44 protein-coding genes and 1 pseudogene (1 of these 45 running past the window's edge) are annotated in these 57671 nt (G+C 51.3%); 25 read left to right on the top strand and 20 right to left on the bottom strand.

Annotated features, from left to right (window positions below; all coding sequences use genetic code 11):
- Nucleotides 1-107: 107 nt before the first annotated feature.
- A complete protein-coding gene (locus IX84_RS10830; protein ID WP_052515946.1) occupies nucleotides 108-1010 on the top strand; it encodes an AAA family ATPase in 903 nt (300 codons plus the stop codon).
- Between the two features lie 106 nt (nucleotides 1011-1116).
- On the opposite strand, the gene IX84_RS10835 is transcribed toward IX84_RS10830, so the two are convergent.
- Entirely contained in the window at nucleotides 1117-1320 is a 204-nt protein-coding gene (locus IX84_RS10835) for a helix-turn-helix transcriptional regulator (RefSeq protein WP_044149461.1), read from the bottom strand.
- Between the two features lie 74 nt (nucleotides 1321-1394).
- Between IX84_RS10835 and IX84_RS10840 the strand changes: the two genes are divergently transcribed.
- The 3 genes from IX84_RS10840 to IX84_RS10850 all read left to right on the top strand — a co-directional run bounded on the left by IX84_RS10840 (nucleotide 1395) and on the right by IX84_RS10850 (nucleotide 2916).
- Nucleotides 1395-2048 carry a hypothetical protein gene (locus IX84_RS10840; protein WP_044220086.1) on the top strand — a complete coding sequence of 218 codons (654 nt, stop codon included), beginning with the start codon at nucleotides 1395-1397 and terminating at the stop codon, nucleotides 2046-2048.
- A 3-nt stretch (nucleotides 2049-2051) separates the two neighbouring features.
- Nucleotides 2052-2432, top strand: coding sequence for a hypothetical protein (locus tag IX84_RS10845; protein WP_044220088.1), 381 nt, complete (start codon nucleotides 2052-2054; stop codon nucleotides 2430-2432).
- 91 nt (nucleotides 2433-2523) lie between these two features.
- The gene (locus IX84_RS10850; protein WP_152604994.1) at nucleotides 2524-2916 is read left to right on the top strand and encodes a hypothetical protein; all 393 of its coding nucleotides are present in this window, start codon (nucleotides 2524-2526) and stop codon (nucleotides 2914-2916) included.
- Here the strand turns inward: IX84_RS10850 and IX84_RS10855 are convergent.
- Nucleotides 2907-4346, bottom strand: a complete 1440-nt coding sequence (locus IX84_RS10855) for a sigma 54-interacting transcriptional regulator (protein WP_081968706.1) — start codon at nucleotides 4344-4346, stop codon at nucleotides 2907-2909. The two genes, IX84_RS10850 and IX84_RS10855, sit on opposite strands and share 10 nt — an antisense overlap.
- 125 nt (nucleotides 4347-4471) lie before the next feature.
- Here IX84_RS10855 and IX84_RS10860 point away from each other — a divergent pair, with 125 nt between their 5' ends.
- The 12 genes from IX84_RS10860 (at nucleotide 4472) to IX84_RS10915 (ending at nucleotide 25046) form a co-directional block, all read left to right on the top strand.
- Nucleotides 4472-7906, top strand: a complete 3435-nt coding sequence (locus IX84_RS10860) for a hypothetical protein (protein WP_044220093.1) — start codon at nucleotides 4472-4474, stop codon at nucleotides 7904-7906.
- The gene (locus IX84_RS10865) at nucleotides 7903-10062 is read left to right on the top strand and encodes a hypothetical protein (RefSeq protein WP_044220096.1); all 2160 of its coding nucleotides are present in this window, start codon (nucleotides 7903-7905) and stop codon (nucleotides 10060-10062) included. The genes IX84_RS10860 and IX84_RS10865 overlap by 4 nt, the downstream gene beginning before the upstream one ends.
- 40 nt (nucleotides 10063-10102) lie before the next feature.
- Complete coding sequence (locus tag IX84_RS10870) at nucleotides 10103-10735, top strand: DUF1819 family protein (protein WP_044220098.1); 633 nt, start codon at nucleotides 10103-10105, stop codon at nucleotides 10733-10735.
- Nucleotides 10735-11331, top strand: a complete 597-nt coding sequence (locus IX84_RS10875) for a DUF1788 domain-containing protein (protein ID WP_044220101.1) — start codon at nucleotides 10735-10737, stop codon at nucleotides 11329-11331. The genes IX84_RS10870 and IX84_RS10875 overlap by 1 nt, the downstream gene beginning before the upstream one ends.
- Nucleotides 11332-11357: 26 nt before the next feature.
- Nucleotides 11358-14918 carry a BREX system P-loop protein BrxC gene (gene brxC, locus IX84_RS10880; protein ID WP_044220103.1) on the top strand — a complete coding sequence of 1187 codons (3561 nt, stop codon included), beginning with the start codon at nucleotides 11358-11360 and terminating at the stop codon, nucleotides 14916-14918.
- A 54-nt stretch (nucleotides 14919-14972) separates the two neighbouring features.
- Nucleotides 14973-18569, top strand: coding sequence for a BREX-1 system adenine-specific DNA-methyltransferase PglX (pglX, locus tag IX84_RS10885; protein WP_044220105.1), 3597 nt, complete (start codon nucleotides 14973-14975; stop codon nucleotides 18567-18569).
- A 204-nt stretch (nucleotides 18570-18773) separates the two neighbouring features.
- Entirely contained in the window at nucleotides 18774-19262 is a 489-nt protein-coding gene (locus tag IX84_RS10890; RefSeq protein ID WP_152604995.1) for a hypothetical protein, read from the top strand.
- Nucleotides 19263-20062: 800 nt separating this feature from the next.
- Nucleotides 20063-20698 carry a hypothetical protein gene (locus tag IX84_RS10895; protein ID WP_152604996.1) on the top strand — a complete coding sequence of 212 codons (636 nt, stop codon included), beginning with the start codon at nucleotides 20063-20065 and terminating at the stop codon, nucleotides 20696-20698.
- Nucleotides 20699-20853: 155 nt separating this feature from the next.
- Nucleotides 20854-22392, top strand: coding sequence for an IS21 family transposase (gene istA / locus IX84_RS10900; RefSeq protein ID WP_160213725.1), 1539 nt, complete (start codon nucleotides 20854-20856; stop codon nucleotides 22390-22392).
- A 26-nt stretch (nucleotides 22393-22418) separates the two neighbouring features.
- Complete coding sequence (istB, locus tag IX84_RS10905) at nucleotides 22419-23156, top strand: IS21-like element helper ATPase IstB (RefSeq protein WP_044220117.1); 738 nt, start codon at nucleotides 22419-22421, stop codon at nucleotides 23154-23156.
- A gap of 211 nt (nucleotides 23157-23367) precedes the next feature.
- The gene (locus IX84_RS10910; RefSeq protein WP_152604997.1) at nucleotides 23368-23637 is read left to right on the top strand and encodes a hypothetical protein; all 270 of its coding nucleotides are present in this window, start codon (nucleotides 23368-23370) and stop codon (nucleotides 23635-23637) included.
- 101 nt (nucleotides 23638-23738) lie between these two features.
- A complete protein-coding gene (locus IX84_RS10915) occupies nucleotides 23739-25046 on the top strand; it encodes an IS1380 family transposase (protein ID WP_044220123.1) in 1308 nt (435 codons plus the stop codon).
- Between the two features lie 325 nt (nucleotides 25047-25371).
- Here the strand turns inward: IX84_RS10915 and IX84_RS10920 are convergent, their stop codons facing one another.
- Nucleotides 25372-25593, bottom strand: coding sequence for a hypothetical protein (locus IX84_RS10920; RefSeq protein WP_044220127.1), 222 nt, complete (start codon nucleotides 25591-25593; stop codon nucleotides 25372-25374).
- Nucleotides 25594-25776: 183 nt separating this feature from the next.
- Here IX84_RS10920 and IX84_RS10925 point away from each other — a divergent pair, with 183 nt between their 5' ends.
- The 4 genes from IX84_RS10925 to IX84_RS10940 all read left to right on the top strand — a co-directional run bounded on the left by IX84_RS10925 (nucleotide 25777) and on the right by IX84_RS10940 (nucleotide 32531).
- Nucleotides 25777-27075, top strand: a complete 1299-nt coding sequence (locus IX84_RS10925) for an AAA family ATPase (RefSeq protein ID WP_044220128.1) — start codon at nucleotides 25777-25779, stop codon at nucleotides 27073-27075.
- Nucleotides 27076-27207: 132 nt separating this feature from the next.
- On the top strand, nucleotides 27208-29706 hold the full coding sequence (gene pglZ / locus IX84_RS10930; RefSeq protein ID WP_044220130.1) for a BREX-1 system phosphatase PglZ type A: 2499 nt from the start codon (nucleotides 27208-27210) through the stop codon (nucleotides 29704-29706).
- Nucleotides 29706-31739, top strand: a complete 2034-nt coding sequence (brxL, locus tag IX84_RS10935) for a BREX system Lon protease-like protein BrxL (RefSeq protein ID WP_152605006.1) — start codon at nucleotides 29706-29708, stop codon at nucleotides 31737-31739. The genes pglZ and brxL overlap by 1 nt, the downstream gene beginning before the upstream one ends.
- Nucleotides 31740-32195: 456 nt before the next feature.
- Nucleotides 32196-32531 (top strand): hypothetical protein, encoded by a 336-nt coding sequence (locus IX84_RS10940; protein ID WP_152604998.1) that lies wholly within the window; start codon nucleotides 32196-32198, stop codon nucleotides 32529-32531.
- Nucleotides 32532-32576: 45 nt separating this feature from the next.
- On the opposite strand, the gene IX84_RS10945 is transcribed toward IX84_RS10940, so the two are convergent.
- Both IX84_RS10945 and IX84_RS32870 read right to left on the bottom strand, forming a co-directional pair.
- Complete coding sequence (locus tag IX84_RS10945) at nucleotides 32577-33941, bottom strand: transposase (RefSeq protein ID WP_052515948.1); 1365 nt, start codon at nucleotides 33939-33941, stop codon at nucleotides 32577-32579.
- 332 nt (nucleotides 33942-34273) lie between these two features.
- Complete coding sequence (locus tag IX84_RS32870; protein ID WP_152604999.1) at nucleotides 34274-34582, bottom strand: hypothetical protein; 309 nt, start codon at nucleotides 34580-34582, stop codon at nucleotides 34274-34276.
- Here IX84_RS32870 and IX84_RS10950 point away from each other — a divergent pair.
- Nucleotides 34569-34925, top strand: coding sequence for a Rossmann-fold NAD(P)-binding domain-containing protein (locus IX84_RS10950; protein WP_052515949.1), 357 nt, complete (start codon nucleotides 34569-34571; stop codon nucleotides 34923-34925). The two genes, IX84_RS32870 and IX84_RS10950, sit on opposite strands and share 14 nt — an antisense overlap.
- A 60-nt stretch (nucleotides 34926-34985) precedes the next feature.
- A complete protein-coding gene (locus tag IX84_RS10955; RefSeq protein WP_044220140.1) occupies nucleotides 34986-35447 on the top strand; it encodes a GNAT family N-acetyltransferase in 462 nt (153 codons plus the stop codon).
- Nucleotides 35448-35579: 132 nt separating this feature from the next.
- On the opposite strand, the gene IX84_RS10960 is transcribed toward IX84_RS10955, so the two are convergent.
- Nucleotides 35580-36326, bottom strand: coding sequence for a hypothetical protein (locus tag IX84_RS10960; RefSeq protein WP_044220143.1), 747 nt, complete (start codon nucleotides 36324-36326; stop codon nucleotides 35580-35582).
- Nucleotides 36327-36508: 182 nt separating this feature from the next.
- Here IX84_RS10960 and IX84_RS10965 point away from each other — a divergent pair, with 182 nt between their 5' ends.
- Nucleotides 36509-38251, top strand: a complete 1743-nt coding sequence (locus tag IX84_RS10965) for a T9SS type A sorting domain-containing protein (protein WP_044220145.1) — start codon at nucleotides 36509-36511, stop codon at nucleotides 38249-38251.
- A 99-nt stretch (nucleotides 38252-38350) separates the two neighbouring features.
- Here the strand turns inward: IX84_RS10965 and IX84_RS10970 are convergent, their stop codons facing one another.
- Together IX84_RS10970 and IX84_RS10975 are read right to left on the bottom strand one after the other, a co-directional pair.
- The gene (locus IX84_RS10970) at nucleotides 38351-39304 is read right to left on the bottom strand and encodes an L-lactate dehydrogenase (protein WP_044220150.1); all 954 of its coding nucleotides are present in this window, start codon (nucleotides 39302-39304) and stop codon (nucleotides 38351-38353) included.
- A gap of 179 nt (nucleotides 39305-39483) precedes the next feature.
- Nucleotides 39484-41895, bottom strand: a complete 2412-nt coding sequence (locus tag IX84_RS10975) for a glycoside hydrolase family 3 N-terminal domain-containing protein (protein ID WP_052515953.1) — start codon at nucleotides 41893-41895, stop codon at nucleotides 39484-39486.
- A gap of 166 nt (nucleotides 41896-42061) precedes the next feature.
- Here IX84_RS10975 and IX84_RS10980 point away from each other — a divergent pair, with 166 nt between their 5' ends.
- A complete protein-coding gene (locus tag IX84_RS10980; RefSeq protein WP_044220151.1) occupies nucleotides 42062-42760 on the top strand; it encodes a TIGR02117 family protein in 699 nt (232 codons plus the stop codon).
- 97 nt (nucleotides 42761-42857) lie between these two features.
- Here IX84_RS10980 and IX84_RS10985 read toward each other — a convergent pair.
- Nucleotides 42858-43685 (bottom strand): annotated as a pseudogene (locus IX84_RS10985) (IS30 family transposase); the annotation flags it as partial.
- Nucleotides 43686-43823: 138 nt separating this feature from the next.
- On the opposite strand from IX84_RS10985, the gene IX84_RS10990 reads away from it, so the two are divergent.
- Entirely contained in the window at nucleotides 43824-45170 is a 1347-nt protein-coding gene (locus tag IX84_RS10990) for an IS1182 family transposase (RefSeq protein ID WP_044220157.1), read from the top strand.
- 560 nt (nucleotides 45171-45730) lie between these two features.
- Here IX84_RS10990 and IX84_RS10995 read toward each other — a convergent pair.
- From IX84_RS10995 to IX84_RS32430, 11 genes are all read right to left on the bottom strand, one after another.
- A complete protein-coding gene (locus IX84_RS10995) occupies nucleotides 45731-47011 on the bottom strand; it encodes a transposase (protein WP_052515752.1) in 1281 nt (426 codons plus the stop codon).
- Nucleotides 47012-47064: 53 nt separating this feature from the next.
- A complete protein-coding gene (locus IX84_RS11000; RefSeq protein WP_044220158.1) occupies nucleotides 47065-47472 on the bottom strand; it encodes a hypothetical protein in 408 nt (135 codons plus the stop codon).
- Nucleotides 47473-47834: 362 nt separating this feature from the next.
- Nucleotides 47835-49235, bottom strand: a complete 1401-nt coding sequence (locus IX84_RS11005) for a hypothetical protein (RefSeq protein ID WP_044220161.1) — start codon at nucleotides 49233-49235, stop codon at nucleotides 47835-47837.
- Between the two features lie 161 nt (nucleotides 49236-49396).
- On the bottom strand, nucleotides 49397-50527 hold the full coding sequence (locus IX84_RS11010) for a site-specific integrase (protein WP_044220163.1): 1131 nt from the start codon (nucleotides 50525-50527) through the stop codon (nucleotides 49397-49399).
- Nucleotides 50524-50862, bottom strand: coding sequence for a helix-turn-helix domain-containing protein (locus IX84_RS11015; RefSeq protein ID WP_044220166.1), 339 nt, complete (start codon nucleotides 50860-50862; stop codon nucleotides 50524-50526). Before IX84_RS11015 ends, IX84_RS11010 begins: the two co-directional genes overlap by 4 nt.
- A 5-nt stretch (nucleotides 50863-50867) precedes the next feature.
- Nucleotides 50868-51239, bottom strand: a complete 372-nt coding sequence (locus tag IX84_RS11020; protein WP_044220170.1) for a helix-turn-helix domain-containing protein — start codon at nucleotides 51237-51239, stop codon at nucleotides 50868-50870.
- A 270-nt stretch (nucleotides 51240-51509) separates the two neighbouring features.
- Complete coding sequence (gene mnmE, locus IX84_RS11025; RefSeq protein WP_044220173.1) at nucleotides 51510-52898, bottom strand: tRNA uridine-5-carboxymethylaminomethyl(34) synthesis GTPase MnmE; 1389 nt, start codon at nucleotides 52896-52898, stop codon at nucleotides 51510-51512.
- A 144-nt stretch (nucleotides 52899-53042) separates the two neighbouring features.
- Entirely contained in the window at nucleotides 53043-55190 is a 2148-nt protein-coding gene (locus IX84_RS30930; RefSeq protein ID WP_160213727.1) for a DUF6089 family protein, read from the bottom strand.
- Between the two features lie 398 nt (nucleotides 55191-55588).
- Entirely contained in the window at nucleotides 55589-56461 is an 873-nt protein-coding gene (locus IX84_RS11035; RefSeq protein ID WP_044220175.1) for a sulfate/molybdate ABC transporter ATP-binding protein, read from the bottom strand.
- A 3-nt stretch (nucleotides 56462-56464) separates the two neighbouring features.
- Nucleotides 56465-57139 carry a molybdate ABC transporter permease subunit gene (gene modB / locus IX84_RS11040; RefSeq protein WP_044220178.1) on the bottom strand — a complete coding sequence of 225 codons (675 nt, stop codon included), beginning with the start codon at nucleotides 57137-57139 and terminating at the stop codon, nucleotides 56465-56467.
- Nucleotides 57140-57671 carry the 3' portion of an NTP transferase domain-containing protein gene (locus tag IX84_RS32430; RefSeq protein ID WP_081968709.1) on the bottom strand. It continues 632 nt past the right edge of the window, so 532 of the gene's 1164 nt are visible here — the last part of the coding sequence; its start codon lies off the right edge, out of view — the gene reads right to left on this strand; its stop codon occupies nucleotides 57140-57142.

Raw genomic sequence — 57671 nt, forward strand, 5'->3', positions numbered from 1 at the left:
AAGAAGCAAAAAAAGAAAATATTATGATGATTATGAATGTGTTTTTTGTTTAATTTGTAAATCATAAATACAGCTAAAGCTGTCTAGACAATTGGGGTAAGTCCAGTGTGCTGTACGCTTCTACCAATACCGGGAAATCAATCCTGGCCTTTCAGATTGGTGTGTATATCGCTTCGGGTATGCCTAATACTTATTGGGCTATGTCGGCCGGGAAGCAGACCGTGCTTTACTTTGACTTCGAGCTGTCCCCGCGGCAATTTACTAAGCGGTACAGCGAGGTGGAAAATGATCGGTATGTACATCTGTACAAGTTCCCGGAATTCCTCCGGCGTTATGAGCTTGGCGAAGTGGACCTGCCGGAAGAGGTGAGCCTGGTGGATTATTACATCGAAGGCATACGCAAAGAAGTGCAGCAAACAGGGGCGAAGGTGGTCATTATTGATAATATCACCTGGCTAAACCATCGCCTGGAGAAGGCTTCGGATGCCGGCGGTTTTATGCAAAAGCTCAACAAACTGAAGCGGGAAGAAGAGCTGAGCATCCTGCTTATCGCCCATACACCAAAAAGGGACGCTACCCAACCCATCACCATCAATGACCTGGCAGGCAGTGCACAACTCATGAACTTTATGGACAGTGCCTTCGCTATTGGCTGCAGCACGCAGGACCCCCAGCTGCGGTACATTAAGCAGATCAAGGTGCGGGAATGTGAGAAAGTGTACGGGGAAGATAACGTCATCGTTTGTATGCTGGAAAAGGTGGGCAACTTCTTACAGTTCACTTTTCAGAGCTATGGATCAGAGCGCGACCACCTGCGTACGTACAAAGAAAGCGATAAAGCACAACGGGATGCAGATATCCTGGAGCTGTATGAAGCGCTCAAAAGCTACCGCGAAGTTGGCAAACAGTTGGGTGTTAGCCACCAAACGGTCAAGCGGGTGGTAGACCGTGCAAAAACCGAATCCGAAACTAGTGGGCAGACTGATGACGATGAGGATCCGCCCTGGTAGTGTAACGTAACATTTGGAGTGTTACAGGGGGTGACGTTGATGTGACAGTGTGTAACAACCGTGTAACAGGTGTAACGCTGTTTGGCACTTGTTACGTGTTACAGGGTTACTCCTCCACCAGCAACGCACAAACCCCCACCCCCAGCGTCCGCGCAATCCGGTACAGCGTCTCCAGGTCTGGCTGCTGCACATTGCGGCACCAACGGGAAACCGTGACCTCAGTCTTGCCCAATTGGGCGGCTAGCCACTTGTTCGTACGGCCCTGTTCGCGCAGGACTTCCTTGATCCGGTTGAGTTTTTCCTCTGCCATGCTTAGTTAAAGTCGTTTAACGATTTTAATTATTATCTATTAACGACTATTTTTGTATTAGTAAAACGACTGTTATGTATTTGACTTCCGACATTTGGACTGGCGTTTACTCCTCGCATCAGCGGTGCCTGGAAGCTTTGCAGCGCCTTGGCATAACCCCCCGGCAACCGCAATCAGCGATCAGTGTGGCGGAATACCTGCGCTTGCTCGAATATAGGCTAAAAACGGCGAATGGCGAAAAGCAAGCCGAAGTTGAACGCCGTATAGCGCGTTTAACAGGAGGCACAACAGCGTTAAACCCAGCAACGGCAACGTCGGAGCCCGTACAGCCTACGCCGCCCCGTTTGATCCGGGCCATACAGTTCGTAGCGCACTGGGCCACCTCCGAAGCCATGGTGTTTTGTACACTCGTAGGGGCCATTGCCATACAAGTCCACCACGTTGCCCACCTCGTACACCGAGTAAGCGATGCCGATAACCTGTGGCTGGGCTATTTCTTCGGCAGCGTTTCCGAAATTACCGCCCTTATGCTCACCGTTCATCAGGCTAAACGCAGCATGTTGATTGTGTTCGCAGTCGTACAGTGCTGGATCAACATCCTTTACTATTGCGAACTCCCGGATTTAACGATCAAAATTACCCTCTCCGGACTGATTGCTTTCGTGATTTACGCGTACAGCGACTTGTTTGCGGTGATTCAACGTAAAAAGTCCTTAGTTAAATCTTAAGTTATGGTTGTTACTAAGGGACAAACACCTGTTAAACCCAAGCCGCCTACCCTGGCAAAAGCCGCCTTAGTAATTTTGGTCGCCTTACTAAGCCTGTACGCCGCGTACGAAATTACTAAGGACATTCCAGGCTTATCCCCCGAACGGCAAGCCAAACTCAACCGGGAACTGGAAGAGCTCGAAAACGCCGAACAATACGTACTAAGGGCTGCCCGGGATGGCTGGTACCCCTGCTACAGTTGTCCGGGAAAAAACCGTATCTTTCTGCACAAGGACGAGGTGTGGAAGTACGGCGTAACCCGCAAAGGTGAGGCTCGCCGCTATGGGCGCTGGCATATGGAGCAGGGGCTTTATTACTTAATTGAGTACGAAGGCCCGCTGTAAGAATGCCTCCGCCGCGAGAAAATCCAAATTTACAGCTACGCCCTGCTGTCGGAGAACTTAGGGCGGGAACAACCACTAATACGCCCGACCGGTGCTTGCATCCAGACATTCATCGTCTGGGAAACAAACGCGATACCTGATAGAAGATGTCACTACTAAGCAGTTTCATATTGGCCTCATTGCTCATGATGAGGATCGGACCATATCTATGGAGGTCTTATCGGCTTTGGAAGATAAGCTGAATGGGGAGGTGGATTTACTAAGCCTGGAAACGCCGCTGCGCAAATTGTATATCACGGTGGACCTTACCGTTACTAAGGAGGAATCAGCCTTTTTTACTAAGGAGGAAGGTACGGTGCTGGAAGTCGAGCTGCTGCTAAGCCGGGAGGGATGGACTGATGCAGAGGGGTTTGAGGAAGTGCTGCGACGGGCGCTGCGGGACGGGCTGGAGGGGTTGCCGGAAGAGGTGCTTAGTTATTTTTGAAGCCCAAGCCGTTTCCTCAGTGTATTATAAGAGATACCAAGTACCTCAGCCGTCTTCTTTTGATTGCCGCCCTGTGTTTCAAATACACGTTGCACATGCTCCTGAATAACATCCTCCAGTTTTAACGAAAAGGAAGGGTCAGGGCTCACAATCCAATTCGGTAAATCTGCCTTAGTAGGGGTACGGTCAGGGCATAGGGCATATAGCCGTTCCAGTATGTTTTCCAGCTCTCTGATATTGCCTGGGAAAGGATAGGCCAGGATGAGGTCACGAATCTCCTTAGTAAGTTCCAGGGGTGTTGGTCGTCTGAATTGTGCTTGTTTTTCCTTAGTAAGGAACTGAAGTAGTTGCGCTTTCTCCTGTAGGGGGTAATCCTGAAGCTCCGGAAGGTCGAGGTCTGTAACCACTAAGCGGTAGTATAGGTCCCAGCGGAATTCCCCTGCTTTGCAAAGGGCACGAAGGTCTTTGTTAGTAGCGGAGATAAACCGGACATCCACAGGTTTAGGGTGCCCACCAATTGGCGTAACCTCTTTTTCCTGTAATACCCGGAGTAACGATTGTTGAAGATGAGGAGAAATATCACCAATCTCATCCAGGAAAACGGTACCGCCGCTCGCGGACTCAATCAGCCCTTTCCGGTCCTCCTCTGCACCGGTGAAGCTTCCTTTCTTATAGCCAAACAATCGGGATTCCAGCAGCTCATCACTAAGGGCTGCACAGTTGATCGGGAGGAACGGGCCTTCCCGCCTTGGAGACTCCCGGTGAATATACCGGGCAAGCAGTTCTTTACCGGTTCCGCTCTCGCCGGTTATGAAGACGGTGGTATTTGCGGCAGCAGCTATCCGTTTCGCATGGGCATACACTTTGCTAAGGGTGTCCGTCATGCAAAAGCGCTCCGAAAGGGCACTCCCGGCACTTTTGGTTTGAAGTTTTTCCCTGATAACTGCACTAGCCGTAAGGGCGTCCCGCTTGATGCGGACTTCCAACAGCTCAGGCTGTTTTTGTTCCTTAGTAAACTTTTGGGGCCTAACCTGCAATAGGCGGGTGTTCAAATTCAGGGTGAGATGGGCAAGTACCCACGCGGTTTGCATAGCCGGAGTGCCGGGGGAAATGAAAAGGTCTATTTGGTCATCGGCATGCTCAAGCAACAAGGGTTCTATCCTTGATTGGATAGCCTCCAGGCTAATCACATCAAAGGGGGCGTACCATTGGGGAGAAACATGGTGCTTCGGAAAGTGCTTCCTGAGGACGTTGAGCAGGTGCATGGCGCGAGTGTCCTGCTTTTCTTTGGCACTGTAAAGCAAAATATGCCGGTCATAGCCCTCATAGAAGTGCCGGTGAAAGCTCATTGTTGTGCCCGCTTCGTTTACGCCTTCACTTTTTTTGAAGTCATTGCCAGTAGCTATCCAGGAGATTAAAATTCGAGCCATGTTATTCAGGAAATGAATAATAAAATCAGAAAATGAATACTTTGAAGCCTAAAATACAGTAAAAACAGGCAAATGGCAATTGGCACTGTTTTTTCTACTTTATCGATATAAATCAAAGGTACCAGATGACGCTAAAGGACATAATCAGCCGCCACGCCACTGCCGATGACCCCAATGGGCTTTTACTTCTGACGCTCCCGACCGGCTTTGGAAAAACGTACTACGCACTCCAATACATGAAGGAGCAGATTCAATTAGCGGACGGGCCCGGGCAAAACATCTGGTTTGTGACAACCCTCAAAAAGAACTTACCCGTTGACGACCTGAAGGTGCTCGTGGGGAAAGACCTCTTCGATCAGCATGTCCTGCAGGTAAAGAGCTATGTCGATCTGGTCACGGACTACATTCAAAAAAATGGTGAGCTACCAGAGCGCGCGAAGGAAATCCCCCATGCCAGCGAGATGACGAAATGGGCCATACAGTATAAAGCGTGCCCAAAGGATGCATCGCCGGATTTCAAGAGGTATCTGTACGAAAAGCTGAGCGAAGCAGAACGCCAATTCCGCAATGCACTGAAGGCTTATCTAAAGCCTAAGTTCAAGGGACAATCTGAGGCAAAGGGCCGCCTGAATGAACTTCGTTCGGACAAGAACCTGAGGTGGGTGGAAGAGCTCTATCCGATTGTTGCCGTTTTCGAAAAGCGCGTATTCTTTTCTACAGTCCGGAAGTTCTATACACAGTTGGATACCATTATCGGGCCGGCCGTACAGATCGCGACATCCGGGATTGTAGAGAACAGCGTCGTTTTTATCGATGAGTTTGATGCCAGCAAACAGCATATTCAGGACGCGATCGTAGAACACACAGAACGGTACACTCAGGATATATTGGGGCTGTTCGTCAGGATCGCAAGAGGGGTGGATGCCCGTAGTTTGCCAACATCCCGCTTACGGCCGATGATTACGGAACAGGAACTGAATTATTTACAGGACAGGTTTGAACACTTAAGGGCAGAAGCGGAGGCTATCCGTTCCGGATTCCATTTTGATTATCATTTCCTGCTCCGGTCGGCAACAGCGCAGGACCGTGCCTTCCTGTTCCACGACTATCGTTATCATACTTTTGTGGGGGACAACCGGGCTTACCTGAAAGTCGAACCCAGTAAGGCGGATGCCACCAATTATATTCATACGCAGCCGGAGCCCCCGGAGACCGAGCAGGAGAACCTCCTGTTTTTGCTCAACAAGCTTAAAGGGTTCATTTGGATGTTTGCCTATTTCATAGGGGATTTGTCCAGGGTATACCAAAGCGTTCATAGTAAGCGGCCCGAAACCGAGGAGCGCATGTCATCTGGTAATGCCATCCGTACCTGCCTGGAGGTTTTTGATATCAACGACGTGCCCACTCACCGTTTTTTTGAGGATTTCATTACGCAGAGGACTTTTTCCGCAGGGCTGAGCCGGGGAGATTTGATGGATGAATCGCCCCTGGGGCAAGGCTTTCGCTACTTCGATCTGCTCAACAGTCAGGCGCATGATGCCAACACCAAGCTCCGTTTTGCGGATACCCTCACTACACCTGAGCGCTGGATGCTGGGGCTTTGTCAGCGGGCTTTAGTGATCGGCATTTCAGCTACGGCGGGATTCGATGCCCCGCTGTCCAACTATTCGCTGGCGTTTCTGCGTGCTCACCTCCAAAACCGTTTCTATGCGCTGCGGCCTGATGAAGTCGCTGCGTTGGAATCGGCATTTCGGGAGCGTTATGCTCAAGCCGGCCGCCATAAGATCAGCGTAGAGGCGGTAAGCTGTCCTGTGGATCGGGCGCTTGCGCTTAAGGCGCTATTGCCCGGAGCAGGTAAAGAGGTTTATAAAACACTTGCCCATCAACTGCCGGGCGATGAGGAAGCCTACGCAACAAGCCGCTATATCAAGCTGGGGATGGCTTATGCCCGGTTTATTCAGGAAGAGGATTGCCATTCTTTTCTTTGCCTGCTCAACAAGCTGCCCCGTAAAGGGCAAAACGATGACTTCACTGAAGAAGTGCTCATAAGTGTACTGACAGAGATTCGGATATGCTACCTGAAGGAGACGGAGGAAGAGGCAAAGCAGGAAGTGTCCTCAACACTTTATATTGTCGACAGCAGTGGGTTTGAGCACAGCTTTGAGCGCATTTGCGAGCACTTGAAAAAGGGGCATGACGCTTTTGTCGTATCCACCTATCAAACTATGGGGGCGGGGCAAAATATTCAGTACGAGCCGCATCCCGGGCAGAAAGTCGTAGCCGTCAACGATTTGGAGTACGGGGATGGGAAAAAAGACTACGATGGTATCTATCTGGAACAACCGACCCACCTTTTATCCTATTTCAGAAGCGGGGAGGCCATCAGTGATACCGACCTGATTCATTACCTTTTTGAAGTCGCTTACCTGGAGGCCGGGGGGGCCATAAGTCAGGAGCAGAAAAGTGCAAGGGTTCGCTATATCTTCGGGCGTAAGCTGAATAAGTATGCGGTACTCAACAGCGGATCAGTCCGGGAAAGCGAATCGGTCGTTGCTCATTATTGCCGGGTGATCATTCAGGCGGTAGGGCGCTTGTCCCGTACCCGGCTAAAGCCGCCGGTTACGCATTTGCTTTACGATCAGAATCTCGCACGGTACCTCAACCAATTCAGCGCAGAGGGGCATTTGCTGGTACGGGAGTTTGAGGCACTGCAAAAACACGCGCAGGTGCACCAACGAGGTAATCCGGCTGACCCGGCTGAAAAGGTCCGCAATCAGAATGTCAGCACCTCTATTCAGACAGCGACTTTGCTAAGAAAGCTGGCTAGGAGGCGTATCTGGCAAGAAAGCGAGATCGCTTTTTGGGAAGGTTTGAGGATATACGTGCTGAAAAACCCCACCGCTTCAAAAGAACGGATCACGGGGAATGGTTTGATGCGGTTCTACATCGCTCATCCCGAGGGTGAACGGCTCAGGATGTACAACTATCAGACCCGCAGCGATTTCAAAAACGACCTTTCCATTTCCTTTAATCAGGAATCCGGAAAATCTGCCTCTGAAGATGCGGCCCGCCTTCCGGAGCTCATGAAGATCAGGACGATCCAAATGCTATTCGAGCAGAAAGGATACGCGATGGAGTTCCAACCCAATGAGCGTATGGTATCCCCACCTACCTTCCAAAATATCTATCTGGGCGCATTGGGAGAAGTCATTGGGGCGCACCTGTTGGAAAAACACGGCATCTCCTGCCGCCCGCTCCCTCCGGAGCACTATGAGCGCTTCGATGCGGCCACAGATAATGGAATATACCTGGACTTTAAATACTGGGGTGCAGGCACACGGGTGGATGCCCGGGTACAGAAAGAGAAAATAAGGAAAAAGCTGGAAGAGGTTGGTGGCAAAGCAGCAATCATTGTCAATATCGTCTCCCCCGCTCCGGATTATCAGCCGGTAACCGGAGAGGATGGCATCATTGAAGTCCCGGGATTATTAGACCTGAGCCGGGGAGTCGTGCTGGAAGAACACCTGCAATTTATCCACGATAAAATTATGAAGCTATGAATCACTTGTATTTCAACGCCTTCGACGTTACGCCCAACTATCGGGAAATCATGAAGAATTTCACCATTCTTCGCATGCGGCGCAGAGGGGAGCACAGACTCTCCTACAGGGTCATAGGAGATTTTCTGGACGCTCTGCCAGATCCATTTCAAGGTGTTTTGCAGTCTGCCTGTTTTATGTGGGAGAATGAAGCATTCCTGCTTTTCCGTACAAGCGATTTGCCGAAGAGCGGCTATCTGGGCCGGCTGACGGAAACCGGACAATCCTTCGATTGCCTTATAGCACCTGTACAACCTCAGCAGATCAAACGAAAACACAAGCTGTTTCAGCTTTTCCTCAATGCAGCCCCCAACTCCGACCGCCACCGATACCGCTACCATAACGTCACCGGGCGGCTGTTCATCACTTCTGCAGACCGCGACTTTGTCAACAAGGCTGATCAAAGCAGAATCGCGATGGAAGTTGAGGTTAAACCAGACTTTACCATACAGTTGCATACCCGGACATTCACTTCCCTCAACCGGCATGAGGATCTATCTCGGGATAAATACTGCAGGCCCAGTGAAAAAGAGCGGAAAAAACTATGGAGCGAGGAACAGTTTCTGTTTGACCCCGCCACCGACCGGTTCAAACGCTACAACAAAGTACTCGATGGGGACATCCCGCTAAAAGACCGCTATGTGAATCGCCGCCCGAAATGCGCAAGGCTGATAAAGGGCAAAAAGAAAAAGAACCGGATCAATTTCTTTTCCCTCAACCCAAAGAAGTACGGCACCACCAAGATTGCCCTTTTCAACGAACTCTACTTTGAGGCTTTTCTCCCTAAATTTCGCAACTACTTTGACGTGCAGCAGGTGTGCAGGCCTGAAACCGCTGTGGAGTCGGTACAATTTGAAAAATCGGCTGCCGACTGTACCGATGTGCTCCGGAATATGCCTGTAAGGTTGATCAATAACACCATTGATGCAAAAGCGGAGCAACAGTTCAAAGCTGCTTTGCGGGAACACTTCGGGCTGTCTGCCCGGTCGACCCGGCACGCTGATCCCGGGGCAATCAACTTTGTCATGAACAACGACATCGAGCACTACCAACGGCATAAAGAAGATAAAGATCGCTATGCACAATTTAAAGCCACGCCGGAATGTGCCACCCAGCAATTTACCCGGCAGGAGTTTAAAGGAGCGGGAAATAGCCAGGCATTCATCGCCAAGCTCGTCACAGAGCTGCACTTGAAATACGATATTGCCCGAAGCCAAATGACCGTGTTCGACTGGGGAAGGCTTCAGGCCTCAGGTACCTGGAGCTTTGTGCTGAAGGAAGAGGAAGATCAGCAGGAGCCTGTTTTCCACTTCCTATCCATCCATCCGGATGGGCAGATGAAATTCAGCAGCCTGACCAGAGACCTGTTTACGGAAGGTTTTCATTCCAAACTGACCGCCATTTTTGACAAGCACCCCAGAGGAGGACAGTCTATAGAAGGTGTCATTCTTGATGATGGGGGCAACCTCAATGTCATTCAGCAAACGGGCCGGCGGGCATTCCCCAACCTGGAGGGCATCCACAAAGAGATAATGGCCGGCATAGAGATTGAAGGCGTTGAGGTGCCGGCAGGTGACGTGAAATCGTTTACTGCGCAGTACCTGAACACCAACGGAAGTGAAACCGCCCTGCCGGACTTGCAGCAATACCTTGCCGGTATTCAAACGGGTCAAACCGTTGCACTGACGGAGTTGAAGCGTTGCATTCGCGGTAAATCGCCGGTAAAAAGTGACTACGCCAAAGCTTTCCATCGGGCGTTTGGCTACTGGCTGAAGCACCCTTTCAAAAGCAAAGAAGCGACAGACCGCTATTCAAAAGCACTGGTCGATTTGCATACTTACGAAGAAGACGGGGCACTGTATTACTGGGCCAATACCCGGATGAAAGAGACGAAGGGGCAGTTTCCAAACGGGAATGTGGTGCGTACGCTAAAGCCGGTGAACAATAGCCGTTTGCTCAGTGACTTCCTGCTGGAAACCCTGGCCGTGAACTTCGTCCGCATCAACGCTCCCACGGTTTTGCCCTTTCCGTTTAAATTGCTTCGGGAATACGCGCAGATGGCTGAAAAACCAGACAGCAGTACCCTCCCTGATTTGAGCCAAATCTCTTTTGATTAGCGGCAATTGACTATATTGGGCGGCACAAAAACAGAAGCAAATGGCTGCGTCCCGTCCGTACAGACTGTCCTTTTCCGGTGCTGCCCTGCAGGTGGAGGAAAGCATCAAAATCGCACAGTTGTACGCTGATCTAAAGGATTGGGAGGCTGTACAGGCAGAGGTGGTTGGAGAAAATGCCCTACAAAAGAATCAGCTGAAAACGACGGTGCGGTCTTTCTATGAGGTGCGCACCCGGTTGAAAGAGATGACGCCCTTGCAAATGGAACGGCTTGCTGAAGGCACCTTCACTGAGCAACAGCAGCTGCTTTGGGTGGCGGTGTGCAAAGTCTACCCATTTATCGGGGCATTTGCACTGGAGGTCCTGCTCAATAAAATTCAGGCCTTCGAGTATATCGTGCACGAGTCGGACTATACGGAGTTCCTGGAAGCGCAGACGCTCAAAGAGCCCAAGCTGCAACAGGTCAGTGATTCGACCTACCAGAAACTGCGCTCCCGGCTTTACCGTATGATGGAAGAAGCCGGCATCGTTAACAACCGGGAGGAGCGGGTCATTACACCACCGGTAGTGACCACCTACGTGGCCGAGGCGCTGATTGACGAAGACCCTAAATTGTTGCGTTATTTGCTGGTCTCCGACCGGGATATCAGGCAATTTATCAACCGAATAAAGTGATGCAAAAGGAAAATATTTCGGAAAAATTTGAACACTACTCCCAGCAAATCCAGCAGGATGCCTTCCTGAAGATGGAGGCGATTGGCAATGAAATCCCCTTCTACATCGCCCCTTATCCGGCTACGCAGGAAAATGAAGTTGTCGAAGCCATTAATGCCCTGCAAAAGCGGCTGAAAACTCTGGGCGTCGATACATTGGAAATTAACCTATTTGATTTATCTTTAGAAATCATTCAGCAGGAAGACGACCTGGAAGACGTTTTTGAGGAGGAAACACAAAGCACGAAAGCCGAGTTTCTCGAAATGATGCAGTCCATTCTCGATGTGGAAACGGAGATGATCCCGGCCATAGACCGGCGGATAAAAGCGAGGGCGCATCAGGTGCTTTTTATCACCGGAGTAGGGCAGGTTTTTCCTTTCATCCGGTCGCACAATGTGCTGAATAACCTGCAGCGCATAGCAAAAACAGCTCCCTCTATCATGTTTTTCCCAGGGGCCTACGTCACTTCCAGAAGTGGTTCTTACTTGCGTTTGTTTGATACCCTGAAAGACGATAACTACTACCGGGCGTTCAATCTCGATAATATCAATCTGTAATCGCTCTAACCAACTCAGCAGGAAATATGACCCATTTAAAAGACATTTTCAAGCAGGACATTACCCGCCCCATTGAGGGGGTTATCAAAGCCGACGACGACGAGCACTTGCTCCGGGAAGTCCGGGAATACGTCTTCACGGATGAAGTCCGCAAAAAACTGACCCAAAACTTCATTGACTACTACAATGACTACGCGGGTATTAATGGCGTATGGATTAGCGGTTTCTTTGGTTCCGGTAAGTCTCACCTGCTTAAAATGCTCTCCCTGCTGCTGGAAAACCGTACCCTCGACGGGCATCAGGCAGCAGATTTGCTATGCGAAAAAGTGGATGACGCCCTACTGAAAGCCGAACTGCAGCGAGCGGCAGGCATCCCTTCCAAAAGTATCCTGTTTAACATCGACCAAAAAGCCGACATCATCAGCAAGGACCAGGAGGATGCCGTCCTGTCGGTATTCGTGAAGGTCTTCAATGAAATGCAGGGCTATTACCCGAAGCTGGGTTATGTGGCGGAGCTGGAGCGCGACCTCGACAGCGAGGGGCTTTACGAGGACTTTAAAGCGGCTTTCCAAAGTGCGGACCGCAAAGGAAGAAGCTGGGAACAAAGGCGCAACCGCCTGAAAATGGCCGGCGACGAGTTCGCCCAGGCGCTGGCAAAAGTGAAAGGTATCGCAAAAGAGGAAGCCGCTCGCTACATCGACCGCTACCGGGACGATTACAAGGTCTCCATTGAGTCCTTTGCCATGATGGTCAAAGACTATATCGATCAGCAGGAGCCTGGCTTTCGCCTGAACTTTTTTGTGGACGAGGTGGGGCAGTACATCGCCGACAATACCAAGCTGATGACCAATCTGCAGACCATTGCCGAGTCATTAGCCACCCATTGCAAGGGGCAGGCCTGGATATTCGTAACTTCCCAGGAGGATATTGATGCCGTGGTAGGCGCGGTTTCTGATCAGCAAAGCAATGACTTCTCCAAAATTCAGGCCCGCTTCGCCTGCCGGGTCAACCTGACGAGCGGGAATGTGGACGAGGTCATTCAGCGCCGCCTCCTTGATAAAAACGAAGAAGGGCTAAGCCGGCTGCAGCCGGTATACGAGGCCGAACAGAACAATTTCAAAACACTCTTCCACTTTAGCGAAGGCGGAACGGCCTACCGGGGCTACGAAAGTGATACCCATTTTCTGCGCACCTACCCCTTCCTGCCTTATCAGTTCTCCCTGTTTCAGGAGTGCATAAGAGGGCTTTCCGTACAGAATGCCTTCCAGGGGAAGCATCAGTCGGTAGGGGAGCGCTCCATGCTGGGCGTTTTCCAGGATGTGGTCAAAAGTATGATTGCCAATGGCATGCCGGTGCCTCAAATTGCCAGTTTCGACCGTATGTACGATGGCATTCAGGGCTCCCTGCTTGGCGAAATACAATCGGCCGTACAAAAAGCCGAAAAGAATCTGGTGGATGACCCTTTTCAGGTGCGGGTGCTCAAAGCGCTGTTCCTGGTCAAGTTCGTCAAGAGTTTCCGACCAACGCTTAAGCATATTGCGATCCTGCTTATCGAGGATTTTCAGGTCGACCTGCATCAGCACGAAAAGCGCGTACAGGAAGCCCTCAACCGGCTGGAATACGAAACGTACATACAGCGTAACGGAGAGGAATATGAGTACCTGACCAATATTGAGAAGGATATAGAAAACGAGATCAAGCACACGCCCATCGATACCACCGAAGTCAACGAAATGCTGGCACAGGTGCTCTACAAAGATGTGTTCCGGGATACCAAAATCCGCTATCAGGACAATCAGCAGGATTACTCGTTTGCCCGTAAGCTCGATGGCACCCTGATTGGTCGCGATGCAGAACTCAGCCTGAATATCATCAGCCCGCAGCACGAACACTTTGGTGCCACGGATATTCTGAAGTCCCATACTATGGCGACCCGGGAACTGCTGGCCTTACTCCCGGCCGACGACCGCCTGTTGAAAGACATCCGTATGTACAAACAGGTCGACAAGTACTTCCGTCAGAATACCTCCAATCAGCTCAAAGAGGAAGTCCATCAGATTTTGCAGCGCAAGAAAGCCAGCAATGATCAGCTGTATAAAAGCCTGATCGCCCGCGCAGAACGGATGCTGGGCAAGGCTACACTAATCCTCAACGGGGAGGAATTGCCTGCCCCGCCATCTTCCAATGCCCGTAACCGGGTGACGGAAGGTTTACAGGAACTCATCAGCTATGCTTTTCCGAACCTGCGCATGCTGAAGCAGGGTTACACGGAACAGGATCTAAAAAATATTCTGCAAAGTCAGGCGGATGACCTGTTCCGGCATACCGATGAAAGCCTGAGCGAGGCAGAACGGGAGCTGCTGGATCACACCTTGTTAAGCAACCGGCAGGGAGAGCGGCTCACCATCTCTGCCCTGCTCGACAAATTCAGCAAAGCGCCCTACGGCTGGCCGGAAATGGGTACTCTCTGCCTGACCGCCCGCCTGATGGTCCGCAATAAGCTGGAACTGAAAGAGAATGGTGAATTGCTGGATCAGCAAACGGCTTTCCAGAATATGACCAACATCCGCCTGCGCCCACAGACCATCATAGAGCCATTGCCGGAAGTGGATGCCCGCAGCCTTAAAGCCCTCAAAGACCTGCACCGGGAGCTTTTCAATGAGCCCAATGAAGGGAATGACCCCAAGGATGCCGCGCTGGCTTTTCAAAAGCGGCTGCGGCAGGAAGCCACGGCGCTGACGCAGCTGCTGCGGGAGCAGGACCGCTACCCTTTTTTGCAGGTACTGCAGCCTTATGCCAGGCAGCTCGATCAGCTGGCGGCGACCAACTACAATAAGTATTTTGACCAGGTTGAGGCAATTGAGGACGAGCTGATAGACTTTAAGGAAGACACGCTGGACCCCATCAAGTCTTTTATGGCCGGGCAGCAGCGCAAGATATTCGATGACATCACCCTTTTTCTGGAAAGAGGGCAGGCCAACAATCAGTACATCGATCAGGAGGAACTGCAGGCACTAAGAATGGTAGCCGGGGAAAGCCGCCCCTACGCCGGGCAAAAAATGCAACTGGCCAAGGAGCAACTGGATACATGCAAGCGCCTGCTGCGGGATACCCTTGAATCCGAAAAGAACAAAGCCCGGGCTGTTATTCAGGAACTCCGCGAAAAGCTCTGTCAGGTCGATCATTTTGAAAGCCTTTCGGAAAGTCAGCAGTCGGAACTGTTGCGCCCCTTTGACCTGGCTATGGGAGAGATTGACCGCAGCACACACATCGCCAACCTGCGGGATTTCGTGCGGCAGTTTGAAGAACATCAGTATGCGCAATGCCTTTCCCGGTTGTATCAGATGTCTGCTCCGGCGCCTGAACCACAGGTGAACCCGCAAACTGCTGCTGCTAAAACAGGGGAAGCTGCGCCAAGCGCCACCCGCCCGGTACAGCCGCCGAGGAAGTTCATTCGGGCAGCCCACATCAAGGTACACTTCCCACAGCCCTACCTGCGCAAGCCGGAGGATGTGGAGGCCTACCTGGAACAACTGCGGGCGGCCTATTTGGAGCAGCTGGAGAAGGACCGGGATATTATGTTGTAAATTATGCTCCTGCAAGTCAAACAATTCCTAACCCTAATCGAACCCTAACCACCCATGCAAACCACTACCCTCAAATCCTTCGCACAAGACGCCCGCCGCAAGCTGATCGAGCAAATCAGCAACCGCCTGGAGCAGGTGCTGCGTACCGATAGCCTCGAACAGCGGGAACGCAAGCAGCAAATCGACCAACTGAAGCGGGGGCTGGAGGAAAAAGGGAAAGCCGCCCTCGTGGAGGAAGTCGCCTACACCTGGTTTAACCGCCTCGTGGCCCTGCGCTTTATGGATGCCAACGACTACACCCGCCCGCGGGTGCTCAGCCCGGCCGATGGGGAGACCCTGCCGGAAATCCTGCAGCAGGCCAAGCGGGGGCTGATCGAGGAGGACCTGCCGGTGGACCGCAAGCGGGTGCTGCAGCTGCTCAACGGGGAGCTGCCCTCGGCCGACCCGCAGAATGAAGCCTACCAACTGCTGCTCATTGCCGCCTGCAACCAATGGCATCGCGCTATGCCCTTTATGTTTCCGCGCCTGCAGGACTATACCGAGCTGCTCGTGCCCAATGACCTGCTCAGCGCCCGGAGCATCGTGCAGGATGTGCGGGAGGGTATGTCGGGCACCGATGCCCAAAATGTGGAGATCATCGGATGGCTGTACCAGTTTTATATCTCGGAGAAAAAGGATGCGGTGTTTGCCGCCAAGGGGCGGGTGGCCCCGGCTGACCTGCCGGCCGCCACGCAGCTGTTTACGCCCCGCTGGATTGTGGAGTATATGGTGCAGAATACCCTCGGCAAGCTGTGGCTGCAAAACCGCCCCAACTCCGGGCTGCGCGCCCACATGCCTTACTATATCGACTCCCCGGCGGCACAGGCGGCCGACTTCCTGCGCATCGAGAGCGTGACTGATATCCGTTTTCTGGACCAAGCCTGCGGGAGCGGGCACATCCTGCTGTATGCCTTTGAGCTGCTCACCCTCATGTACGAGGAGGAAGGCTACGGCAAAAGCGAAATCCCGCAGCTCATCCTGCAGCACAACCTGCGTGGCTTTGAGATCGATGAGCGGGCGGCACAGCTTGCAGGCTTCGCCCTGATGATGAAAGCCCGGGGCTACCACCGCCGTATTTTCCGAAAAGAAGCCCGCCCGCACATCCTGCAGTTTCTGGATTTGCCGCTGAGTGCGGAGGAAACGGCCGAAGCCCTGCAAGCCTGCGGGCTGCAGCCTTCGGATGCCCTGCGCACGGATTTGGAACACCTGCAGCAGGCTACCAACCTCGGCTCCCTGATACAGCCGCAGGCGGATGCTGCGGAAATTGGGCAGGCGCTAAAAGCAGTAGCGCAGGCCCGGGCGACCAATGATGTCTTCCTGCGTACCCGCTTGCAGCACCTGCACACCGCCCTGCAGCAACTGCAGGAGCTGGGGCAGCAGGTGCACTGCGTGGTGGACAATCCGCCCTATATGGGAGGTGGGAATATGAACAAGGCACTGGCGAAATTCGTCAAGCAAAACTACCCGGCGAGCAAAAGCGACCTCATGGCTTGCTTTATGGAAGGCGGCTTGGCTATGCTGCACCCTGGTGGATACCTGGGGATGATCAATCAGCATAGCTGGATGTTCCTGAGCAGCTACGAAAAGCTGAGGGAGCAGCTCATTCAGGGGACTTATTTTGATACGATGCTGCACCTGGGGCCTCGCGCTTTCCCGGAAATTGGTGGCGAAGTGGTGCAAAGTACAGCGTTTACCTTCTGCAATATCCCGCCCATGGAAGAGGAAGGAATCTACCTGCGCCTGACCGATTTCAAGTCGGCTTCTCAAAAGGAAGAAGAGGCTGCTGCTGCTATTGAGACTGGAGATGCCTCCGAATTATGGTGCCACGCCCGGCAGAAAGACTTCCAAAAAATCCCGGGCAGCCCGATTGGGTATTGGGTGAGTGAGAAGATTAGTAAGGCTTTTGAGGAAAAGAAGGAATTAGGTCATTATGCTTGGTTAAAACAAGGCTTTAAAACAGGAGATAATAATCAATTCCTGAGGTATTACTATGAGTGTCCTGAAGAAAAGATCAATAAAAAGTGGTTTTTGTGCAACAAAGGAGGTGAGTTTCGAAAGTGGTTTGGAAATGTTGTGCATTGTGTCAACTGGGAAAATAATGGATTTCTTATTAAAAATTTGTTTGATGAAAATGGGAAGTTAAGATCGCGCCCTCAAAATGAGAAGTATTATTTCAAAGAGGGGATTAGCTGGACGAAGATTTCATCAGGTTTGCCTTCATTTCGGTATTCTAAAGCATCCTATTTGTTTGAATCAAATGGTTCATTATTAGTATCTAAGCAAGATGTAAAATTGGTATATTTAATAGGGCTACTAAATAGTAATGTTACAGTTGAGCTACTAAGAGTAGTTTCTCCTACTTTAGACTATGGAGAGGGAGCTCTTAGTAATTTGCCGGTTGAAGAAGCGAATAGTAATGAAGTCCAAGCCATTGCGCAGGCATGTATTTCGTTAAGTAAATCCGACTGGGACTCCCAAGAAACCTCCTGGGACTTTCAGCGCCATCCCCTGCTCGGCGGAGGTGTCAAGTCCCTGTCCGAAGCCTACGCCACCTATCAGGCGCACTGGCGGGAGCAATTTGCGCAGCTGCACGCGCAGGAAGAGGCGCTCAACCGCATCTTCATCGACCTCTACGGGCTACAGGCAGAACTCAGCCCGGAAGTCCCCCTCGAAGACATCACCATCCTGCAGCAGGAGCTCGACCGCAAGGCACTTAAAGCTGCCACGGTAAAGCTGTCCAAACGGCAGGACTGCCCGGTTGGCAGCGCCGCCCGGCAGCAGTTTGTGCAGGACGCCCTCGTATTCGATGATACCGAAGTCCTCGCCCAGTTCATCAGCTACGCCGTAGGCTGCATGATGGGGCGCTACAGTCTGGATAAAGACGGGCTCATCCTCGCCAATGCGGGGGAAGGCCTGCCCGAGTACTGGAGTAAGACCGGCACGAGCCCCGACACCGCCACCTTCCTGCCCGACGAAGACGGCATCATCCCCCTCCTGGCTGAAGACTACTTTCCGGACGATGTGGCCGGGCGCTTCCGCCGTTTTCTGGAAGCCGCCTTCGGCCCCGAGCAGTTCGAAGCCAACCTGCAGTTTGTGGAAAAAGCCCTCGGGCGGGACATCCGCAGCTACTTTGTGCGGGAGTTCTACAAAGACCACCTCAAGCGCTATAAGAAGCGCCCCATCTACTGGCTCTTTAGCTCCCCCGGTAAGCACTTTCAGACCCTCGTGTACGTGCACCGCTACCGCCCGGACACCGTCAGCCGCCTGCTCAACGACTACGTGCGCGACTTCATCCGCAAGCTCGAAGCCCAGCGCATCACCCTCGTGGAGATCACCCTCAAGGCCGACGGCAGCCCCCGCGAGCAGACGCAGGCCCAAAAAGACATCGATCAGATCGACACCATACTGGAAGACGTGCGGCAGTACGAGCGCGACATCCTCTACCCCCTCGCCGCCCGCAAGCTCCCCCTCGACCTGGACGACGGCGTGCTGGTCAACTACAACAAGATGGGCCGGGCCGTCCTCACCGTCACCAGCCTCAACGATGCCAAAGCCCGCAAAAAAGTGGAAAGCTTTGACTGGGTGGATTTTGACTGGGGGGTGGTGGTGTGAGGGGGAGCCCTCGGTTGGCTTGACATTAACGGGTAAAACCAGCATCTTTACTGCATCAAAACCCGCCTCGCCTCTTCCGGTTTCACCGGAATGCGCATGTTTGGCGGGTTTTCTGTTTTATAGCCCTATTTGGTCGCTATTGGATTAGGCGTAACGGGGCGGTTTGTTGATCTTAAGATGTTATTTGACTAACAGGATAATTCATTGAGATGGAATCTGGAGCGAAAGACCTGTATAGAAGGCATAATGGAAAACGGGGAAGTCATCAAAAAGGAGAAATTATCAGCCATCACCCAAATTCCGAGAGTTGAGTTTTTCTTGAAAGCCTACTATGATAACACTTATGAGGGCAAGTCAAATAAGATCCATTGGTACAGGTATGAAATAATTGATCGGGAAGGCAATTCGTTGCCTCTAAGAAAGGGAGACTTTGTAGTGAATTACATAGACACAGATCATGGATACTCTAATTTCTATGGTAGGAAGATATTGATCTATGATAACCGTAAGGGTGAGATTTATACCTACAAATCGAATACGAAAGGCCCCCGGTTTTTAAAAGAGGACCTGATCCCGCTTTTGGAGGAATTAGACAGGTATGGAAGTTGGGAAGCAAGGGAGTGTTTTTTAGAGAACTTAATCCTGAAAGAGAAGATTCAGAAACTGGAGCAGAAACTTGATAAAATGGAGTAGTCTGGAACTTCCAATAAGCTAAATGTCTTTAGAAGCGGACAGGTTGCCAGACTATTATATTGTAGAGCAAACGCACCAAAATTTGAATGTGATTGGAGCACGTTCGGAACATGTCGCGGAACACGTAAGAGCTGGTGGCGGCTGCCGAAATTGCATGTTCGACGGAGGAGTCCCGCAAATCGGCCGTGCCCTTGGTAGGCGGCACCTGGGCGCTCACCCTCGCCCGGCGCACTCCTTTCGCCGGGCGTGCTTGTTAGGTTGGTCTTAGGTTTCGAGCGTTGCCGGTGGGTTTAGCTTTGGGCAAATCTTCCATTTTCTTTTGCCTTGACGCAAAAGAAACAAAAAGTCAAGGCTATGCATCGTTCTTAACGGGAAAATCGCAGGCAGGCGACTCGCGCCTACAAACTCGCCTTTTTGCATGCTGGGTTGAGGTGGCGCAGGGAATAGCTTGATGTTATCTTTTCACGTTGATAGTGCATGTTGGCTCAAACAGTGTATTCACGCCACTGCATGGCCGTCGCCTGCCTGCGATTTTCCCTAAACGCTGCAATGCCGGGGCCAGGCTGTGGCTGCTGAGTGCGGTCCTGGATTTCGAGCGTTGCCGGTCGGTTTGGCGCTATTTTAGGTAATGAAAACGGGCCCGTAAGTGGCTGGCTTAAAGCAAAGAACAGACTAAATCGCCACGCCTGAGAGCCTTCATCGCCCGTTTTTATGAAAACTTAGTTTGGTGCGTTTGCCCTAAATATTTTGAGCTTTAGATTTTGAGGATATGTAGATAAAGCCTCATATAAAACAGATTTATGCACACAGCGCGGATGTTGAAGTTTAGATGGATTCTTGTATTGATCGTGCTACTCACTACTGTTTTCCAACGTGCAAATGCCCAAATCCGGTCTGAAGCTGACGTGATCAGCCGGATCGCCCGGCATTGGAATTGCCGGGAGGAAGTGTCTGTTCAGGGCGGGCGGGCAGACCTGGTCACCGCTACGCATGCCTTTGAAGTAGAGCGGGCCAGCAAATGGAAAAACAGCATTGGCCAATCTCTTTGGTACGGGCTGCAGCTCAATAAAAAGCCGGGCATCATTCTGATCATCGAAGACCGCAGCGACTACAAATATGGGATTATGCTGGGTTCAGCCCTTCAGTACGCTGGCCTTTCTGACAAAATTGATGTATATCATTATCCGGATGATCTCAACCTGTCGGGAAGTTCCGGCACATCCGGCCGTTCATCATCGAGCTACGGATCGTCCTACAAGTCTCCTTCCACTTCCACGGGTAGTTACTGGATCAGCTCAACCGGTAAGCGCCATAACAGGGGCTGCCGCTATTATCAAAACTGTAAGGGGCGGTCAGGGAGTAGCCGAGTGCGTATTCCGGTCCCATTGACCCCCCTATTCCGATTTGGTCTGACCCCCCTGTTCCGGTGTCATTGACCCCCTAAATGTGGAAAACATTCCGGTCTTACTGACCCCTCCAGTGTTAATAACATTCCGGAGTCACTGACCCCCATCTGCAAGGCGCGGGCGATGTTGGTTTTAATCCTTAATCTAGCCAAAAAAACGGCTGGATGAAGAGCAAAACCAAACGTATGGACGAGATACGCCAGATATTAGAGACTTACCATGCCTGTGGTTATTACAAGCGCACAGCCAGGCGCTTGCAGGTATCCAAAAACACCGTTAAAGGCTATGTACAACGTGCAGAGGCCATCTACGGCACTGTAGCCCAGGCCCTTGCCGTTGAAGATGAGGCGCTGCAAGAAGCGCTGTGCCAGCCTGCAGCTAAAGCGCGCCCTTTCCGGGAGCAGGCTTTTGACGCCCAGCTGGAGCATTGGTGCGCAGAGCTGAGGAAAGTGGGCGTCACCCGCTATCTGCTGTGGCAGGAATACCGGCGCTCGCACCCAGATGGCTATGGCTACACCCAGTTCTGCGAGCGGCTCAGGCGGCACCTGCAGGCCAAAGGCTTGTCGATGGCCCTTTCGCATAAGCCAGGCCATGCAGTGTACCTGGACTTTGCAGGGAAGACAATGCAGTGGGTGAGCCGGGAAGACGGGCAAGTGCACGATTGCCAGGTCTTGGTAGCGGTGCTGCCCTACAGCCAATATACTTTTGCTGTCGCGCTGCCCTCCCAAAAAGTGCTGGACTTAGCCCACGGCATCACTGAGGCCCTGCTTTTTTTTGGCGGCGTGCCGCAAGCCATCCTCTCGGACAACCTCAAGGCTTTTGTAACCCGCTCGGAGCGTTATGAGCCTGAGTTCAATGAGCTTTGCGTACAGCTTGCAGCCCATTATGGCTGCGGGCTTGAAGCTGCCCGCCCAGGCAAGCCAAAAGACAAAGCCAGCGTAGAGAATATGGTCAGCACGGTCTACAAGCGTGTTTATGCGCCGCTGCGCAACGATTCTTTCCATAGCCTCAGCGAGCTGAACTATGCTATCGCCCAGGCTGTGGCAGCGCACAACCGCCTGGCTTTCCAAAAGCGCCCGGGCTCCCGGCTGTCTTGCTTTGAGGCAGAGGAGAAGCCGCTATTACAGGCCCTGCCCAGCCACCGCTTCGAAGCCAAGAAGAGCGCCTCTGCAAAAGTCCAGCGCAACTACCATGTCTTCCTTGGCGAAGAGAAAAACTTTTACTCCGTGCCTTACCAGTACGTAGGCAAGCAAGCCCATGTCATCTACACCTCAAGGGCTGTAGAAGTCTTTGTGGGGCAAAAGCGCGTGGCTTCGCACCAGCGGCTGCCACCACACGGCACGTACCTCTACCAGACCCAGGAAGCCCACATGCCCCGCAGCCACAAGGAATGGCGCAAAGCCCAGGGCTATGACGCTGCCTACTTTGCAGAGCAGGCACAAAAGATAGGCCCGGCTACTGAATGGGCAATGGGGCAGGTGCTCCTCTCGCGTGCCCACCAGAGCCAGAGCTACAACTCCTGCCGGGGCATCCTGGCCCTGGGCAAAAAATACACCCCATTGAGGCTGGAAAGGGCTGCCGTGCGCTGCCGGGGCGCTGGCAAAGCATCCTATGGCATGCTCAAGAACATCCTCGAGCGCAAGCTTGACCAGCAGGCGCAGCAGCTGGATGCCTTCTCTCCCCCTGAGCATAGCAACATCCGCGGCCCAAAGGCTTATCAATAACATTTAATCCATTAAAATCAATAATCATGACCAATGCTTCTTTGACACTGATGCGGGAGCTTAAGCTTGCCGGCATGGCAGACGCCTACCAGGCTGTCCTTCAGCTCCCCATTAACAAACAGCTCCAGGGCGACGAGCTTGTCGCCCGCCTCATCGATGCCGAACAGCAGCACCGCCAGGCCAAGCGCATGAAAATGTATACACGCCTGAGCAAGCTGCGCTACCAGGCTAACATCCAGGACATCCAATGCTCGGAGCACCGCAACCTGCCCCGCGCAGCGCTTGCAAAGCTCAGCGAAAGGGCATGGATAGAGCGGGGCGAGAACCTCTTGATTACCGGGCCTACCGGCTGCGGGAAGTCTTTCCTGGCTTGCGCCCTGGGGCACCATGCCTGTTCCCTTGGGCTGCGCACGCTCTACTTCAATATGAACCGGCTCTGCGAGGAAATCACGCTGGCACAGGCTGACGGGTCCACCATCAAATGGCTCAACCGCTTAAAAAAAGCAAGGCTAATTATCCTGGACGACTTCGGCTTACAGCCCATCTCCCACAAAGTCAAGCTATTGCTGCTCCAGATACTAGAGGACCGCTACGAGCACAGCGCAACCCTGATCTGCTCGCAGCTGCCTGTGGCCAAATGGCACGAGTACTTTGATGAGCCTACTATCGCTGACGCTATCCTTGACAGGCTCGTGCACAGGGCACACCGGGTAGAACTGCGGGGCGAAAGCTTGAGGAAATCAACAAATAACCTATCTTCGTAACTAACTTACCAACATCCCCGCCCAGAGCAAAAGTGCTCAGTTATCAACAGGTCTTTGATCCTGACAAGCAGCGCTTCGTCAGTGGGGGTCAATGAGACCGGATAGAGGGGGTCAGTGACTCCGGAATATGCAGCCGAGAGGGCGTAGCCTGCAAAATTTGTGGGGGGTAGCCTCCGGGAACTGCCGAACCCTTATCGATGTTGGTCTGGACATGAACACTTACCCTGATATTCCCAGCTTCTTTGCAGAGCAGGGCCCGGAGCCTATCGAACGCTTTGTGAGCCTGAATCTGGACCTTTCCCAACGGATTTATACCCTTCTGCAGGAGCGGAGCTGGTCGGAAAGTGATCTTGCCCGGGCATTGAGCATAACCGAAGCAGAGGTCAGCCTTCGGCTGGGCGGCACTTATGACTGGCGGCTTCGGGAGGTGGTGGAATTGGAGGTGGTGTTGGGCGAAAGGTTGATTATACTAGCTGAATAGGTTTAGCCCGGATTATTCACGGCAAGGCATAAAAAAAGGGTATAAGTTCTTATATTAGAGTTGCTTAGGCTTCAAAAAATATAAAAACTCCATACCCAAAAATGAGTAATAAAAATACGGCTTTTTATCAGAATAAAAAACAATACACCTTCGATTTTTCGGGCCAGGAAACCAGCTCAGATGGAGGCTTTAGCCTTCTGTACAAACTGGCGAGAAGATCAAAATTGATCAAAGCGTTCAGTGAGCAGGTCCCCGACCGGCGCGACCCTGAGCTGATCACTTACAGTGTTGAAGAGCTGATAATGCAACGGGTAATGCTGCTGGCTTGCGGTTACGAAGATTGTAATGATGTAGATTACCTCAAGGAAGACCCCTTGCTGAAAGCTCTAATGGATAACGGCTTTTGTTTTCAACCAACGCTGAGCCGCCTGGAAAACAGCCTGAACATGGGCGCCGTGTACCGGCTGGCTGAGTGGTGGGTTGACCGGTATGTGGCTAGTTTGCCCACTGATAAAGAGTATGTGATCATTGATGTGGATTGTACCGACGACCCTACCCATGGAGATCAGCAGGGCAGTTTGTTTCACGGCTACTACTGGCAGTGGATGCTCAATGAGCTGTTTTATATAGATGGGGAAACGGGGCAAATCATCCTGCCGGTATTGCGCCCCGGCAACGTACACTCCAATAAATGGAATGACAGGTTTTTGCGGGTAATCGCCAGGAAAATCCGCCAGCGCTTTGGGGATATTCAAATCATCGTCCGGGCTGATGGCGGCTTTTCCTGCCCTGGTTTTTATGAGGTAGTGGAGGAGCAAGACCTTGATTTTTGCATTGGCCTTACATCTAACCCCCGCCTGAAAGCGGCGGTCCGGAAATCTTATGACTGGGTCAATAAGCACTATGGGCAAAAGGGGGCCCGGCATCAAAAGTTTGTAGGGCCCTTCAGTTACCAGGCTGATTCCTGGGATAACCCTCAGCAAGTATATGCCAAAATTGAATCGACGGGCAAAGGCATGAATCTGCGTTTTATCGTTAGCAACTTTGCCGACGACGATGCCGAAGAGCTATACAAAGATTTTTATGTGCAACGCGGAGAGGCCTCTGAAAACCGGATCAAGGAAGTGAAGAACATGTGTTTTTCAGACCGGCTCAGTTGCCATCGTTTCAGTGCCAACTTCTTCCGGCTAATGCTGTCGTGCCTGGCTTATGAGTTGTTGCGCAATTTACGGGGACTGATCCGGAAAACGGCTCATGCCAAAGCCTGGGCCTGGTCGGTACAGTCTATCCGGCTATATCTGCTAAAAGTAGCTGCCCAGGTTCATGAAACGGTTCGCAGGATACACATTCGTTTTTCGCGAGCCTTTTCCCAACAGAACCTGTTCCGAGAAGTGATGATGCAGTGTTAGTGGCTCGCCAGCCAGGTGTCAACAAGGAGGGGGTTTTTTCTACAGGGGGCAAGCCCTGGAGGGAAGGCTATGCCCTTGGCTCATCATTTTCGGCTTTTTTCCGGCAAAATGAGAAAAAATTCTTGGCGAAGAAAAATTAATTCTATTCCGACCGGGAGCCAAGGAGTAGTTTTGATAAAATCAGCGCGGCATGGAGTTAAAATTTAATTTCAACTCCATGCCGTGAATAATCCGGGTTAGGTAAGGCTACGCTTTGACCATCGGTATTTTGAAATTTCAGGCAAAGACATCAAGAGCACGTTGGTGTCAAGGACAACTTTCATGATCAGTTATACTTTGTCCGCATATGTTCCTTTGACCACTCTTCAATTTTTTCAGCTCCCCATCCTTTAGCTTCAAATAACTGATCAATGTCATGGGTTACTTTTTCCGCAAAGTAATCTGCCAGAAGTGCCCTAATCTCTTTTAGTTGCGTTTCACTCAAGTCGTATTTAAAGACTTCGAGCAGTTCTATTTGGAGGTTTGTCAATTTTTTTGCTGCGCCCATGGTCTGATTTTTGTTAAAAATACTCAGAAATCGGATGTTGATCAATCCTTCTTTAGCACATAGATTAGGACAAACGCATTTTGGGCGGTTTTTCTGTTTTTATGGGAGACTGGGCACCCTGAAATTAATTTTAGTTATTTTTGTGGCTATATTTGTAAGGTATTTACAAAATAGAGTCAAAAAATGATCCTGAATTTCAGTTTGCAAAACTTTGGGCCCGTCGGGGAAGAGCAGGTGCTTACCTTTGAGGCAGATAAATCAGACCACCTGGAAGATCACTACGTCATCCAAGCGGGCGGGTACCGGGTGCTCAAATTGGGATTAATATACGGGGCGAATGCTTCGGGTAAAACGACGATTTTAAAGGCTTTGCACTTTTTGCGCAAGCTGGTTTTAGAGCCCGAGGACAAAAAGACCGGCGAACTGGAATTTACCCCCTTCCTTTTTGATGAAGAAAGCCAAAAGCAGCCTGCCCGGTTGTCCATTGATTTCATTCATAATGAGGTCCGGTACGACTATGCGGTGGAATTTAACAGCAGCGCTATTGTCAGTGAGCGGCTGGACTTCTACGCGCCTAAGAAAGCCAATGTCTTCAAACGGAAAACGGACCTGGAGCATCAGTTTACAGAGATCACCTTTGGCAGCAAAATCAAAACCAATGCAGCGCTGAGAAAAGCGTTGGAATCCAACACCCTTTGGAACAATACAGTGCTGGGAGGCTTTCTGAAGATCAATGCTAAACTTCACGAGTTAAGCGAAGCCGTAGCGTGGTTTGAGGAGTATCTGATGCCTATGGTCTACACTAAAACCGAGCTGGATGACTTCGTTACCGCAAGGATTAAGGAGGGATCAATTGACAAGGCAACGGTCGTCAGCATCCTGAAGAAAGCGGATTTCAATGTATCAGACATTCTGTTTGAAGATAAAGAATTGCCGATTCCGGATGGTTTGATCGACTTTCTGGAAAGCCAGATGAAAGAGCTGTCAAGCGGCACCGCTAAGACACTGAGGGAAAAAGGCAAGATCACCTCAGTTGATGTTGAGCTGCAGCATACGGTAGGAGGGGCGCAGTTCCGTCTCCCCTTCGAGATGGAATCAGAAGGGACCAAACGGTACTATGGTTTCGCCGGTCTGCTGGCGTTGCTGCTCAAAGACGAGCATATTATCCTAATTGATGAGTTGGAGTCCTCTCTGCACCCGGACTTGTACCTGCATTTCATCCTGTCTTTTTTGATCAATGCTGAAAAATCACAGCTGCTGGCCACCACCCACTACCGGGAGTTGTTGGATAACCGGGATATTTTCCGAAACGACGCCATCTGGTTTACGAATAAATCGGAAGCCGGGGCTACCGAGCTCTATTCTCTGGCAGATTTTGACACCTCTGTGGTACGGGACACTTCGAATGTGCTGAATGCTTATAAAAGTGGGCGATTGAGAGCTGTGCCTAATTTGGGAGATTACTACATTGAGCTAAATTAGGGATACGAGCAGGCGTAGAAGAAAGAATATAAAGGCAATCGTTTAGATATCGGTTGGTGGGCAATATCTAATTGCACGGGGCTAAGGTTTTCCCTATTTTCCTTAGCTTAGCACGGACTACAAAACCCGTGCATGAATAAAATAGAGCATTCCCTTAAGCAGATTTTCGAAAAGGAGGATATTGTCCTTTGGTATGGCGGCAAAGAAGCCGTGGAAATGGAGTCCGAGTTCAATACAGTCGTGCTGCCTGAGGTCAATAAAATTAAGGTAGAGCACGATGAATTCCGGATCAAATACCTGGTCCTCAGAAAAGCGCCTAAGGAAAAATTCCTGCTTTTCTTTCCCTATGCCCGTCCGGAAAATGAGCACAACTGGCTCCTGGACCTTTGCCTGGCCAACCATGTCTTCACTACGGATGCCTCGGCTATGTATCTGCAGGAACTGGGGCTGGATATGGCATTCAAGCCATTGGTGTCTAAGCATATTGCATTCTTTCAGGCCAAAGACCGGCGGGCAGCGCTGCAGCGGTTGACCCGACCGGCGGAGGAAACGCCGCAGCGTTATGCTCAAAAAATCATCGCTGCTACCCTGGGGACCCCTCCTGAGGCGGAAGCTATGCTGCTGGAGTTGTTGTCAGAAGCCGCAGGGGGGCAGGAACAGCCCGGCTTTCAGGATTTGGAGAAATATGCATTATTGCCGCCGCTTTGGGAGGCGCTGCGCCGCCGCTTCGGTTATCAGCAGGAGTCGCCTTCCATACTGGATGTTGCCAAAGCCCTGTTTCAGACAGAAACAAGCCCCCTGTTGGAGCGCGAAACGCCAAGGCTGAATAATGACGCCCTGGTATTCATGAAGCGCTGGAAGGACAGTGCCTCCAAAAAAGAAGCCTTTGAGTGGTTCTCCCGCCGGTTTGCGGAAGAGTGGCGTGTACAGGACTGGGTTATGGACAGCCCTGTACAAGACCTGCTCGATTACGATACTTATGAAGCCTTCGATCAGCATATACTCCGGCAGATAAGGGACAACCTCCTTAGTGATCAGCCCGACTACAAAAAAATGCTGGTGTATATCAACCGCCGCCGGTTCACCTACTGGGCGGAAACGTATGAGGCGCACTACAAGGCGCTGGAGCACGCTATTCTGTTCCTGCAGGATCAGGATAAATTAGACCTGCATTTCGATGACGCCCCGGATGCTGCACAGCGGTACAGCAAGCAGCTGTATCAAATCGATATGCGCTACCGCAACTTCATCCTGAGCTTTCAGCAGGCGGGGGAACAGGGGCTGCTCCTGGAGTTGCAGGAAAAGATTGAGCGCTTGTACACCAATCGCTTCCTGCTCAGGCTGGGTGACCGCTGGCAGGAAGCCCTGGGCAATGCCGCCGGGTTGAAGCGGATCGGTATTCGGCAGCAGCGGCAGTTCTGGAAAGAGGCGGTACAGCCCTTTCTGGACCGCGATAACCGAATCTTTGTCATCATCTCAGATGCCCTGCGCTACGAATCAGGGGCAGAATTAACGGACCGGCTGATGCAAGTGAGCCGGTTTGAGGCTAGCCTGGAGCCCATGGTAGCGGCAGCACCGACCTATACTCAATTGGGGATGGCTGCGCTATTGCCTCATGAAAAGCTGGAGCTGAAGCCGGACGGGGTGGTGTGGGCAGATGGCGTGAGCACACAGGGCACCCGCAACCGGGATAAAATACTGAAGCAGGCAGCACAAGGGAAAGCAATTGCCATTACAGCAGCAGATTTCAAGAAAGCCGCATCCCCTTCTCACACCGGACGCAAATGGGTAGCGCCCTATCAGGTTGTGTACATTTATTCCAACACCATCGATAAGGCGGGCGAACAGGAGGAAGAAAAAGTCTTCCGCCGCACAGAGGAGGAGTTTGAGCATATCATTGAGCTGCTCACTAAAATTGCGAATATCAATGGTAATAATGTCCTGATCACGGCCGATCATGGATATCTGTATCAGTACACCCCCATCGCGGAGAGCGACTTTTCCAACGTGAAGGTGCAAGGGGATATCCATAAGCAGGACCGCCGCTTTGTATTAGGGCAGGGATTATCGGCGGAGAAAGGCGTTACGCTATCGGCTGCTGCCGAGTTAGAGCTGGACGGGAATCTCGAAGTGGCCTTTTCCAATTCCGTCAACCGCATGCGGCAGTCTGGTTCCGGCAGCCGGTACGTCCACGGAGGGCTAAGTTTACAGGAGTGCCTGGTGCCTTTGATCCATTTCAAAAAGACGCGGAACAAGGCAGACGAAATCAGAGGTGTGGATGTGGAACTCATCAAAACGGTGAGCCGCATTACCACCTACCAGGTTGTACTCTCTTTCTATCAAACGCAGCCTGTAGGCGGCAAGGCCCGTCCACGCACTTTAAGGATTAGTTTTGTAGCGCCTTCCGGAAAGCTGATCTCCGATGCACATCAAGTTGTTTTCGGCAGCACGGCCACAGAAGAGCGTTTAAGGGAGCAGAAACTGACGTTCCAGTTCACCCAGGAAGCGGAGCAGTTCCAAAATCAGGAAGTTTACCTCCGGATGGAAGACGAGTCGGGCAGCCGTTACCAGGAGTACGCCTTCACCATGCTGATCGCTTTTGACAAAGACTTTGATGAATTTGACCTATGATACCTACACTAGACGAAAAGATTAACGAGCATTTTCCCGGGCGTGTGGTACGCAAAGACCTTACCGCTAAAGTCAAAGGCAATGCTGTGGTCCCGACTTACGTATTGGAATACCTGCTGGGGCAGTACTGCGCTACAGACGATGAAGCCTCCATTGAAAAGGGCGTCGAAAATGTGCGCAAGATCATCAACCGGCACTATGTGCACCGGGAGGAAGCCGAGCTGGTCAAGTCCACCATCCGGGATAAAGGCAATTACCGGATTATTGACCGCATCACCGTGGCACTCAATGATCGCCGGGATGTGCACGAGGCCTCCTTTACCAATCTGGGGCTCCGCAAAGTGGTCATATCAGACGACTGGGTGCGAAAGTTCCCAAAGCTGCTCACCGGTGGCGTATGGTGCCTGATCGATATGGCTTACTTCCCCTCCGATGAGCGGGATGCTACGCCCTGGCTGATTGAAAAAGTCAAGCCAATACAGTTGTCCAATTTTGACTTTGAGCAATACAAGCAGCAAAGAGCCCGGTTTACAACGGAAGAGTGGGCTGATTTTCTGATGCAAAGCATTGGTTTTAACCCGGAACACTTCGGGCAACGCAATAAGCTGCTGCAGCTCACCCGGCTGATCCCTTTCTGCGAGCGCAACTACAACCTCATAGAGCTGGGGCCGAAGGGAACGGGCAAGTCCCATATTTTCTCAGAGTTTTCGCCTCACGGCATGCTGATTTCCGGAGGCGAAGTCACAGCCGCTAAGCTGTTTGTCAACAACAGCACCGGCCAGATTGGCTTGGTCGGTTACTGGGATTCCGTTGCCTTCGATGAGTTTGCCGGCCCGGACAAGCGCATCCCCAAAGGATTGGTGGATATCATGAAAAACTATATGGCCAATCAGAGTTTCAGCCGGGGCAGGGAGTCAATGGGGGCAGAGGCTTCCATGTCTTTCATAGGCAATACCAAGCGGTCGGTGGCATACATGCTCAAGCATTCTGATTTGTTCGAGCAGTTACCCCCGGCCTATTACGATACGGCCTTTCTGGATCGCCTGCACAGTTATCTGCCCGGCTGGGAAGTGGAAATTATCCGGGGAGAGATGTTTACCCAGGGCTTTGGGTTTGTGGTGGATTACTTAGCTGAGGTGTTGCGGTACATGCGTACGCTGGACTACTCAGATGCTTACAATGCTTACTTCAAATTAGACGACACCATCACCACCCGTGACAAGGTAGCCATCCAAAAGACCTTTAGCGGACTCATGAAAGTATTGTACCCGCACCAGTCGTGTACAAAAGAAGAGGTCAGAGCGCTGTTGGAGTTTGCCATCGAGAGCCGCCGCCGCGTCAAGTTACAGCTCATGAAGATGGACGAGACCTTCCGGGAGCGGGAGGTACGGTTTGCTTATAAGGACCTGGAGACCGGCAAGCGGGTGGAAGTATTCACCCTGGAAGAGCTTCAGTATAATTTAGTGCGCCAGATGTCCGAAGAGGAAGAAGAAACCACCACGGCTGAAGACCAGGCTACTCCAGGCAAGGCACCCTCAGCCCCTGAGCCCGAGGAGCAGCACATCGTGATCAAGGAAAACCAGAAAGGCATTAGTTATCAGCGGCTCTTTGCACCCTATCTCAAAGGCGCCACCGAAATACACCTGATCGACCCTTACCTCCGCAAATTCCACCAGGTCAAAAAACTAATGGAGTTTTGCCAAATGCTATACCGGATCAAGCCGGTCGGCGATGAAATCCGGCTAAAGGTATTCACCAACGCCGAGTCAGGGGAGAAACAGGAAGCGGACAGCCTCCTCATACAAGTCCAGACTAATCTTCAGGGCACCGGTATCGATATGGACTATGAGATCGAACCACAGGGCACCCAGCACGCCCGCTCCATAGAAACGGACACCGGTTGGAAAATCCTGCTTGACCGCGGGCTGGACATCTTCCAGCGCTACGACTACAAGGACGCTTTCAACTTGGCGAATGCACTACAGGAGGAGCGGATGTGTAAGGGGTTTGAGGTGACTTATGTGCGGGTGTAGGATTTAAGTGTAGAAATTAGGTCGTTACGCTTAACCCTTATGTGTTAGAGATAATACTTTTGGAAAAAAACAAGTATTTTGGCTATAAAACAGCACAAACAGCCCTTTAAAAAAGTAACCCATTACGGCGTAGGTCAAAAAGGAGGCACTGCAAAAATAGAGCGAACAGATCAGGGCTATCCGTAAGGCGTTTTTTCAAGAATTTTAGAGGGCACCCGGGATGACAAAGGGTATATAACGAAGTTTAGAATCCTGAACGAAAAGGGAGATGCTGCCTTTCTCGAGGTTGGGCATGCAAAGTGTTTACAACTGGAAGGGCGATATAGTCACCCCGGGGTAGGCGTATTGGTCGTTCGGGTAATGGACCCAAGAGGGGTCATCAAACAAACAAGGATCAAAACCGGAGGTTATCAATGGGGGTATGAATTAAAAGGGCTCATAGAGTTGTACTTGCTTATGAAGGAACTGAATGATCTGGGAAGCTGGGATAAATATCAGGATTTGACAAAAATTAATTCACTGAACTCTCAAATAGAACGCCTTAAGAGAAGTAATAAGGAGCTCACCGATCGTATTACTGCGTTGCGAGACAAACTAAATAGGGTCTACCCTGAAAATTACTTTCGGGAACCCCGATCAGAACAAAATTTGGTTGCTTTGACCTTGTTGTCAAGGCTGGCTGGAGATTTTTTTGGCGCGGCTGTACCATTTGTGGGGCCGGGCATTGCCTTTTGGCTGTTTTTTCATGTCAGCGTCCAAGAGGTTGAGTGCATCCTCAGGCTACTTCCTTAGAATGCAGGTTATCTTGTCCAGCTTTGGCTTGATTCTACTGTTGCCCTAGGCTGCGCGGGCTTTCCTGCTGCGGCTGAGCTTTTTATGCTTGCGCCTTGCCACCTTCATCGCATTAGCCGTCATCATCCCAAAGAAGATCCATATTGTTTCGGTATGCTCATTGCGGGCTTTGATCTTGCGCAAGCCGTAGTGGTTTTTGTCATTGCCATAGCTCCCTTCCAGTTCTGTAGACCGCGCTTTGCCAAGCTGCGCCCGCTGCTGGTCTTCTTCCTTGCGCAGCTGCGCATCCGATGTGCGGCGGCCTTTAGGCTTGAAGCTTGTGCTGATGCCCTCTTCCGAGCAGTACGAGCGGTTGCTGTTCGTGGCATATATTGCGTCTGCAGCCAGCCTGTCCAATTGCCCAAAATGCTTGCGGTGGAAGGCAATGGCTTCTTTGAGCCTAACCCCTTCATGGAAAGCTTCGAAGCTGAAGTGCTCTATGAAGTTCAGCCCGCCGGCCTGCCAGGTGTTTACCTTGGCACCGAACTCTGTGCGGCTGTTCTCCTTGCCCCGCACGATCGGCCGGATGTATGGCTTGTGCAGGCTTACGATCCGATCAGGTACAGGCTCGCCAGGGTTGTCATAGTGCCACTGCTGCTGGGCATAGACCTGAGCAATTGTGCCGTAGCGCTCCATGACAGCCTCATCGCACAGCTCCCGCTGGCCCGCCGCACGGTACTGCTCAAAGAGCATAGCCAGCTGCCCCAGCAGTTTAGCGCACAAGTGCAGCAGCTGCCGACGGCGCCGGCGCTCTAGCTCATAGGGCTTGCGCCGGCGGCGCGAATAAGCCATTTGCTTTTTGCGCTGTTCGTTATACTTGCTGCGCGGGCGGGGCTGCCCCAGCTCCTTCGATATCAGGGCAATGCGCTCATGCAGCCATTCAGCGCTCTGCCATAGCAGTTTTACGTCTGTCGGGTAGCGGATGTAGGATTCATAACAAGTCGCGTCGCACATGCCACGGCTCAGGTCGCCCATCCAGGGCTGCCAATGCCTGCCCAGTATTGGCTGTGCCTGTTCTATGGTGAGGTGTTTAGCCACGTAGCTGCGGGCTTTCCAGATAATGTCTTTGTCCTTGATCCATTCGCTCTTGCCAAGGCGGATGCCACAAAACAGCTGCATCGACCAGTTTGTATTGATATGCTCCAGCAGCTTAGCGTCGCTGCAGCCTTCATAGGCCTTGAGGAATTGCAAGGCGACCTTGCCGTAATTGTCAAACCAAGGCTTGGCGCCTGTGCTATTTTGGGGCTCCGGCAGCAATACTGCCAGCTCAGCTATTGGCAGCGTGCTATGCAACTGCCCAAGGCGGGTGCGCTGAAAAACCAGGCTGTGGTGGATGTGCCCCAAATTGGAACGGAAAAATTGTAACTGCAAAACAAAATTGGGTTATATTGTGAACGCAAAACAAAGTTCGACCCGGAAAATACGCCTTTTTTGGCTTTTTCCGGGTTTTTCATGCCCTTTTTAATACTTCCACCCCTCTACAGTCTTGATGTGGCTTTAATTTCAGGGTATACCCTATATAAGTGTCAGCAAGGAACCGTGATATATAAATCGACGATTGCTAACCTCTTAAAGTTGGAAAATTGAAAAGACGATAAAGCAATAGAAATCTGTTAAAATGGAGGCTCCGTTAACAGACTTGGGTGGACAGGCGCACTAAATTCTAAATCTAATTTGGAAAACCTTTGCCTGTCAATGGAAGATCAATCAGAGTCAACACAGCTCCTTCCGCTTCCAACAGGGTCGCCTGACCCAGTATCTGTATCTCCACCAAAATCATAAGGATCTTCATTAGGTCCAAGATCATACACATATGGGTCCGCCCCTACGTCGGAGTCAGTACAGTTAACAGGATCAGAGAAACAGCCGGTCAGTGTAGTACTGCCAAGTGCTAATGCAAGCACTACTGTTCCTGCTTTTGAAAGTTGCTTGAGGCGATTTGCAGAATTATTCGCTCCATCATGCTCTTTTACAGTAGAAATATCTGCATCTACTAATGTGAATTTTTTCATTGCTAATGCCCATAACGGACAAACCTATGAAATTACCGGTCCACGGGCAATAACCTTCCGGGCCGCGGTCCGGGAGATTGAAGCAGCTACCGGCAAGTCCATCGTTTACCGGGCGGTTTCCCTACAGGACTATAAGGCATCGATGGAGGCTGCGGGCCTGCCCGGCGACTACGTGTGGCTGATCGACTACCTTTTCCGCGAAGTGCTCAGTGTACCGGCCAATCAGGACGTCACCCGCGATGTGGAGCGCGTGCTCGGGTGCCGGGCGACCGACTTTACCGCTTATGCGCAAAAAACTGCGGCAAGTGGGATTTGGGGGGAAACTGTCCCACAATCGGTTTAATACGTGGAAATGCAAGGCTGAAGGGTTATTTTCAGCCTTGCCAACCAACTCCTTATCCTTATGGACCAGCCTGTTTTCCGAAGCGCAACCCGCATAGACGTAGCCGCCATCGTCCGTCTGCTTGCCGATGATAAACTTGGGCAGCAACGCGAAGACTATCGTGACCCCTTGCCGGAAGCTTATTATGAAGCCTTCAATCGTATCGATCGGGACCCCAATCAGGAGCTTGTGGTAGTGGAGCTTAATGAGCAGGTTATCGGCACACTACAGTTGTCGTTTATTCCTTATCTGACCTATCAGGGAGGGATTCGCGCCCAGATCGAGGCGGTCAGGATTCATAAAGACCACCGGGGAGCAGGCCTGGGCAAAACCATGATGAAATGGGCGATAGAGCGGGCCCGTGCAAAAGGAGCCCACGTCCTGCAGCTGACTACCGATAAGAAACGGCCGGATGCCCTGCTGTTTTATGAGCGCCTGGGTTTTGTGGCTTCTCATGAGGGGATGAAATTTCATTTGTACTAGGTTATGGGTGCATCCGTATTCATTCAAAAGGCTACTTTGACCGCTGTGGGGCTTACCGTTCCTTAATTACGAGGTAGATGGTGTAGCCCTGATGCCCCCCAACCATCAAAAGCTGCTCCGCCTGGGAACTGCCTAATCAGGGTACCGATCCGATGCGTACCGGTACTGATGGTAGCCCTGCCCAAGGTGGTCTCCGACAATATTGAAGTAGCAGTCGCCTGATTCGCCAAAGGGAGTAATTACAAGAGGCGTATCGAGGGTAAGGTACTGAAGTGTAAACCCTTCGGGCAGCTGGGCATTCAGGTTGGGCGGCCCGCTTTCCGTAGCGTGCATAGCGTAGGCGTTTCCACGGTTATCGGATAGTTGGTACAGGTCTTTTTCGTACCGCAGGACCTGACATTTTTTGATCGTTTTCACAACAAGGTGCCCGGGCTCCGGCCTGAGGATATCCGTTTTGGAGGGTATGAAATCCACAGCAAGCGGCTTGGCAAGTTCCACCCAGGAATACCCTTTGAATTCCCGGAAAATCAGGCAATTCTCCCCTTCGCAATTCACCGGTGCGTTGGGCGACCGCAATAAAGCAGTTTGGTCGATCAGTACATGCCGGTCGATGTTTTTTGTCCAGGGATAACGGACTTTCATCTCACTCCACACTTCAGGCGGTATGGGCCTTGCACCTCCGCTGAGCAACACGACCTGTTCCTTCAGGTTGATCAGCTCTTTGGCAAGGCCAGGCTTTTTCCAATCAATATTTGCGGGAGCCTCTAAAGCGGGTGTGGTGGGGTAAGAGAGGTTGGCTTCTGTGGCAGAAGGCAGGCTACAGCTGCTGAGCAGGAAAAGGGTAGCCCAAAAGGTTAAGAACCGGTGAAATGCAATCATTGGGATAGTTCGTAAAGGTTAGGTGGTCTTCAAATTTTTTGTTTACATCTTACAGTAAAATTAAGCATACTTTTGGCATAGGTACGCAGTCCTGCCGATCTGAATTTTGATCTGCTTTCTCTCTGGTCAAAGATTAAACCCTACTCCTCTGGGAATGTCAAATGGCACAAATATCATCAAGCATGAAAGCAAGTGTATTTTACCTTTTTTTGTTCTGCTTTATGGAGGCTGCACATGCGCAAACCAGCTTTTGTCCCAATGACCCGCCCCTGAATCCATGGCTGGCAGATTCCCCCTATCCCATTTACCACAGGAACAGCTATGCGCAGGCCTCAACCTGCATTACAGGGGTATTGCCACAAGATAGTGTCGCCGTCCGAATGAGAAGAGATATTACGGGAGGTACCTCTCCATGGATCTATTTGTCCGAGGAGTACCCCGGCGGAGTCAGGACCATTCTCTACTCCAACTCAACGCATATTTTCAAATTCATTGATGATGGCACAGCACTGTTAGCGGTCGATAGCTTCCGGCTTGATTTCAATACCCTGACGTCGAATGGCTATAATCACCTGCTCAGCAAAAACAGGATTTGGTTCTCCTACGAACCCACCTATGATCCGGCAGATAACCGCTACTCCCGCTTATTTAAATTTTCTGATGCGGATACCACGGACCCGTATTCGCCAATTGTGGCGTTGGACACGCTGGACTTCGGAGACTATGGGATTAACCGGGTGAATATGTACAACCTTAATTACAATGGCGAAATTATCTGGTATTCAGAAGAAGACGAAGTCAACAACATAGCCTACGCTGGTGTCATTGACCAGGATTTCAATATGCTCGACACCTTGGTCTTTGCCCGCCTGCCTAATGAAAGGATCAACCACAATTCTATTTCCGTTGACGAGAATAACACCTTCTACATCGTCACTTCGCACCGCCTGATTGCATTTGAATGGGATGGTACGGAACTGGTCATCGGGTGGGAAGCCCCTTATGATTTTGTGCATGACGGACCGACCGGGAACTTCGCATACGGAAGCGGGACCACCCCCACCTTGATCGGCTGGGGAGCAGGGAATGACAAACTCGTCGTCGTTGCTGATGGCCATGCCAATAATAACTTAGTCGCTTTCTGGCGGGACCTCCCTGCCGGATGGACGGGGGTTCCGGGTATGCCGGTTCGTTTTGCCGACTCCATTGCCATTCCCAACGCACAGTCCTTTAGCAATTTATTTCAGTCGATTGAAAACTCCCCTACTGCGTATGGGTATGATGTCGCCATAGCCCAGTTTAATGGTTTTCTGGGTTATGATTGCAACAATTTCAAAGGGGTCTCGAAATTCAGATGGGATACTACCGCTAATGCATTCAATCTGGAGTGGACCAATAGCAGCGTCAATATGAACGGCGTGCTGGCCTATTCTTCTGGCAGCAACTTAGTCTACGGAACAGGGAAGGAAACGGACTGCATTTATTACTACTACGGATTGAACTGGGAGAATGGAGCCCTCGAACTGAGCATTCCGCTGGGGCCTGAAGAAGACTTTCCTGATGACCCACTCTACGATCAGGGCGTTAACCACGTTATTGATGAAGACGGCAGTATTTATTATTCGGGGTCAAGGTCATTGGTTAAGCTGCAGCGGTTCCCCCGATTGACTTCCGTCAAAGGGGCAGAACGGGCTGCACCGGAATTTATCGTTTATCCGAACCCGGCCGGGAACACGGCATGGGTTGACGGCATATCCCTGGAGGGAAATGCGTATCGGATATTCTCTGCTGAGGGGCGCTGCCTGAAGCAGGCCACAATCGTCAACCAGCGTATCGACTTGTCCGGAGTACCGGATGGATTGGTGTTTGTACAGTTGATTGTTGACGGGCAGTTCGTGACGAAAAAAATAATAAAGTCCCGTTAGGAGTAAGTCATACACTCTTTATTACATGAAATTTGCCCGGACAGCTCTGCCGCCGGAATCCGGATTTAAAAAATTTTGATTGCATCAGAGCCTGATGTCTCACAACAGCCCTTCCATCGACTGCTTCAGCACAGAGGCAGAATGGTGCAGCGCCTGTTGTTCCTCCTTGCTCAGGTTGGCTACGAGGACTTTCTCAATGCCGTCTTTGGAGACCAGGCAGGGCACGCTGAGGCAGATGTCATTTAAGCCGTACTCTCCCTTCAGCTTAACGGAAACGGTGAGTATGCTGTGGCTGTCGCGCAGAATGGCTTTCACAATGCGCACGAGGGCCTGCCCGACGGCAAAGTTGGTCGCGCCCTTGTAGTCGATAATGTGGTAGGCAGAGTTTTTGACCGCCTCGAAGATGCTGCGGCTACGTTCCGGCCAGTGCTCCTGCAGCCCGTTAGACTGTACATATTGTTGAATGGATACGCCGCCCAGGTTGGTCAGCGACCAGGCCGGGAATTCACTGTCGCCGTGCTCGCCAAGAATATAGGCATGCACGCTCTTGACATCCACCCCCATTTCCTGACTGATGAAGTAGCGGAACCGGGCACTGTCCAGTACGGTGCCGGAGCCAAAAATATGGCTGCGCGACCAACGCGAATGGTTGAGCGCCACCTGCGTCAGTACATCCACCGGATTGGTGACGATGACTACGATGGCGCGGGACTGCTGCTCAATGATGTCATCCATAATGCCCTCGATGATACTGGCGTTGCGCTTTAGTAAATCCAGACGGGTCTCGCCGGAGCGCTGGGCGCTGCCCGCTGTGATGACAATGACGTTCGCATCGCTGTAGTCAGTGGCATCTCCCACTTCAATGGATAAAGACGGGTAGAAAGGCAGCCCGTGAGAGAGGTCGGCCACTTGCCCCTCTGCCAGGTTCTGGTTTTGATCAATCAGAGAGATATTGCTGGCAGCACCACTTTGTGCCAGTGCGTAGGCAAAGGTAGCCCCAACGGCACCGGCACCAACGATAACAACCTTGCGGGGGGAAGATGGGGTAGGCATATACTTAGGTTTAGGTATAAGCAAACAAAACCAGGGAACGTCACTAATGTTCAGGTATGCTGCGCAAACATCGCTGGCCTGGACCCGGGGTTATAGTCAACTCCATCTGTGGCAGCCCGCTTTTTGCACAACCAAATACGATAGTATTACTGAATGCCCCTGGGGTAGTATGGCCTCTGTTACAATTCGACCTTGGCTTCCAGTCGGATATCTCTGGAAGAAGCGCCCACTCTGAGCTGATAAATGCCGTTTTGCAGTGTCCACTTCCGCTGTTGTTCATCCCAATACCGCAGATCTGCTACCGGGACATGGAACTTAAGCATAGTTGTTGCTCCGGGTTCCAGTTCCGGTGTTTTGGCGAAAGCCTTTAGCTCCTGCGGGGGGTGCTCTGTCCCGGATTCAGGGCGGGATACGTAAACCTGGACTACATCCTGCCCAGGCTGTGCACCAGTATTTTGCACTTCAACCGTCACAAGGATGGTGTCTGCCCCTGTTTCAACTTCCAGATTACTGTAGGCAAACTGAGTATATGAAAGCCCGTAGCCAAAAGGATAAGACACCTGGAGGCCCGCTTTGTCAAAGTGCCGGTAGCCAACAAAGATACCTTCTTCGTAGCGGGTGAAGTCCCGGTTGCGTACTTGTTCTGCTTTCGGCTTGATTGCTTCCCCCATCAGCAGGTTAAGGAAATTAATGGGCTCTCCCTCTAGCGGGAAATTGGCATTAGAGGCATGATCAGATAGCTGTACCGGGAAGGTCATCGGCAGCTTGCCACTTGGGTTAACCCTGCCACTCAGCACGTCAGCTGCGGCATGCCCGCCTTCCTGCCCGCCCTGCCAGGCCAGCAAAATAGCATCCGGTCGGCTTTTCCACGAGGCCGTCTCAATGACGCCACCTACATTAAGAACCACTATCAGGGGCTTATCAGCGGACTGGAAAGCGTTGCAGGCGCGTTCGAGGAGCGATTGCTCCTGGGCGGAAAGAAGGAAGTCGTCTTCTTCCACCCGGTCTCCCCCTTCACCACTGTTGCGCCCAATGGTGAGGATTCCAACATCGGCTTCTGCGGCTACTTTTTCTAGCTGGGTATCGGTGTAGTCTATTTCGGGTGGGTCATAAGGCTGCGTCATGGCCTGAAGGCCTTCTGGTTTGACAAACTCAGCGGTATGTGCTGCCTTGTGATCTTCAAACCACTGCCGGGCAGTGGCATTGATAGCAAAACCTGCTGCTTTCAGCCCGGCTTCCAATGCTACAGTATAGGCCTCATTGACATCGCCCGACCCCGTGCCGCCAGCGATAAAGTCATAGGAAGTTACCCCCAAAAGGGCAATTTCCTGTTCCTGTTGCAAAGGCAAGGCTCCTTCATTCCTGAGCAGGACCATACCTTCTGCTGCAGACCGTCTCGCAATGCTGGCGTGTGCTTCAAGGTCAGGGTTGTTTTGGTAAGCATAGCCTTCCATCTTCCGTGATTGCAGGATGAGTTTGAGTATGCGCCGGGCGGCGTTGTCTATGGCAGCCTGTGGCAGTTCACCATTTTCGTAGCCCCTTTGCAGGGCTTTCCATTGCTTTTTGGTGCCCGGCTCCAGCAAATCATTACCAGCCTTTATTTGAGCCACCGCATCGCGCCCGCCAAACCAGTCAGACATTACAATGCCTTCAAAGCCCCAGTCCTCCCGAAGTACATCGGTAAGCAAATAGGGGCTTTGGGAGGCGAAGGCGCCATTGACCTGGTTATAGGAAGACATAATCGTCCAGGGCTGGGCTTCCTTCACAATGATCTCAAAACCTTTCAGGTAGATTTCCCGAAGCGCACGCTCCGGTACGATGGCATTATTCAGGTGGCGGTCCGTCTCCTGATTGTTGGCGACAAAATGCTTGACTGAAGTGCCTATGCCGTTGGACTCAATACCGTTGACCATTGCCGCGCCCATTTTGCCGGTCAGTAGGGGGTCTTCAGCGTAATACTCAAAATTGCGCCCGCAAAATGGATGGCGGTGGATATTAGCTCCCGGTCCCAAAATCACATCAATGCCATATTCCAGTGCTTCATTGCCCATCGCCTCTCCTACACGATGCACCAGATCGGTATTCCAGGTGGAGGCCAGCATCGTAGCAATCGGAAATGCCGTACAGTAGTAAGTGCGGTCTTCTCCTTCGCGTACAGGCTGAATCCTCAAACCGGCAGGTCCGTCAGACAGGTAGAGGGTAGGAAGCCCCAGGCGCGGCGTCGGTACAATGGTGCCCACAGCGCCGGGAATGCCATCGCCTGCTTCGGTTAAACCAAGCCCGGATGCCATGCCTGACCCTTTGAGCAGATGGATCTTTTCCTCTGTAGTCATTTTGTCCAGGAGATCATCTGCCCGGGTCTCCAGCGGTAAACGATCATCTTCGTAGGGGTCGAGCTCCCCGTTGCTGTTGCGGTCCACGAAAGTATAGCCATTGACCGTAAGGGTGGACAGCGCTGCAAGCTCGGGATACTCCTGTTCGAAATACAGAAAGTTGGAACGAAGATAGAGCCACCCGCCCAGTGCTGCCATAAGCGCAAGCAGGAGCAGGCTACCCAGCCCGATCAATAGGATTTTGAGCCACTTTTTCATAATCATTCAGAAATTACTGAAGCGAAAAGTTACGTAATCTATTGGTTTTGCCACCATACTCTGCTGCATTTTGCTACCGTCAGCCGGGAAAAGCTTAACAAAAAATTAGCCTCCCCCGCTCCCAGTACATCAGAATTCCGCTTTTCTTTGCAAAAAATATCAAGCCATGGTGGTACTGACCATTTTGGGGTGGGCGGTATTAGGGTTTCTTCTTTTCGTCGCCCTGTACAGCCTCATCGGCCTTCTGTGCTTCACCATTCCCGTCAACCGGCGGTTCCGGAATGTAAGGCGGGACGTGGAAATCTTTGTGGTGTCCAATGGGGTGCACGTAGACTATATTGTGCCCAGCATTTCTCCGATTTTTAATTGGAAAAAGGTCTTGGACGACCGCCATTATGAAATACCTTTCACCGCAAACAGCTACCTCGGCATCGGCTGGGGCGACCGCGGGTTTTACCTGGAGGTCGACGAATGGGCCAACCTGAAGCCCAGCGTGGCGGCACGGGCCATGCTGATCCCTACGCCTACCCTCATGCACATTACTTCCCACCCGGAACTGCCCAAAGACCAAAAACGCCTGGAGCGCATTCACCTGAGTAATGCGCAGTACCTGCAGCTGTGCGACTATATTTGCAGCTACTTTGAGGAGAAAGATGGCAAGGTTGTCCACCTGCCGGGCAAAGGCTACACGGCTAATGACAACTTCTACGAGGCCCGGGGTTACTACCATGCCTTCGGTACTTGTAACTTCTGGATCAACCGGGGGCTGATTAGGATTGGAGTGCGGGCACCCATCTGGTCGCACGGGGGCGCCGGAATCTTTTACCAGCTCAAAAAAGCCCTGCCGGAACCGTTACCGGCTTAACGCATGCAATACCTGATTGTCATCCGGCTAACCAATAAAAAAAATCTCATTTTAAGTTGTCCTGTGCTTTTTTATACCGTGGATTCAAGTCGTGGATTCAAGTAATAAATGCAACAGCAAGCTGTTGGTCTAAAATTTGAGCCAACATTTCGTTAGGCGATAAAAAGCCAAACCGCTTTCTGGGCCTGTTATTTAAAGTCTGTACGACTTGCTGAATATGTTCTTTTTCAATGGTTGAAAAGTCCATGTTCTTCGGGAAATACTGCCGGACTAGCCCATTGAGGTTTTCATTGGCGCCGCGCTGCCAGCTGTGGTAAGGCAGCGCGAAATAAAAGTCAATAGTGAGCTTTTCAGCGATATTCTGGTGCCGTGCAAACTCCTTTCCGTTGTCCGAAGTCATAGTGTGTATTAAAGGTATCCAATCCTGCAGTAATTCCACAGTTTTCTCTTCAATTCGTTCAGCCTCTTTCGACACTACCTTGTCCATGAACAGCATACCAGTAGACCTGTCGTTAATGGTCAATAGGGCTTGTTTGTGCCCCTTGCCGACTACCAGGTCAATTTCCAAGTCGCCAAAGCGCTCTTTGAGGTCAACGGCCTCAGGGCGGTGCTCAATGCCCACCCTGCCTGGGATTTGCCCTCTGCGCCCTTTTGCGTGCCCGCGTTTAGCATATCTCTTGCCCTTGGTGCGCAGGTACTGGTACAGTTTACTGCCCTTGCGCTTATCTTTCCAGATGTATTGGTAGATCCGCTCGGTACTGACCATTTCGCGGCTAACAACGGATTTGTCCTTACCGATGAATTGCGCGATCTGCCCCTGGGATTTGCCGGCTTCCAGCCAAGCCTCTATTTTGTATCTTTGCTCAAGCGTTAATTGTGCCATCTTATTTTGAGTATTGCAACCCAAAGATAGGATGACTTTTTTCGCCCGCTGAGCGGCTCCTGTTTTGCCACTAGCAGCCTGTCGGAGAACAGGCTGCTAGTGATTGGCCGAAAATCAGGGGTTCCAAGAGCGATGAATGCATAAAGGGCATAAATTGAGTGCTAAATTTTGGATTTTGCTATGCGTAAGTTCCTTACCCCGGACCGGAAGAAGCGGCATTTGATGCCGGCATCAATAGACGAATGGCTTCCGGAAAAGCATTTAGCGCGGTTTGTGGTTGAAATATTGGAGCAGTTGGACTTATCAGCCATTTACCAAGAATACAAGCCGTCCGGTCCGCCGCCCTACGACCCCCGGATGCTATTAGGCTTGCTGTTCTATGGTTATGCCAGCGGGGTATTTAGCTCCCGGAAAATAGAAGAGGCCACTTATGACTCGGTGGCGTTTCGGTTCATATCGGGCAACCTTCACCCGGATCACGACACGCTGGCGGATTTTCGCAAGCGTTTCCTGGAACAAATAGGAAATTGCTTTGTGCAGATCCTGATGATCGCCCAGTCGCTGGGCTTTGTGAAGGTGGGGCAAGTAAACATAGACGGTACAAAGATACAGGCGAATGCATCCAAACACAGCGCGATGAGCTATGAACACATGGAACGCCTGGAGCAGCAATTTAAAGAAGAAGCAGAACGCTTGATGGAAAGATCCAAACAGGTGGACATGCAAGAGGACAAGGAATTGGACATACCGGCCGAGATACAGCGGCGAGAGGATCGCATAGAAAAGATCCGGGCAGCCAAAGCAGTGATTGAACAGCGGGCTAAGGAACGCTTCGAGCGGGAACAGGCCGAATACGAAGCCAAAATGAAGGCCCGCGAGGAAAAAGAGAAGCAAATCGGCAAGAAAACCAAGGGCAAGGTGCCTAAAGCCCCCAAAGAAGGGCCTCAGGGCAAGGATCAATACAACTTCACTGACCCTGAATCCAGGATTATGAAAACTTCGGATGGCTTTGATCAATGTTATAATGCCCAGGCGGCTGTAAGCGGCCAAATGCTTATCGTTGGCGCTTTTGCCAATGCCCATTGTGTAGATACCCAGGAATTGCTTCCCGTCCTGGATGCAATCCCTGCAGTATTAGGAAAAGTAGGCGCCGCCGCAGCTGATAACGGATACTTTAGCCAAGGTAATGTACAAGGTTGTGAACAGCGAGAAGTAGACGCCTATATAGCCGTAGGAAAGCAGGCTCATAACCAATGGCTAGATCAACAACTGGCTAAACAAGAGCCGGAGCCGCCCGGCGAGCCAGCTACCCCTTCAATGCAAATGAGCCATAAGCTCAAAACGGAAATAGGGCGTGCCACTTACCGCTTACGGAAAATGACAGTAGAACCCGTATTCGGAATTATTAAGGAAATCATGGGCTTCCGCCGGTTTTCTTTTAGTGGCCAAGCAGCTATTAATGGCGAATGGCTTCTTGTTTGTAGCGCATTCAACCTTAAAAGGCTTTTTGTACTGGCAACCGCATAAGAACAGGCTCCAAAAGCGGGGCTAATTACCAAAGAGGGAAGCCCCTGTAGGCTTGACAGTCTCCATGCCTTCAATAACTGCCCAAGTTGAAACCAACTTGCCTGGCGCGCCGGCTCAAGTCCTTTGGCTACCAGGCCGAACCTCCGAGCTGCCAGAGGCTTGCATATAGGGGCGTCAGGGAGTTCTCCGACAGGCTGCTAGTAGTGGTAAGAAAGCACATGCAATTCAGCGTAACATTCAAAACAGGGTACAGAACTATACCCTCAGAATTCTTAGGAACAAATCCGCCTGGTTTTTGGGCTATCTACCCTTGTTCTGTCCCCATACTCACCCATAGCAAAGCAGACTGAATCCCCACATAAAAAAGAGCGGTCTGAAGGCTCTAATGGGTACTCCTTTTCAATAACACCCACAGACCACTCCCTCTTTCTTCGCTTGCCTACATACGAACCGAACCGACAGTGTTCCATCCCACTTTATTGCCGTACCGCTCAAAGGCGAAACGGATCATAGGAGTTGCTACCTCTAGGTAAGTAACCAGCGATTCTCGGTTTAGAATATTATTCTAGCAAAGGGAAATCTAAAGAAGGTCCTTTTGCGATAAATTTATAAATAGCGTTCATTGACAAAGCAGGCATAAGATCAAAGACTTGTCGGACTTTTTGCCACAGGTTCTTTTTGGAACCACTTTTTTGCCAGGCTTTTCGAAAAACAAAATCCAAAGCCTGACTAATTTGGTCGACCAAAAACGCCAGTAGCATGAGTAGGGCAAAATTGGTAGCCAGATATTTTTTACCATGCCCATAGTTATGTTCCAGATGGTACCCTTGATTTTTCAAGGTGTTGAAAGTTTCATTTTCAATTTTCCACCGCGAACGACCTACGGCTACGACCTCTTTGACATTGGCTTTAGTAATTGGAATATCTGTAATCCAGCTATTGGCATAAACGGTTTTACCCGTTTTGATGTCTACTTGCTGGTATTCCACATAGTTGACCAATTGTTCCTGATGCTGGCCATTGAGAATCAAGCCATTGACAAATCGAACGGTGCTCTTCGTTTTTCCGTTTGACCAGGAATGTTGCTCCAGCTTATTTTGCTCAGCCAGGCGCTGAGCCTGGGCCAAGACATAGCCCTCTTTGATGGCAATAACAAAGCTGGCCTGATGTTCTTTGATCAGTTTAACCATGGGGCCAGTAGCATAAAGCCCATCCAGCACAAAGAGCAATTTATCTTGCTTTAGCTCTTTGCATATTCTTGGAATAAGGCGTTTTGCTGCATTTTGCTCGCAATCATTTTTAGTGGCTCCATCTTGACGGACAATGGCTTCGCCGCCTACAGGAAAAACGGTCTTTACATCTGGATGCATTTGTACGGCACCCAACATCTGGTGATAATAACGTTTTTCTCCGTTGCGTAGGGTTTTAACCAAACAATGAGGACAGGACTTTTTACCAGAGCAAAAATAGCCGGTGCCGTCGATGCTAATAGAGGTATAACCATCAAGAACCTGACGAGATTCCCAAAGGCCCTCGCTGCGTAACTCATCAATGAGTACAGGGAAGGCCGGATGCAATTGCGTCGGATTAACCCCGTCAATAGTTTCGCGAAGAGCCGTGTCTTCTGGTATTTGCTCAACACCATAGACCGTGCGCAGGTTATGCTTACGAACTTCACACTGGAAATTCTGCCGAAACATCAGCAACGAAGGCGATTTGAGCGAAAACATGGCAAATGCACCTTTTAAAACGTCGGCCAGCATATAGCTCGCATTTGAACGCCTGTGGTCTTTAATCTGGCCAAAAAATTGGCCCAATTGTTTTGTCAAGTAATCAAACATCCAACTTTTTGGATGCAGCTTAATATTTTTTGACTTTTTAACCAAATTTTATTTCAAACCGAGAATCGCTGGTAAGTAACCGGATTATCGTTTTTATCAGACCAAGAACCATAATTTTCGTCTGAATTGACCGCATCAGCCATTGTCGTCTTCGATTCCCCTGGTTGGAGTACAGAAGTAATATTTTCTCCAGAGCGTTTTACAATTGCACCGCTAGACAGCTTATATTTTTTATCAGCAATGCTGACATTATACACGGGTTGATTAGACAAGTTTGTAATACGCCACTTTACATAACCATTGTAACCATTCTTTTTTATACCGTATTCAAGTTTAAATAAGGTGCCTGAGCCATTGACAACCTTGGCAAATTCGGTATATGTCCAACTGGATTGAGCAGAGCCCCATTGTACGGAGAACGCTACCAGTAAAATAACACTAAGGTGATATACGCCTTTCATATTGGTGATTTGAGATTAACAACAGTTTTAACATCTGCAAATTTAGTGTTGTGAAATAGTATTGACTATCCCCTCCAGAGGGTATTTTAAAGCTTATCGACCTAAGTGTCAACGTTGGCTTTGGAGGGCTAAAAGAATTTGCATATTGGGCATTGTTTAAATGGCTATATCCAGCTTGATGACACATACCCATGGTAATCTAACCTAAACACACGACCACTCATCTCGATCTCATTGACCACTAGCCCTTATATCCTGAAGACTGGCGATCTGGAATCCTTGATTTTGAGATAGTATGTTTGTTGGCAATGCCTGAAATATTCATAGGAGGATAGTAGGTCGTCTATGGGGTCTTGGTTGCGCTATTTAGAGATTTTACGTAAATCACGCATAATTGTTTCCAACGGTTTTCCCTCAAAGTTTTCAAAATTATGTTTGAGGAATTTTGCAAACTGCCTCTTATAGCCAGACTTAGTGCTCGTGTTTGGCCGGTGACTTTCGTATATCTCGTACATCAGTTCATAGAACCTGGTCATGCCACCATGCTCAAAATGTAGCTTAAAAGGTTTTATTGCGGGCTCATTTACGGGATAAGATAGCCCCTGTTTACTAAGTTTTTCAGCCCTTTCCTCTGATAGGAATGGTTTCGTATTATTTAGGTCTTTCCTCTCGTAAAAATCCATCAACCTTTTACTGATTTCTTTTGGGCTTAGGTTCCCTTTGACTTTATGGTACCCCTCTGGGGTTACAGTCTGACCCCAGCCTTCCGTTTGCTTCCGCTGATTGGCTAATTTTTCAGCATTGCTTTCCATCCAAACCCTGACTCTTCGAATAGATTTTGGCTCAAATAAGTTAGGGTAGTCTTCTATGGAATCCTCCAGCAATTTCACAAAAGGATGAGTGCATATTTTTAGTTGATATTGGAGGAAGAAATCTAGATTCCTACTTGATATCTGCCGTGGCGTGTAGGCGAAAAAGAAAGGAAAGTCAGGGTCTGTACTCTTAAGGGGCTCCCCAACCCAATCTCGATAAAACGACGACATAGCCTTCAAATTACCTTTCCTAATTGAGTTGTGCAGGTGAGCACTCCGGCGTTCCAGATACGCCTTTACTTTTTGATTGATTGGATTGAAGCATTCAGTGTCATTGGTCGCTATGAGATTCACCTTTTCGACAAATAAGATGGCAAGTGGGTAGATGTCGAAGGGCTTACTTTCAATTCGTTGTACTAAAGACTCAAACTCTTCGGATAGGAAGACCTTATCCAGCTCCATACTTAATGCCGCACGCTTCACTTTTTCGATATCTCCCTTTACTTTATAATAGTCGTGCCAAGCTTTCTTCCTGATGTATTTCTCCCGGAAGTGTCTCTGAATATCAGTGTCCTTCTTGAAGGTGTCCCAAGCAAGAAGAATATCTTGCCGATTATCGGAAATGTTTTCGCTTAAGTGGAAAACAGTTCCAGCGGGTTCCATTAGTACTCTTTCTTTCCCTTCAAGCCATGTTTTTACGGCATTAACCCGTTTGGGCTCAAATAACTCAGGAAATTCTGAAATGATCTCATCCAAAAAGACTAAAAAATTCCTGTTCTCTGGGTAGTCTCGCTCTTGAAGGTTTAAGAACCCTGGGATACAACTAATACTTGATTGGCTTAAAGTAAATGCGAAGTTTTCTCTGGACAGGAACAAGGGGCTTGTACCAAGATTGTAACTTATTTGGGGCGTATGGATTTCTTTCCAGGAGATGTCACTACTACTGTACATAACTGAATGTTGGTTTTAAAAGCTTCGGCTAATGCCGGAAAAATGTTATTTACTTTCAGCACCAAATGTCAACATTGAGTGATTACGGTAGTACGTTTCGTTACCCTTTAGGACGTCCTTGAACGAGTGCGTACGTGTTGTGCACAAATGGACTCAGATTCTCACTCCTCCCCCAAATCCACCTCCGGGATCCGACCAGTCGCTTCTTTCTTTTTCTGGTCCAGCACCCGGGCGTAAATCTGAGTGGTTTGTACATTTTTCTGAGACAGCAGGTCTTTAAGGACGTAGATGTCGGTACCGAAGGAGATCTGTAAGGTGGCGAAGGTGTGCCGAAAAGCATGGAAGGTGATGTGGCGGTTGATGCCCGCATTTTGCATCCATGCTTTGAGGGTGGGGGTGATGTGGTTGCCGTACTTCAATCCCTTGAAGACCTGCTCTTCCGGGTCGCCGGGCTCGCCCATGACTTTTCGCGCCTGATCGGAAATAAAAAGTGTTTCCACCCGGTTGGGCTTGTTGACGGTGAAGCGCAGGAAGTGCCCGTTGGCTTCGGAGTGCCGGACTTCCTTCCACTTTAAATCTCGGATGTCCCCGAAGCGCAGACCCGTGAAAATTGAAAACAAGGCTGCCCGTTTAAGGCGTTCGTCCGGGCATTCGGCTTTGGCCACGGCTTTGACTTCTTCAAAGGTGAGAAACTCGCGCTCGGTCTGCTCGTAGGGGATGCTTTTTACCCGGGATCCAGGATTGGTTTTGAGCAGCCCTTCTTCGTTTGCTTTGGCGAGGGCTTCCTTAAAGACATCAAAGTAGCCGGCGGCGGAGTTTTGCTTTAAGGGGCGCTGACTGTTCAGGCAGTGGGTGGACAGCATGTACTCGCGGAAGGATTTGCAGAATTTTACGTCGATTTTCTTTAAGGGGAGGAAGCCCTCTGTGAAGCGGTAAAGATAATGGTAGGTGCTGCGCCAGCTTTGGTAATTCCGCTGGATTTTCTCGCGGTGTTCTACTTGCGCTTTAAGGAAATTGAGGAAATCCTCGTTCCCGAAGTATTTCGCCAGAAAGTCATAATTCCCTTGCTGCAGCTCAATCTGACGTTGTGCGCAAATGGCTTTGGCCATCTGTTTGGTCTCCCGGTTGTGCTCGCGCTCTTCCTCGTCCCGTGGGCGCTGATAGAGAAAGAGTTTTAGGAATTCCCGGCGGGTGGGCTTCCCGGTGTCCGGATGGGGGACAGCGGGGTAAAAATCCAGGTACAAGCGGATGCGGTTGCCTTTAAGCTTCTTCTTGCGGAGCGTTACTTTCATGTCGTTTGGTTGAGGAGGTGGTCAATATCGGCTCTGAGGAGGAGCGTACGGTCTTCGTTTTTGTGATAGGGGAGGCTGCCGTCTTTGAGCAGCCGGTAAATCGTGCGTTTGCTGACGCCCAGCAGCCGGGAGGCCTCAAGGACAGTCAGGATGGGCTTCTGGTTCAGTTGCGCCTGATTGGTTGTACGGCCGTACGATCGGATCAGCCCGTAGTCTTTGAGCATCGTCGCGAGCAGTGCCGGTTGCAGCCCCAGGGCTTTTGCAGCATTGGTAATCTGCTCCTGTGATATGGAGTGGGGGAGGGTAAAGGAGTTGCTATGCTGTTCGGTTTTCATAAGGCCTACTTCATGAGTTCATCAATATCAGCCCTGCGTATGATCGTACGGGTGCCGAGCTTACGCTTTGGAAGGGTGCCACTTTCCAGCAGCCGGTATAGCGTACGTCTGCTTATGCCAATCAGCAGGGCGGCTTCGCCTACGTTTAGGAAGGCTTTCTGGTGGAGTACGCCGAGGTCAACGTCCGGGCCGGGCAGCCTCACCGTTTTTTGTACCTGCGTCTGTTTGGCGGCCTGTTTGAGCTTCTCTTCCCGCTTGCGCTTTTTGTACGCCCGGCGGTTGCAGGTGTGCGAACAGTAGCGGGTCACAGTGGTCTTCGCTTCGAAGGGCTCCTGACAGTGTTCGCAGATTTTAGTTACGCGTATGTTTGAGGACATAAATGCAGATTTTATAATTTCCCCCAAATGGGTGCCATTTGTGTCATAGTATGTCTATGTATGCCATATTGTGCCATAATTTCTCCCATTTGTACCTATCGCTAAAATAGGTACAAATTCCCAAACGATAGGTACAAACGGGGTACAAAAGAAGTCGAAAACAGGCATAGGGGAGTGATATCAGGCAAATGAATATATTTGCATAAATCGTTGAAAAAGCGTATCTTGAATGCTAATTAATGGTGGTGAGTGGGCGTTGATTTTCGGATTTTACTTCCCGATACAAAACCGCCCAAAAATATTCCCCAACAAATCATCCGTACTAATCTCTCCCGTAATCTCCCCCAGATGGTGCAGGGCCGCACGGATATCCATCGCCACGAAGTCGGAAGTGATGCCGGCGGATAAGCCCCGCAGTACGCGGTCAAGGTCTTCGTAGGACTTTTGCAGCGCCTCGTAGTGGCGGGCGTTGGCTACGATGGTGCTCTCCAGATTGATCTTTTTGGAGAGGACGGCCTCGTGAAGGCTTTCCTTGAGGTAGTCGATGTTCATCTTGTTGAGGGCGGAGACGGGGACCCAGTGGTAGTCGGCGGTGCTGTTTTCCGGGAAGTAGTGCTCTTTTTTGGTGTAGGGGTTGAGGTCCATTTTGTTGGCGACGACCAGGACGTGGATGTTTTCGTGCACGAGTTTTTCCAGGTCGGCGCGGACTTCTTCGGGCTGGGTGTCCACTACATCGAAGACGTAGACGAGCAAGGCGCTGGACTGAACTTTCTGCATCGTCTTCTCTACTCCGATGGCTTCTATGGTATCCGTGGCGTCGCGGATGCCGGCAGTGTCGATGATACGGAACTGTATGCCCTTGATATTAAGCACCTCCTCAATGGTGTCGCGGGTGGTGCCGGCAATCTCGCTGACGATGGCACGCTCTTCGTTGAGCAGGGCATTGAGGAGTGTGGACTTCCCGGAGTTGGGCCGGCCGGCAATGACGGTGCTGACGCCGTTTTTCAACACATTGCCCAGTTGGAAGGAATCGAGCAGGGCTTTGATAATGCGCTGTATCTGCTGTACCAGGGCTTCGAGCTTGCTACGGTCGGCAAATTCCACGTCTTCTTCCGAGAAGTCGAGTTCCAGTTCGATTAGGCTGGCAAAGTCAATTAATTCCTGCCGCAGTTTTTTGATCTCATCCGAAAAGCCGCCGCGCATCTGCTGCATGGCAATGGCGTGGCTGGATTTGGAGGAGGAGGCGATCAGATCGGCCACCGCTTCGGCCTGACTGAGGTCCATCTGCCCGTTGAGGAAGGCGCGCAGGGTGTACTCCCCGGGGTTGGCGGTGCGGGCGCCTTTCTGAATAAATAACTGCATCAGCTCCTGTATGATGTAGTCGGAGCCGTGGCAGGAGACTTCAACCACATTTTCACCGGTATAGGAACGGGGCGCAACGAACACGGTAGCCAGCACCTCATCCAGTATACGGCCTTCATCATTGTGTATGGTGCCGAAATGCACAGTGTGCGAGGCCTGTTGCTCCAGGTCTTTTCCGTGAAATACGCTGTTGGCAATCCGGATAGCGTCTGGTCCGCTGAGGCGAATAACACCGATGGCGCCTATGCCTGAGGGCGTGGCTAATGCAACAATCGTATCCGTAAGGTGGTGGCTCATGAATAATACTATTTGATTTCAACAACAGCAGACTGCCGTTTTGGGTTGGGAGACCGGGCAACTTACGGATAAGAACGGTAAATACAACAGCCCGCCTCGGCAAGGGCCAAAGCGGGCTGCTTATATCGTTTGCTTTGCAGTAGCTTAGTTTTTCGGGTCAAAGAGGTCGAACTCTACCCGGCGATTACGGCGGCGGCCGGATTGGGTGTCGTTCGTAGCCCTGGGCTTTTCGCCTCCGTAGCCTTTGTAGGTCATCCGGTCCGTACTAATGCCTTGCTGCTGCAGGTATTCCATGCAGGCTTTGGCCCGGAGCCGAGATAGCTGCTTGTTCGCTTCCGGATCCCCCTGATTGTCAGTGTGCCCTTCAATTCTGAGGTGGTAAGAGGGATATTGCTGCATCAGTTCGGCGATTAGGTCCAAAGTCTGATGAGAAGAACTCAGCAGACTGTAACTCGCCTGGTTGAAAGTAATATTGTCTACAGCGGCTTCTAACAACTGCAAATCCTCATCAGTGAGTTCGGGGCAGCCCTGACGGCTCTTCGGCCCGGCTACCTGCGGGCAATCGTCAATATCGTCGGTCAGCCCGTCCTCGTCGGTATCCGGGCAGCCTTTTGCCTCACCGGGCTTCTCCGGGCAAAGGTCCTCGTGGTCGGCATAGCCATCGCCATCGGTATCCGGGCACCCCCGGATGGTGCCGGGTTGGTCCGGGCAACGGTCTTCCGCATCGAGGAAGCCATCCTTGTCCCGGTCGGGCGTTGGGCAACCCTCGTACTTAGCCAGCCCTTTTTCATCCGGGCATTTGTCTTTGTCATCTCCGATGCTGTCTCCATCGCTATCGCGGCAGCCATTGAAAGCTTTGGTGCCAGGAATACTCGGGCACTGGTCTTCAGCATTGGGAATACCATCGCCATCCGAGTCCAGGTTGGTATCATTGGGGTCCGGGCAGCCTTTGTGCTCGGGCGTGCCTTTCTCGTAGGGGCATTGGTCGTGCTGATCAGCAATGCCGTCTTTGTCGATATCCTTGCAGCCATTCAGGTTCGGATCGCCGGGCAGGAATGGGCATTCGTCTTCGACGTTGGGTACACCATCTCCGTCACTGTCTACCGTAGGGTCGTTGGGATCGGGTGGTGGAGGGCAGCCATCATCTTTTAGAGCTCCTTTTTCATACGGGCAGCGGTCTTTGGAATCGGGCAGCCCATCCCCATCGGTATCCCGGCAGCCATTGAACTCTGCTACGCCAGCAATGGTCGGGCAGTCATCCACGGAATCCAGTATGCCATCTCCATCGGAATCGGCACAACCATTGGTGGCTTTGGAGCCAGGGATTCTTGGGCACTCGTCTTCATGATCAGGAACGCCGTCTTCGTCCATATCCGGACATCCTTTTGTTGCTCCGGGGCCTTCCATATCCGGGCAATCATCAAGGCGGTCGGCAATGCCATCTCCATCGCTGTCCGGGCACCCCAGGTTTTCTTCAGAGCCCCAGCTATCGGGGCAGGGGTCTTTGTGGTCCGGAAAGCCATCGCTGTCCTTGTCCTGTCCGGTCATACGGTATGCAATACTGGCACCAGCCATGCTATACAAGTCGTTGCGGTTGGGGTTGCCAATGGCGCTCACGCCGTCGAGGTAGTCGTTGAAGACAGGGCGGAAGCCAAACTCGAAGGAGAACAGTAAACGTTCGCTTAGGTCCATATTGACGCCCACGCCAAGGGGAAAGGCTACCTGTGTGTTCGTCGTGTTTTGCTGGTCCCGTGCTGCCTTTTCTTCCATAGCCGGATCTCCCATGACGCTGGAATAATCGGTGGTAAGGTCTGTCATGCCCACGCCAAACCCGGCGAAGGCATAGGGCGAGATGGTCCGGCTGAACCCGCCCCGGTCACCGTACCGTTTGTGGCCCCAGAAATCCCACTGCCCAACGACTGCAATTTCGTTGATCGTGGACTCAAAGCTGAGCCCGCGCTGCGCAAGCTCTTCAGAATCCATATCAGACCCTTCCAGCTTGCCGCGAAGGTAGCTGGCGCGGATACTCAGATTGCGGCTGGCATTGTAACGGATGAAGCCGCCGTAAGCCAGGTTAGTACGGTTGAATTGAATAAAACGGGTGTCGACAAGATCGCCGTAAGCATTCGCAGCCCCGGCAAACAGCCCCACTTCCCAGGGCGCATAATTGTGGACGGTAAATGCTTCTTCGGGTGTGGCTTCGTTGCGGTTTGCTTCCTGTGCCTGTAGCTGCAAAACAGCCACCAAAAAGGCACCCATGATTAGTGCTTTTAAAGAGAAAAAATGTTTCATAGTGTTGAAAAGTGTTGTGCCTTTGCTAAGGCTGGCAACACGCAGAAGGGGAAGAAATCGGTTGGGGTTGGGAGTTTGAATTCTTTGCATAGGTGATCCGCTTACTTTAGCAAAGTAGTTAGTTAATGGAATTACGGTACAGGGGGTAACGGGGGGAAGTCACCTGTTTTTTGGTAGCGCTGCTTCACCAGTTACACTACCAGCGTCTTGTAGGCTTGGAATGGGGCGTGGTTTATTTTGTAAGAGTAGCGGCGATGGATAGACTAATTACGACTAAGCATTTTAAAAGTTACAAATGCTTAAGCTCGATTGCTGATTGTATGCTCCACAAATGTAGATTTTTTATATGGAAAAATAAAACGATGCGAAGTGGTTTTTCAAACAGAAGAATGGGGCTATCAGGCTTTGATTAACATTGCATGCTGCGCGTCGACGAGTACCTCTACCCGGTCACCGGGCTGCAGGCGTCGCAGGTCCTCCATCGTTGCCGGTACGCGCAAGACATTAGTGCCAATAAGAACGCTGACGGAAAATCCACTGCCGGCCTCTTCCAGTTGCAGTACTTCTCCGCTCAGCCTGAACGTTCCATCGCTAACATTCGCATACCGAACGGTTTCCGGCAGGTCGGGCTGAGAAATCTTGCCCTGCCTGAGAGAGATAACCCGGTCGGCAAGTTTGAAAATCTCCCGGTGGTCATGGCTGACGAGCAGCGTGGTGAGGGAGAAGGCCTGATGGACCTTCAGGATGTAGTTCTGCAGCCGCTCCCGCATACGGTTATCCAGGGCGGAAAGCGGTTCGTCCAGTAAGAGGAGCTTGGGACGGCGGACCAGCGCCCGGGCCAGGGCGACCCGTTGTTGTTGCCCACCTGATAATTTGGCCGGATAACGGCCGAGCAATTGCTCCAGTTCTGTGATGCCGATCAGCTCATCGATGATGACTTTCGATTGTCCTTTGCCCAGCCCGTATTCCAGGTTTTCGCGTACTGTCATGTTGGGAAAGAGGGCGTATTCCTGAAAAACCAAGCCAACTTTCCGCTCTTGTATAGGCAGTTGGATACCCCGGGCGGAGTCCAGCCAGACCGTATCATCCACCAGAATGCGTCCCTCCTCGGGCTTTTCCAGCCCTGCCATGAGGCGCAGCAGGGTGGTTTTTCCACTCCCCGAAGCTCCGGTGATGGCCAGAAATTCCCCAGTCAGAATATCCAGTTGGATATCCAATGTCATGGGGCCTGTGGCCGCGTGCAGGGCTTTGCGTAGTGAGGTCTGAATCATAAGCTATGCCGTTCGGAGCATTCGGCGGTTGATGGTATAAACAAGGGCCAGGATGGTAAAGGCAAATAGCACCAGCACCAGCGCGTACTGATTGGCCATACCGTAGTTCAGTGCTTCCACTTCATCGTAAATGGCGATGGAGGCGACCCGGGTCTCTCCGGGGATGTTGCCGCCGATCATCAGGATGACGCCAAATTCACCTACGGTGTGTGCAAAAGCGAGCACAATGCCGGTCAGTACTGCCGGTTTGATATTCGGCAACTCCACCCGCAGCAGAGTTTGCCAGACCGACTTACCGAGGCTGTAAGAGGCTTCCCGCAGGTGCTTGGGCAGGCTTTCAAATCCCGACTGAATGGGCTGCACCATGAAGGGCAGGCTGTAGATCAGCGAGCCTATGACCAGCCCGGCAAAGGAAAAGACCAGGCGGATATTGGCTGTTTCCACCAGCCAGTTGCCCAGTGCCGAGCGCGGGCTGAAAGCGAGCAGCAGGTAAAAGCCCAGTACTGTAGGCGGCAGCACCAGCGGCATACTGATGAGGGCTTCCAAAATAGGCTTGAAACGGCTTTGGGTGCGGGATAGCAAAAAAGCAAGCGGCACCCCTATGAACAGCAGCAGCACAGTCGTAACCGCCGCCAACTGAAAGGTGAGCAACAGGGTTTGCGCAAATCCGCTGTCCATCTATGCGGTCTTTTCTTTGATGATGTTCAGGACTTCCTCCCGCTCTTCCGGGCTGTTGACATTCCTCAGCGCCTCCGGGTTTTCGGCATTCAGCAGTTCTACATTGGAATTGATGAGGACCTTGCGCGGGCAGGAGTAGCCCTGGGCCAGGAATTGCAGCAAAATGGGATAGGCGCGGGGCTCCCAGATCGTGATCAGGGGCTCCGGAAACTCGGTAACCGGGCTGTTGAATGCGGTAGCTGCTTTGGACACATTGCGGTAGCCGACCAGTTGGGAAAGCGTGGCGTCATCCAACAGGGGCAGGTCACAGGCGACCACCAGCCAGGCTGCATCCGGATTTTGCCGAAAGGCAGAGAGGATGCCACCAAAGGGGCCCAGCCCGGTGAAGGTGTCGGTAAGGGGATTTTTCAAGGCTTCGGCCTGATCGGGGCGGCAGGACAGAAAGGTTTCCTTGCAGTAATGCCCGATAAGGTCGGCAACGTGGTCGCGCTGTGGCCGGCCGTGGTACTCAATCAGGCCTTTGTCTTCGCCC

The organism is Phaeodactylibacter xiamenensis (genome assembly GCF_000759025.1).
In the GTDB taxonomy this organism is placed as follows: domain Bacteria; phylum Bacteroidota; class Bacteroidia; order Chitinophagales; family Saprospiraceae; genus Phaeodactylibacter; species Phaeodactylibacter xiamenensis.

Excerpts from the sequence above, each read along its gene's own strand:
- IX84_RS10835 (WP_044149461.1), bottom strand. The coding sequence starts at position 1,320 with ATGGCAGAGGAAAAACTCAACCGGATCAAGGAAGTCCTGCGCGAACAG.
- IX84_RS10840 (WP_044220086.1), top strand. The coding sequence starts at position 1,395 with ATGTATTTGACTTCCGACATTTGGACTGGCGTTTACTCCTCGCATCAG.
- IX84_RS10845 (WP_044220088.1), top strand. The coding sequence starts at position 2,052 with ATGGTTGTTACTAAGGGACAAACACCTGTTAAACCCAAGCCGCCTACC.
- IX84_RS10855 (WP_081968706.1), bottom strand. The coding sequence starts at position 4,346 with ATGGCTCGAATTTTAATCTCCTGGATAGCTACTGGCAATGACTTCAAA.
- IX84_RS10860 (WP_044220093.1), top strand. The coding sequence starts at position 4,472 with ATGACGCTAAAGGACATAATCAGCCGCCACGCCACTGCCGATGACCCC.
- IX84_RS10865 (WP_044220096.1), top strand. The coding sequence starts at position 7,903 with ATGAATCACTTGTATTTCAACGCCTTCGACGTTACGCCCAACTATCGG.
- IX84_RS10870 (WP_044220098.1), top strand. The coding sequence starts at position 10,103 with ATGGCTGCGTCCCGTCCGTACAGACTGTCCTTTTCCGGTGCTGCCCTG.
- IX84_RS10875 (WP_044220101.1), top strand. The coding sequence starts at position 10,735 with ATGCAAAAGGAAAATATTTCGGAAAAATTTGAACACTACTCCCAGCAA.
- brxC (WP_044220103.1), top strand. The coding sequence starts at position 11,358 with ATGACCCATTTAAAAGACATTTTCAAGCAGGACATTACCCGCCCCATT.
- pglX (WP_044220105.1), top strand. The coding sequence starts at position 14,973 with ATGCAAACCACTACCCTCAAATCCTTCGCACAAGACGCCCGCCGCAAG.
- IX84_RS10895 (WP_152604996.1), top strand. The coding sequence starts at position 20,063 with ATGCACACAGCGCGGATGTTGAAGTTTAGATGGATTCTTGTATTGATC.
- istA (WP_160213725.1), top strand. The coding sequence starts at position 20,854 with ATGGACGAGATACGCCAGATATTAGAGACTTACCATGCCTGTGGTTAT.
- istB (WP_044220117.1), top strand. The coding sequence starts at position 22,419 with ATGACCAATGCTTCTTTGACACTGATGCGGGAGCTTAAGCTTGCCGGC.
- IX84_RS10910 (WP_152604997.1), top strand. The coding sequence starts at position 23,368 with ATGAACACTTACCCTGATATTCCCAGCTTCTTTGCAGAGCAGGGCCCG.
- IX84_RS10915 (WP_044220123.1), top strand. The coding sequence starts at position 23,739 with ATGAGTAATAAAAATACGGCTTTTTATCAGAATAAAAAACAATACACC.
- IX84_RS10920 (WP_044220127.1), bottom strand. The coding sequence starts at position 25,593 with ATGGGCGCAGCAAAAAAATTGACAAACCTCCAAATAGAACTGCTCGAA.
- IX84_RS10925 (WP_044220128.1), top strand. The coding sequence starts at position 25,777 with ATGATCCTGAATTTCAGTTTGCAAAACTTTGGGCCCGTCGGGGAAGAG.
- pglZ (WP_044220130.1), top strand. The coding sequence starts at position 27,208 with ATGAATAAAATAGAGCATTCCCTTAAGCAGATTTTCGAAAAGGAGGAT.
- IX84_RS10940 (WP_152604998.1), top strand. The coding sequence starts at position 32,196 with ATGAAGGAACTGAATGATCTGGGAAGCTGGGATAAATATCAGGATTTG.
- IX84_RS32870 (WP_152604999.1), bottom strand. The coding sequence starts at position 34,582 with ATGAAAAAATTCACATTAGTAGATGCAGATATTTCTACTGTAAAAGAG.
- IX84_RS10955 (WP_044220140.1), top strand. The coding sequence starts at position 34,986 with ATGGACCAGCCTGTTTTCCGAAGCGCAACCCGCATAGACGTAGCCGCC.
- IX84_RS10960 (WP_044220143.1), bottom strand. The coding sequence starts at position 36,326 with ATGATTGCATTTCACCGGTTCTTAACCTTTTGGGCTACCCTTTTCCTG.
- IX84_RS10965 (WP_044220145.1), top strand. The coding sequence starts at position 36,509 with ATGAAAGCAAGTGTATTTTACCTTTTTTTGTTCTGCTTTATGGAGGCT.
- IX84_RS10970 (WP_044220150.1), bottom strand. The coding sequence starts at position 39,304 with ATGCCTACCCCATCTTCCCCCCGCAAGGTTGTTATCGTTGGTGCCGGT.
- IX84_RS10975 (WP_052515953.1), bottom strand. The coding sequence starts at position 41,895 with ATGAAAAAGTGGCTCAAAATCCTATTGATCGGGCTGGGTAGCCTGCTC.
- IX84_RS10980 (WP_044220151.1), top strand. The coding sequence starts at position 42,062 with ATGGTGGTACTGACCATTTTGGGGTGGGCGGTATTAGGGTTTCTTCTT.
- IX84_RS10990 (WP_044220157.1), top strand. The coding sequence starts at position 43,824 with ATGCGTAAGTTCCTTACCCCGGACCGGAAGAAGCGGCATTTGATGCCG.
- IX84_RS10995 (WP_052515752.1), bottom strand. The coding sequence starts at position 47,011 with ATGTTTGATTACTTGACAAAACAATTGGGCCAATTTTTTGGCCAGATT.
- IX84_RS11000 (WP_044220158.1), bottom strand. The coding sequence starts at position 47,472 with ATGAAAGGCGTATATCACCTTAGTGTTATTTTACTGGTAGCGTTCTCC.
- IX84_RS11005 (WP_044220161.1), bottom strand. The coding sequence starts at position 49,235 with ATGTACAGTAGTAGTGACATCTCCTGGAAAGAAATCCATACGCCCCAA.
- IX84_RS11010 (WP_044220163.1), bottom strand. The coding sequence starts at position 50,527 with ATGAAAGTAACGCTCCGCAAGAAGAAGCTTAAAGGCAACCGCATCCGC.
- IX84_RS11015 (WP_044220166.1), bottom strand. The coding sequence starts at position 50,862 with ATGAAAACCGAACAGCATAGCAACTCCTTTACCCTCCCCCACTCCATA.
- IX84_RS11020 (WP_044220170.1), bottom strand. The coding sequence starts at position 51,239 with ATGTCCTCAAACATACGCGTAACTAAAATCTGCGAACACTGTCAGGAG.
- mnmE (WP_044220173.1), bottom strand. The coding sequence starts at position 52,898 with ATGAGCCACCACCTTACGGATACGATTGTTGCATTAGCCACGCCCTCA.
- IX84_RS30930 (WP_160213727.1), bottom strand. The coding sequence starts at position 55,190 with ATGAAACATTTTTTCTCTTTAAAAGCACTAATCATGGGTGCCTTTTTG.
- IX84_RS11035 (WP_044220175.1), bottom strand. The coding sequence starts at position 56,461 with ATGATTCAGACCTCACTACGCAAAGCCCTGCACGCGGCCACAGGCCCC.
- modB (WP_044220178.1), bottom strand. The coding sequence starts at position 57,139 with ATGGACAGCGGATTTGCGCAAACCCTGTTGCTCACCTTTCAGTTGGCG.